Below are 56,765 nucleotides of genomic sequence, written 5' to 3'. Positions count from 1 at the left end.
GACCCGCGCGACACGCGCACCGTGCTGGGTATGTGTCTCTCGGCGATTGCCACCGCCCCGATCGAAGGCACCGAGAACTTCGGTGTCTTCAGAATGTGAGCCCCTCGTGACCGTCACCGAAAGCACGATCACCTCCGTCCTGGTGGCCAACCGCGGCGAGATCGCCCGCCGGGTGTTCGCGAGTGCCCGAGCGATCGGCGTCGCCACCGTCGCGGTGCACTCCGATGCCGACGCCGACGCCCCGCACGTGCGGGAGGCCGACGTCGCGGTGCGCCTGCCCGGCAACACCGCGACGGAGACCTACCTGCGCGGCGAGAAGATCATCGACGCCGCCCTCGCCGCCGGCGCCGACGCCATCCATCCCGGCTACGGATTCCTGTCCGAGAACGCGGAATTCGCCAAGGCCGTGCAGGACGCCGGGCTGACGTGGATCGGCCCGCCGGTCAAGGCGATCGAGTTGATGGGCTCGAAGGTCGAGTCGAAGAAGATGATGGCCGCGGCGGGGGTGCCGGTGCTCGCCGAACTCGACCCGGCGCAGGTCACGGAGGCGGACCTGCCGGTGCTGATCAAGGCGTCGGCAGGCGGTGGTGGCCGCGGGATGCGGGTGGTCCGCAGCCTCGCCGAACTGCCCGGCCAGCTCGAGGGTGCGCGGGCGGAGGCGCAGTCCGCGTTCGGCGACCCCACCGTGTTCTGCGAGAGGTACCTCGAGACCGGCCGCCACATCGAGGTCCAGGTCATGGCCGACGCCCACGGCACCGTGTGGGCGATCGGCGAGCGGGAGTGTTCGATCCAGCGCCGGCACCAGAAGGTCGTGGAGGAGGCGCCCTCGCCACTCGTCGACCGGCTGGAGGGAGCCGGAAAGGGCATGCGCGGAAGCCTGTTCCAGGCGGCCGTCGACGCCGCCGCCGCGATCGGGTACGAGGGCGCGGGCACCGTGGAGTTCCTCGCCGACGACAACGGCGGGTTCTACTTCCTGGAGATGAACACCCGGCTGCAGGTAGAGCACCCGGTCACCGAGCTCACCACCGGGCTCGACCTGGTCGAGCTCCAGATGCGCGTGGCCCGAGGTGGCGCGCTCGGCGACGCGCCGCCCGCCGCGCACGGCCACGCGATCGAGGTCCGGTTGTACGCGGAGGACCCGGCGCAGGGCTGGCAGCCGCAGTCGGGCAGCGTGCACCGTTTCGAGATCCCGGGTGTGGACACCGAATTCGGTGTTCCCGGCACGCCTCGGGGGCTGCGGCTGGACTCCGGCATCGTCGACGGCTCGGTGGTCGGGGTGTTCTACGACCCGATGCTCGCGAAGGTGATCGCGTGGGCGCCGGACCGGCAGGCCGCTGCGAGCAGGCTCGCGACCGCGCTGGCGAAGACGAAGATCCACGGCCTGGTCACCAACCGGGACCTGCTGGTGCGGGTGCTCCGTCATCCGGCCTTCCTGGCCGGCGACACCGACACCGCGTTCTTCGACCGGCACGGACTCGACACCCTCGCCGCCCCGGCCGCGTCGCCCGAGTCCGAACGTGTCTCGGCCCTCGCCGCGGCCCTGGCGGGGGCCGCCGCGAATCGGCGGGCGGCGACGGTGGGCGGCGGGCTGCCGAGCGGGTGGCGCAACGTGGTCTCCCAGCCGCAGCGCAAGGTGTTCGACGGCCCCGCGGGAACCCACGAGGTCGACTACCGGATCCGCAGGGACGGGACGCTCGAGACCGGGTGTGTCGACGCGGTCGGCCTGGTGTCGGCTACCCCGGACGAGGTCGTCCTCACGGTCGACGGGCTGACCCGGCGGTTTGCCGTCGCCCGCTACGGGGACCTCGTGTGCGTCGACTCGCCGGTCGGCGCGACGGCCTTCCGGGCCGTCCCGCGCTTCGTCGACCCGGCGACGGTCGTCGCCGCCGGATCGCTGCTCGCGCCGATGCCCGGCACCGTCGTCCGTCTCGGCGGTGCGGTCGGGGACCGGGTTGCCGCCGGCGACCCGATCCTGTGGCTCGAGGCCATGAAGATGGAGCACACCATCACCGCCCCCGCGGACGGTGTGCTCACCGAACTGAACGTCACCGTCGGACAGCAGGTCGACGTCGGGGCCGTCCTGGCCGTCGTCGACGACGAACAAGGGGAGTGAGAGATGGGCTTCATCGAAACCGACGAGCAGCGGGAGCTGCGGTCCGCGGTCGCCAAGCTCGGCGAGCGCTACAACTACGTCGACTACGTGTTGCCGCGGGCTCGGCGGGGCGAACCGCTGACCGAGCTGTGGAACGAGGCGGGCAAGCTCGGATTCCTCGGCGTGAACCTGCCCGAGGAGTACGGCGGCGGCGGCGCGGGGATCTACGAACTCGCCCTCGTGCAGGAGGAATTGGCGGCCCGCGGCGCCGGACTGCTGCTGGTGGTGGTGTCGCCGGCGATCTGCGGGACGATCATCGGCAAGTACGGCACCGACGACCAGAAGCGGGCGTGGCTGCCGGGCCTGGCGGACGGCAGCAAGATCATGGCGTTCGGCATCACCGAACCCGACGCCGGCTCGAACTCGCACCAGATCACCACCACGGCGCGCCGCGACGGCGAGGACTGGATCCTGTCCGGCAACAAGATCTTCATCTCCGGCGTCGACCAGGCCGACGCGGTGCTGATCGTCGCGCGGACCGAGGACCACCGGTCCGGCAAGCTGAAGCCGGCACTGTTCATCGTCCCGACCGACACCGAGAACTTCGTCCGGACGCCGATGGCGATGGACATCGTCGAACCGGACCACCAGTTCACACTGTTCCTCGACGACGTCCGGCTACCCGCCGACGCGCTCGTCGGGTCCGAGGACGCGGCGCTGATGCAGTTGTTCGCCGGGCTGAACCCGGAACGCATCCTGGGTGCCGCGATGGCGGTCGGCATGGGCCGGTACGCGCTGGCCGCCGCCGCCAAGTACGCCCAGGAGCGCACGGTCTGGAAGACCCCGATCGGTGCGCATCAGGGCATCGCGCATCCGCTCGCGCAGTGCAAGATCGAACTCGAGCTCGCGAAGCTGATGATGCAGAAGGCGGCGACGCTGTACGACGCCGGCGACGACTTCGGCGCCGCGGAGGCCGCGAACATGGCGAAGTACGCGGCCGCGGAGGCCAGCATCAAGTGCCTCGACCAGGCCATCCAGACTCACGGAGGCGGCGGACTCACCCAGGAGTACGGCCTGGCCGCGATGCTGGGTGCGGCCCGGATCGCGCGGGTGGCGCCGGTCAGCAGGGAGATGATCCTCAATTTCGTCGCGCAGCACTCGCTGGCGCTGCCCAGGTCGTACTGACGATGGGCGACGACGAGCGCGGACCGTTCGTCCGTTACGAGGTGTCCGGCGGCGGCTTCGCCACCCTGACGCTGGACTCGCCGCACAACCGCAACGCGATCTCGACGCGGCTGGTCGCCGAACTCCGGCAGGGACTGAGGGACGCGGCGGCGGACGAGACGGTTCGTGCGGTCGTCCTCACGCACACCGGCGGCACGTTCTGTGCGGGCGCGGACTTGTCGGAGGCGAGCGGAGCGACGGGGAATGTGTCGGAGGCGAGCGGAGCGACGGAGCACGCGGACCCGGCCGCCCTGGCCGCGCACCGCACGTCGCAGATGACGGAGTTGCTGCGCGCGTTCCTGGAACTGCCGAAGCCGATCGTCGGAAGGGTCGACGGGCACGTCCGCGCGGGCGGAATGGGGCTGGTCGGGGCGTGCGACCTGGTGGCCGCCGGGCCGGCGAGCACGTTCGCCCTGACGGAGTCGCGGCTCGGTCTGGCGGCGTCGATCATCTCGCTGACGGTGCTGCCGCGGCTGACCTCGCGTGCGGCGGGACGGTACTTCCTGACCGGGGAGAAGTTCGGCGCGGCGGAGGCGGCGTCGATCGGTTTGATCACCGTCGCCGCCGACGACGTCGACGCGAGTGTGTCGGCGTGGCTGGCGGACCTGTCGCTGGCGTCGCCGCAGGGGCTGGCCGAGTCGAAGAGCCTCACGACCGCCCGGGTTCTCGCCGATTTCGACCGCTACGGCGCGGACCTCGCCGCGCAGTCCGCCCGGTTGTTCGGAACCCCGGAGGCGATCGAGGGCATGACCGCGTTCCTGCAGCGGCGGCCCCCGGCGTGGGCGCCGGGGGAGTGAGCATGCTCCCCGGAACGGCCGAACCCGCGCTCCGAGGAGCGCGGGTTCGGCCGGCCGCTCAGTCGAGCGGTGGTGTTACTTGGCACCGCCGAAGAGGTCGCCTGCCGCCTCGGAGGAGCCCGCGAAGAAGCTCAGCGCGCCGGTGAAGTCACTGATGGCGCCGGTGAAGTCGGAGGCGAAGTCGAGGAAGGGGATGATCTCAGCAGAACCCATGGGGTGCTCCTAGTCTGTGTCACGGTCGTACAACGGTTGGCCCCCCTCATAGGAGCCATGTCCTTCGTACAGCGGTAATTTTGTGATTGCAATGTGATCCAAAACGCGAAACATCGAGTTTCCCTCTGTGTTACCGGCGACCTGGGATTGGAGAGCTGAGGTAACAAATGCGTGAACCGCAGCAGGACCGCAGTCGCACGACGCGGCGGAGACTGCTCGAGGCGACGATCGACTGCCTCGCCGAGCAGGGCTGGGCCGCGACGACGGTCGGGGTGGTGGCCAAGCGGGCCGGTGTCTCGCGGGGTGCCGCACAACATCATTTCCCCACCCGAGAGGACCTGATCACCGCGGCGCTGGAATACATGTTCGACACGCGCATGCAGATCGCCCGCGACGAATCCGGGGGCCTCCCGGAGGGTCCGGGGCGAACGGCCGCGGTCGTCGAACGGCTCGTGGACTACTACACCGGCACCCTGTTCAAGGCGGCCCTTCAGGTGTGGACGGCGGCCGCCTCGGATCCGGCCCTGCGTCAGCGGGTGCTGCCGCTGGAGGAGCGGTTCGGGCGGACGGCCCATCGCGTGGCTGTCGACCAGCTCGGTGTCGACGGCTCGGATCCGGAGGTCCGGGCGCTCGTGCAGGCGACCCTGGACCTGGCCCGGGGGCTCGGACTCGCCGACGTCCTGACCGACGACTCCCGCCGGCGTGCGGAGATCGTGGCGAGCTGGGCGGCGCAACTCGAGGCCGCGCTCGCGGACCGTGCCCTCCCGGTGCCGGACGCCGCGATCGTCCGCCGTCGCCGGAGCGCGCCGACGGGTCCCGGCCAGGCCGCCTCGCTTTGACCTTCCCGCGAGCAGGCGGGTATCGTGGTCGGTCGTGTCCGGACTTTCCGGGCCGCTTTGTGTGCCTAGCGAGGTATAGCCGCGCGCGCAGCCGCATCGCGAGATCGAGATTCGCGATGCAGTGGCGAGCATCCGGCTGCCTGTGTGGGGGTATGCGACACGCCCGACCTCGTGGTCGAGGAATGGGTGAGGAGCAGCGTTTTCTTGCTCCAACTGCTAGATCCCTGAATACACAACTGCCAGGTCTGCTCCCCCCGGAGCGGATCGGGCGAGACGAAGAAAGCCGGTATATGCCAACCATCAACCAGCTGGTCCGCAAGGGACGGCGCGACAAGCCGTCCAAGCAGAAGACCGCTGCACTGAAGGGCAGCCCGCAGCGTCGTGGCGTGTGCACCCGCGTGTACACCACGACCCCGAAGAAGCCGAACTCCGCGCTGCGTAAGGTCGCGCGTGTGCGTCTGACCAGCTCCGTCGAGGTCACCGCGTACATCCCGGGTGAGGGCCACAACCTCCAGGAGCACTCGATGGTGCTCGTTCGTGGCGGTCGTGTGAAGGACCTCCCGGGTGTCCGCTACAAGATCATCCGCGGCTCGCTCGACACCCAGGGTGTCAAGAACCGCAAGCAGGCGCGTAGCCGCTACGGCGCGAAGAAGGAGAAGGGCTGATGCCTCGTAAGGGTCCCGCTCCCAAGCGGCCGCTCGTCGCGGATCCGGTCTACGGTTCCCCGCTGGTCACCCAGCTCGTCAACAAGATCCTGCTCGACGGCAAGAAGTCCACTGCCGAGCGCATCGTCTACGGTGCCCTCGAGCAGGCGCGGGAGAAGACCGGCACCGATCCGGTCGTCACCCTCAAGCGCGCGCTCGACAACGTCAAGCCCGCCCTCGAGGTCCGCAGCCGCCGTGTCGGTGGCGCCACCTACCAGGTTCCGGTCGAGGTTCGTCCGGGTCGTTCCACCACCCTGGCGCTGCGCTGGCTGGTGACCTTCTCGCGGCAGCGTCGTGAGAAGACGATGGTCGAGCGTCTGGCCAACGAGTTGCTGGACGCCAGCAACGGCCTGGGCGCGTCGGTCAAGCGTCGCGAGGACACGCACAAGATGGCCGAGGCCAACAAGGCGTTCGCGCACTACCGCTGGTGATTCGACACCGGGCGGCACCTGTACCCGGGTGCCGCCCGGGCGTCGTCACTGCAGTGTCGGGTCCCTCGCGGGCCGGCTGCCAACACAAGAAGAATGTGGTCCGGTAGGGCCGACACGAGCTACGAGCGGGGAAGAATCCTGTGGCACAGGAAGTGCTGACCGACCTGAACAAGGTCCGCAACATCGGCATCATGGCGCACATCGACGCCGGCAAGACCACCACGACCGAGCGCATCCTCTTCTACACCGGTGTGAACTACAAGATCGGTGAGACCCACGACGGTGCGTCGACGACGGACTGGATGGAGCAGGAGAAGGAACGCGGCATCACGATCACGTCCGCCGCGGTCACCTGCTTCTGGAACAAGAACCAGATCAACATCATCGACACCCCCGGCCACGTCGACTTCACGGTCGAGGTCGAGCGCTCGCTGCGCGTCCTCGACGGTGCCGTCGCGGTGTTCGACGGCAAGGAGGGCGTCGAGCCGCAGTCGGAGCAGGTGTGGCGTCAGGCCGCCAAGTACGACGTTCCGCGCATCTGTTTCGTCAACAAGATGGACAAGATGGGCGCGGACTTCTACTTCACGGTCCAGACCATCATCGACCGCCTCGGTGCGAAGCCGCTGGTCCTGCAGCTGCCGATCGGTGCCGAGGACGACTTCGACGGCGTCGTCGACCTCGTCGAGATGAAGGCCATCACCTGGCGCGGCGTGGTGCCGACCGGTGCCGAGCCGACCATCGAGGAGATCCCCGCGGACCTGGCCGACAAGGCCGCCGAGTACCGCGAGAAGCTGCTCGAGACCGTTGCCGAGTCCGACGAAGCGCTGATGGAGAAGTACTTCGGTGGCGAGGAGCTCACGGTCGAGGAGATCAAGGGCGCCATCCGCAAGATGACGGTCGCCTCCGAGCTGTACCCGGTGCTGTGCGGTTCCGCGTTCAAGAACAAGGGTGTTCAGCCCATGCTCGACGCGGTCATCGACTACCTGCCGAACCCGCTGGACATCGGCGAGGTGCACGGCCACGCGCTGGGCAACGAGGAGGAGGACCTCACCCGCAAGCCGAGCAAGGAGGAGCCGTTCTCGGCTCTGGCCTTCAAGATTGCGGCGCACCCCTTCTTCGGCAAGCTGACCTTCGTGCGCGTCTACTCGGGTCGGATCGATCCGGGTGCCCAGGTGCTCAACGCCACCAAGGGCAAGAAGGAGCGCATCGGCAAGCTCTTCCAGATGCACGCCAACAAGGAGAACCCGGTCGACGAGGCCGTGGCAGGCCACATCTACGCGATGATCGGCCTGAAGGACACCACGACCGGTGACACCCTGTGCGATCAGGCGAACCCGATCGTGCTCGAGTCCATGACCTTCCCGGACCCGGTCATCCAGGTCTCGATCGAGCCGAAGACCAAGTCCGACCAGGAGAAGCTGGGCACCGCGATCCAGAAGCTGGCCGAAGAGGACCCGACCTTCTCCGTCGAGCTCGACGAGGAGACCGGCCAGACCGTCATCGGCGGCATGGGCGAGCTCCACCTCGACATCCTCGTCGACCGCATGCGGCGCGAGTTCAAGGTCGAGGCGAACGTCGGCAAGCCGCAGGTCGCGTACCGCGAGACCATCACCAAGACGGTCGAGAAGCACGAGTTCACCCACAAGAAGCAGACCGGTGGTTCCGGCCAGTTCGCGAAGGTGATCATCGCGCTCGCACCGTTCGTCGGCGAGAACGGCGAGTCGTACGAGTTCGAGAACAAGGTCTCCGGTGGCCGCGTTCCGCGTGAGTACATCCCGTCGGTCGACGCGGGCGCCCAGGACGCCATGCAGTACGGCGTGCTCGCCGGCTACCCGCTGGTGAACATGAAGGTGACCCTGCTCGACGGCGCGTACCACGACGTCGACTCCTCGGAAATGGCCTTCAAGATCGCCGGTTCGCAGGCGCTCAAGGAAGCCGCCCGCAAGGCCGGCCCGGTCATTCTCGAGCCGATCATGGCTGTCGAGGTCACCACGCCCGAGGACTACATGGGCGACGTGATCGGCGACCTGAACTCCCGTCGTGGCCAGATTCAGGCCATGGAGGAACGCAGTGGTGCCCGTGTCGTGAAGGCGCTGGTTCCGCTCTCGGAGATGTTCGGCTACATCGGTGACCTGCGGTCGAAGACCCAGGGCCGGGCGAACTTCTCCATGGTGTTTGATTCCTACGCAGAGGTTCCCGCGAACGTCTCGAAGGAAATCATCGCCAAGGCGACCGGCGAGTAACACCAGCTGGGAGCACGACGCTGGCGAGTTTTCACCAGCTGAGCACGACCAAGTAAAACAACCGCACTGCTGCATATCGCAAGCAACACAACAGGAGGCCATCAAGTGGCGAAGGCGAAGTTCGAGCGGACGAAGCCGCACGTCAACATCGGGACCATCGGTCACGTTGACCACGGCAAGACGACGCTGACCGCGGCCATCACCAAGGTCCTGCACGACAAGTACCCGGATCTGAACGAGGCCTCGGCCTTCGACCAGATCGACAAGGCGCCGGAGGAGAAGGCTCGTGGTATCACGATCAACATCTCCCACGTCGAGTACCAGACCGACAAGCGCCACTACGCGCACGTCGACGCGCCGGGCCACGCCGACTACATCAAGAACATGATCACCGGTGCCGCCCAGATGGACGGCGCGATCCTGGTCGTGGCCGCCACCGACGGCCCGATGCCGCAGACCCGTGAGCACGTGCTGCTCGCCCGCCAGGTCGGCGTGCCCTACATCCTCGTCGCGCTGAACAAGGCCGACATGGTCGACGACGAGGAGATCCTCGAGCTCGTCGAGATGGAGGTCCGCGAGCTGCTGGCGTCGCAGGAGTTCGACGAGAACGCTCCGGTCGTGCCGGTCTCCGCGCTGAAGGCGCTCGAGGGCGACGAGAAGTGGGGCCAGACGGTCCTCGACCTCATGCAGGCCGTCGACGACTCCATCCCGGACCCGGTCCGTGAGACCGACAAGCCGTTCCTGATGCCCGTCGAGGACGTCTTCACGATCACCGGTCGTGGCACCGTCGTCACCGGTCGTATCGAGCGCGGTGTGATCAACGTGAACGAAGAGGTCGAGATCGTCGGCATCCGCCCGGAGTCGACCAAGACCACCGTCACCGGCATCGAGATGTTCCGCAAGCTGCTCGACTCGGGCCAGGCCGGCGACAACGTCGGTCTGCTCGTCCGCGGCATCAAGCGCGAGGACGTCGAGCGTGGCCAGGTTGTCGTCAAGCCCGGCACCACCACCCCGCACACGGAGTTCGAGGGCCAGGCGTACATCCTGTCGAAGGACGAGGGCGGCCGCCACACCCCGTTCTTCAACAACTACCGCCCGCAGTTCTACTTCCGTACCACGGACGTGACGGGCGTCGTGACCCTGCCCGAGGGCACCGAGATGGTCATGCCCGGTGACAACACCGAGATGTCCGTCAAGCTGATCCAGCCGGTCGCCATGGACGAGGGCCTGCGGTTCGCCATCCGTGAGGGTGGCCGTACCGTCGGCGCCGGTCGCGTCACCAAGATCATCAAGTGATCACCGATCACCAGATGATCTAGCAGTACCAAGCAGGACGGCGTCCACCCCTCGGGGTGGGCGCCGTTCGGCGTTTCGGGCGCAGTGCCGGCCGAGCGCGGGCCGGGGCGCGCCGCATCCGGCCGATCGCCCCGGGTCGCGTCGTCAGTGGTCGGTGGGATCGAGGTGCAGCAGGACCTGGGTCGCGACCGGGGCGCCGGGCAGGGCGGCGGCCATCGACCGTGCCATCGCCTCCGCACTGCGCGTGAAGTCCGCGACGTCGATCGTCGGGTCGGCGACGACCGTGACCCGTAGGGTCGCCAGACCGCGGTCGTCGACGGCCGCGTGCCGGACGGTGCGGACTCCGTCGAGGGTGGCGAGCTCGGCGGCCAATCCGACCGCCAGCGGACCCAGATCCACCGACAGACCCGCCGCGTCGGACGGCTCGAGTGCATCGCCGGTGAAGACCGGCATCGTCGAGGTCCGCCCCCGCCGCAGGTTGACGGTCAGCAGCACCAGTCCGGCCACCAGGGTCAGGACCGCGGTGACCGCGAGTGCGGTCGGCCACCAGGACTCGTCGGGCAGCCCCGCGATGCGGGTGCGGTCGACTCGGTGGACCAGATCCCGCGCGGCGTCGACGCCGATCGCCCACGTGAGTGTCACCGCGGCGCCCGCGAGCAGTGCCGCCCCCGCGGCGAGGGCCACGAGCCGGTCGACGATCGAGATGCGCCGCCTCACGACCTCAGCCGCCCGATCCGGACCCGCAGGGTGCGCGGGGACGCGAGGGTGTCCAGGGCGGGCGCGACCGCGTCACGCACGTACCCGTCGAGATCGTCGGCGGGGATCTCCCCGTTCGGGGTCACGTGGACCGTTGCTCGCCGACGGTCGACGGTGGTGTGCACCGCGCCGACCCCGGCGACCGTGCCGGCGCGGGCACTGCACATCCGTGCGACGTCGACGGGCCGCAGCCACACGACCGGTGTTCCGTCGCCGCCGACCGGTAGGTGCGTGCGTGTGCGCGGCAGCAGAGCCAAGCAGACCAGGACGATGCCGGCGGCCGCAGCGGCCACCGCGGCGGCGGCCATCCAGGTCTGCCAGTGCAGGCCGGCGAGCCACCACACCGAGTTCCGCACCCAGGCCGCCGGGGCGATCATGCCCTTGGCGATCAGGAACTCGCGTCCGGCGACGGCCGCGACGCAGATCAGCGCGATCGCGACGATCACGGCGACGAGCGCCGCTGCGGGCCGGGCCAGCGGCGGCCGCGCAGCGGGGGGAGCGACCCCGTCCGGGCACTCGGCCGTCAGCTGCCGGGCGTCGACCTCGGCGTCCCCGTCGCCGCTGCGGGGGACCGCGGCGGCGACGACGATGTGCAGGCCCTCGAGCGGCATCCCGGTCAGGGTCTCGATGCGCTCGGCGACCGTGACGTGCACCTCCCGCGACAGCATCGCGACCGGGCACGGCCACGTCACCGCGAGGTACAGCGCGACCGCGACGGAGTCCGCGCCGGTCGTGACCTCGGCACGCGGCAGGTCCCGGCCGGGCAGCTTGAGCAGTCCCGAGGACTGCCGCACGACCCCGGGTACGGACAGGGCGGCGGCGACGGCGATCCGCGAGATCGCGCGGTCCTTGACCACGAGGCGGCCGCGGGCACCGCGTTCGAGATCGAGTTCGCTGTGTTCGGTGCCGGGTGTCGGGGAAGGGGCGAGGTCAGCCACGGCCCCGGCTCCGGAGCAGGGCGCCGAGGTCGAAGTGCCCGTCCCGGTGCGCGCCGATCGCCATGCCGATCGCGCCGAGCATCACCGCGAACACGAAGCCGGCGAAGCCGCCGAGGATCCCGGCGAGTGCCAGCAACAGTCCGGCGATCAGCCCGACGACGGTGTTGTTCATCGTGCAGTCCTCTCGGTGTGCGCGGCCACGGGCGTGCCGGTGTCCGGGGTGACCGCGACGTCGTCGACCGTGACCGTGACCGGGACCGGAACGATCGGCTCGACCGCTCGGTGCACGGAGCGCGCGACGTCGACGACGTTGTGCGGATACGCGACGACGACGTGGATCGCGCATTCGGCACCGGTGAGCGCGACCCCGAGGACGCGCCGTCCGGGAAGGTAGGTGGCGACCTCGCCGAACTGGCCGCCGTGCAGTCCGGCGACTCCGGGCACCGCCAGCACCTGGGCGGCGATCCGGTCGGCGTCGGCGGGATCGGTCACTGGACCCTCGGCCGGGTGTCGCTCTCGACGGCGCCGGCGTTCTCGTCGAACAGCACGACGTCGTAGACGGTGATGTTCACCTCGGTGACCTCGAGTCCGGTCATCCGCTCGACCGCGGCGATCACGTTGCGGCGGATGCCGGCGGCCAGTTCGTGCAGCGCGACACCGTATTCGGCGACGATGCCGATGTCGATCGCGGCCTGGCGCTCGCCGACCTCGACCGCGACGCCCTGGCCGTGGTTGACGCGTGCGCCGGGAATGCGGTCCCGCAGAGCTCCGACGACGCGGGCGGTGCCGCCCCCGACGTCGAACACGCCGCTGATCTCCCGGGTGGCGATGCCCGCGATCTTCGCGACGACCGCGTCGGCGATGATCGTCCTGCCCTCCACACGTTCCGTCGACGATCCGGCGCCGAACTGCACGGCGCCGAACTCGACCGCGCCGCGGGTGGGCTGCTGCGCCCGGAGTTCGTTCGGTTCGGTGGTCACACGTCAACACTAGTGAGTGCGGACGCCCGGCGATGCCTGTGAGGGGGATCACCTACGGTGGTGCGTGCACCGCAGTTCGGACGAAGGACAGGACGCATGGGGGACACAGCAGTGGTGGAAGGGGACCGTGCCCCCGGCGCGGGCGCGCAGGGGACACGCGCCGGCCGGGTCGGCGCGCGGCGCCTCGGCCGGGTCGTGGTCGTGGTGCTCGCCGTCGGGTGCCTCGTCCTGGCCGCGGTGTGCGGGGTCCTGATCTGGCAGCAGTGGCGGTTCGACGCCGATCAGGCGGCGCAGCAGGACGCGCTCGCCGCCGCGCGGACCGTCGCGATGAACCTGGCGACCGTCGATCACGAGCACGCCGAGCAGGACGTCGAGCGGGTCCTGGCCGGGTCGACGGGCGAGTTCCGCGACGACTACGGCTCGAATGCGGCGTCCTTCGTGAGGGTCGTACAGGAGGCCCAGGTCAAGACCGTCGGACAGCGTGCGGATGCCGGGATCGAGTCCTGGGACGGCGACCACGGGACGGTGCTCGTAGAGGTGGCGTCGACGGTCACCAACCGCACCGCGGCGCAACCGCAGGCGAGGGTGTGGCGGCTGCGGATGACGATGGAGGACGTGGACGGCGGGTACAAGGCCGCGGCACTGGAGTACCTCGCGTGAGGGGGCGGCCGACCCGGCTCGTGTGGCTGCTCGCCACGCTGGCGCTGATTCTGGCGGTGGTCGCCGCGATCCTGTTCGTGCGGGTGGACCGCGCGGACGAGCGGTCGGGCGACGCGGCCCGTGCCGCGGTCGCCCAGGCGGCGGGGGAGGGCGCCGCGGCGCTGCTGACCTACACCCCGGACACGGTCGCGGCGGACATGTACACGGCGACGCAGCGGCTGACCGGCGACTTCCGCGACCAGTTCGGCCGGCTCACCGACACGGTCGTCGTCCCCGCGTCGCGGGCACAGGGCATCACCCGAACGGCGACGGTCACCGGGACCGGCGTGTCGGCGGTGGACGGCGACACCGCGGAGGCCTTGGTGTTCCTCCGCCAGGTGACCCGCACCGCCGCGGCGCCGGATCCGGTCGGTGAGACGGTCGGCGCCCGCGTGCAGTTGACCCGGGTCGACGGGACGTGGCTCATCTCGGGATTCGAGGCGTCCTGACCCGTGGGACTACTAGAACGTGTGTCAGTTTGGTATGACTTGTTGGTGGCCGGTGGCGGTCACGGACGACGTTGTGGAGGGGTGGTCGCACGATGAGCGTGGGACGAATCGTGATCGTCGGGGCGGGCCTGGCCGGGCTGCGCACCGCCGAGGAGCTGCGGCGGGCAGGGCACGAGGGCCGGATCACGCTGGTGGGCGAGGAAGTGCACCTTCCGTACGACCGCCCGCCGCTGTCGAAGGACGTGGTCCGCGGCGAGACCGACGACGTCACCCTCAAGCCTGCCGAGTACTACGACGAGATCGACGTCGAGCTGCAGCTCGGTGCCCGCGCGGTGTCCGTGGACGCCGGCGCGCGGGCCGTCGCCCTCGCCGACGGCAGCACCCTCGGGTACGACCACCTGGTCATCGCGACCGGGTTGACTCCGCGCCGCATCCCCGGCCTGCCGGACCTCGACGGTGTGCACGTGCTGCGCACACTCGAGGACTCGCACGGTCTGCGTGCCGATCTGGTCCCCGGCCGCACCGCGCTCGTCGTCGGTGCCGGGTTCATCGGCTGCGAGCTCGCCGCCAGCATGCGCGCGAAGGGACTCGACGTGATTCTGGTCGAACCCCAGCCGACGCCGCTCGCGTCGGTGCTCGGCCCGCAGGTCGGGGCCCTCGTGACGCGGCTGCACGAGGCCGAGGGCGTGGACGTACGCACCGGGGTCGGGCTCGAGTCGCTGCGTGGCGACACCCGGGTGACCGGGGCCGTGCTCGGGGACGGCACCGAGGTGTCGGCGGACCTGGTGGTGATCGGCATCGGTTCGAACCCGGTCACCGGCTGGCTGGACGGGTCCGGGGTCGTGACCGCCGAACGGGGCGCCGGTGGCGGTGTGCTGGCGGACGAGGTCGGCCGCACCAGCGACCCGCACGTCTGGGCGGTCGGCGACGTCGCGGCGTGGACACACCCCGACGGGGTGCAGCGTCGCGTCGAACACTGGAACAACGCAGGCGAACAGGCGAAGGTCCTGGCACACGCGCTGGTCGCCGGCTCGGCGCCGGAGCTGCCCGCACAGGTGCCGTACTTCTGGTCCGACCAGTACGACGTGAAGATCCAGGCGCTCGGCGAGCCGTCCGGAACCGACACCGTGCACGTCGTGCGTGACGACGGCCGCAAGTTCCTCGCCTACTACGAGCGTGACGGCCGGCTCGTCGCGGTCGTCGGCGGCGGCCTGGCCGGCCCGGTGATGAAGATGCGGGCCAAGATCGCGGCGACGGTGCCGATCTCCGAGGTGGTCGCGGCCGCCGCGGTCTGACCCGGACCGGGCGGCCCCGGAACCTGCCGAGTTCCCCGCGCCGCATGGCCGCGGCCGCTACCGTGAGTGCATGGTGCACGGTCGGCGTGCCCTGCCGGAGTTGACCGACCTGACCGCGCCGCACTGGACGTCCGGGGCGTCGGGACGGCTGTCGGTGCAGCGGTGCCTGGACTGCCGGCGCTGGTCGTTTCCGCCGTCGCCCTGTTGCCGCTACTGCTGGGGCACGGATCTGGTGTTCGAACCGGTCGCCGGGAAGGGTGTCCTGGTCTCGTGGACGCGGGTCGCCGAGCCGATCCACGCCGCGCCCGTGCCCCCGTATCTCGTCGGCGTCGTGGACCTGCCGGAGGGCGTGCGGCTGCTGCTCGGGCTGACCGGCGGCGGACCGGACGACCTGCGGGTCGGTGCGCCGGTTCGCCTGGTCTTCGAGCAGGTCGACGACAGGGTGTGGTTGCCGCTGGCGGAGATCGAGGAGTCGGACCTCTTCGAGGACCGGATCGAGGCGGTGTCGTGACCGGGGGCACCGGGTCGGGCCGGGCCGCGGTGTCGGTCACCGGTGTCGGCCGGGCCCTCACCGGCGGTGCCGGCGTCCGGGGCTCTGCCGGCGGAACCGGCATCCTGAACGCGGCGGTGCGGGCCGTGCGCGCCGCGCTGGTGGACGCGGGTGTCGCGGGTCCCGCGGTTGACGGGGTGCTCGCCTGCGGCGCTGCCGGCGCCGACATCGCCGACGCGCTCGGGCTCGAATTGAAGTGGCGGACACAGGAATCCGACCGAACCTCGATCGGGGCGGCGCTCGTGCAGGCGGTCGACGCGGTCGCCGCGGGTCGGGTCGGCCATCTCGTGTGCGTCGAGGCTTCCGCGGGCTCGCCGACGCGCCTCGTGACACCCGCCCGGATCGGGGCGGTGACCCCGGTCGCCGGCTGGCCGGGGTGGCACGCACCGTACGGTGCGGACAGCGCACTGGTCGCGGCGGCGCTGGCCGCACGGGCCTACACCGAGCGGTACGGATTGACCCGCACCGAGTTGGCACAGGTCGCGCTGGTCGCGTCCGCGAACGTCGGCAGGAGCTTGCGGCTGCGTGACTACCTGGCCGCGCCGATGATCGCGGACCCTTTGTGCGTGCACGATCGGGCCGAGACCATCCGCGGCGCGGCCGCGGCCGCGATCGTGCTCAGTGGCGCCGCGGCGGTTCGCGAGCCGGTGTCGCGGGCGGTCGCGGTGGCCGGGTCCGGAGCCGCGTACGGGGTCAGTCCGCTCGCGGAACAGGAGTCGGCACGGCCCGTCGGAGTCGTCGAGCGCGCGGCCGCGGCCCTGTGGTCGCGGGCCGACTCCGGCGTCCGGGACGTCGGAGTGGTGATGCTCGGGGACGAGTTCTCGTTCGCGGTCCTGCCGTGGCTCGAGGCCCTCGGGTTCTGTGCCGTCGGTGCGGCGGGGAGCTTCGTCGCGACCGGACGGCGGATCGCCCGAGGCGGTGACCTGCCGCTGAATCCGCACGGCGGACACCTCGGTCTCGGAAAGCGTCCCGACCTGGACCTGGTGGTCGCGGCCGTCGCTCAGGTGCGTGGTGACGCGGGGCCCGTCCAGGTTCTGGGGCCGCCGGGTGTCGCGGTGGTCGGGCTGGGCGGGGCGTCGGCGGCCGGTTGCCTGCTGTTGCGGTGACCCGCGGGCCGGGTACCGTTCGCCCGCCGATATTCTCGGTCGTCGAGAAGTTCGACGATCGAGAGGATGGGTGGTGGACAGCTCTGATTCCGCACTCGCGCTGGTGCATCGCGTGAGGCGGCTGTCGGCGGATCTCGACCAGTTCGGGTCCGCGTTCGCGGGCCGCAACGGCCTGCACGCCACCGACCTGCGGGCACTGCTCGCGCTGCTCGAGGCGGACCGGTCAGGCACGGACGCCACCCCTGGGTGGCTCGCCGCCGAACTGGGGCTGGGTTCCGCGGCGACGACGGCCGTGCTGGACCGGCTCGTCCGCGCCGGGCACGTCACCCGCGCGCCCGACCGGACCGATCGGCGGCGGGTGCTGGTGCGGGTGCAGGAGCAGGCTCGGTACCTGGGGTGGTCGTACTTCGGACCCCTGGTGGGCCGGTTGGCGTCGCCGCTCGGCGGGTTCGACGCGGACGAGATGGCTGCGGTGCAGCGGTTCCTGGATGCGATGGCCGATGCCGTCGGGACTAGGTTGGACCGGTGACCGTCGCGCTGATCGATTCCGGGCTGGGGCTGCTGCCCACGTCGGCCTGGCTGCGCCGGCTCCGGCCGGAGCTCGACCTGTTGTTGTGCCTGGATCCCGACGGCGCCCCGTGGGGTCCGAAGCCGGCGCCGTGGGTGGTCGACCGGGTGCTGACGGCGGCCGACCGCGCGATCGACCACGGCGCCGAGGTGGTGGTGCTGCCCTGCAACACCGCCAGCGTCACCGCCCTGGAGGAGGTCCGCGCGCATCTGGGCACGACGGTCCCGGTGATCGGAACGGTCCCGGCGATCAAACCCGCCGCCGCGGTGTCCCGCTCGGTGGCGATCTGGGCGACGGCCGCGACCACCGCGAGCGCCTACCAGGCGGACCTGATCGCCCGGTTCGGGAACGGCAGCGACGTCGTCGGGGTGGCCTGCCACGGTCTCGCCGATGCGATCGACCGGGGGGACGGCGACCTGGTCACCGCCGCGATCGACGCCGCCGTCGCGGCCACCCCGGCCGACTGTGACGCTGTGGTGCTGGGGTGCACGCACTACCCGCTGGTCGCCGACGAGATCGTGGCCCGGCTGCCGGCGGGGGTGACGTTGTTCGACAGCGCGCGTGCGGTCGCCGCGCAGACCCTGCGGCGCATCGACGAACTCGACCGCGACCTCGGTGGGATCGGCTCGGTCTCGGTGCTGCTCAGTGGCCGGCCCGGTGTCCTGCCTGCGAGCGCGGTCGCGTACGAGGCCGGGCGCGAACTGTGCGCGGCGCGTCCGTGAGCGCACTCACGGGTGCGACAGTGCTCCCAGTCCGGCGGTGACGACGCGGGCGACGGTGCGCAGTTCCTCGAGGCGGTCGTCGCGGTCGAGGAACCGGTGGGTCACGGACATCATCGCCGCCACCCAGGCGGTCGCGCAGGAGTCCAGGACCCGGGCGGGCGCGGTCAGTGGTGCGCTCGCCCGCAGCACTTCCACGGTGACGTTGTGGAGGTGGGTCCGCAGGGCCCGGACGTGTTCGCGCACCGCGGGGTGGGTGTCGGCCTCGCGCCAGGCGATCGTCCGGATCGTGTTCCGGTCGCGCTGATTCAACGCCTCCTCGAGGTTGACCAGCGACGTTTCGGGTTCGCCGGTGACGGCCACGGTGGCCACGTCGTCGAGTGGATCGGTCGGCAGGCGCTCGGCGATCAGGGTGGTGAGGATCGATTCCTTGGTGGGGAAGTAGTAGAAGATCAGACCCTTCGGGACGCCGGCCCGGGTCGCGATCGCGGCCGTCGGGGTGGCGTCGAAGCCTCGTGCCGCGATGAGTTCTTCGGCGGCGTCGAGGATGCGTGTGCGGGTGTCACCGTCCATGCCTGTCGTCCGATGTCGGCGCGGCATGGGGTTCATCTCCCTCCGTCACCGGGGCGGGCGCCCGCCCGTCCCGGTGTTGTTGTCGGTCGTCGTCATGTGTGTCAGTGGTGGGGCGCCAGTCCGCCACCGTGGCCGATGTGCATGCGCGATCCCTCGGGCATGGCCGCCAGTGCCGTCAGCAGGGTCAGGGCGCCACCGACCCAGGAGGTCCATGCCGCGCCCGCCATGCCGGAGTACCCGGTGACCCAGGGAGCGATGAACATCAGCACGCCGAGCACGCCCATCGCCCACACGACCATCTCCGTGCTCGGAGACATCATGTTGGCGAGGCCGGCGACGGCGACGAGGACACCGAGGACGATCATCGACCAGCGTGCGGCGCTGTTGGTGTCGACCCAGATCGGCGAGAGCGCCACGACGACGCCGATCACCACGGCAGCCCAGTCCTGCCACCGACTCATACCTGCCCTCATTTCCAGCCTCCTCTGCCGGAGTTTGTCGGATATGTCGGAGTTACCGCATACCTCAGGTATAGACCTGATTGACCGGCCGATCAATAGCATTCGCGCAGGTGAGCGCCGCATGGCAGGGTCTGGGCATGCATGAGGACGTGATGCGTGCCCTCGCGGATCTGGCCGACGCCGACGACGCCGTCCAGCTGCGGCGGTACTTCAAGACCGGGCCCGGGGAGTACGGCGAGGGCGACGTCTTCATCGGCGTGCGGGTGCCGTCCGTCCGGCGCGTCGCCGCGCGGTTCGGGGAGCTGCCGCTACCGCAGATCGACCCGCTCCTGGACAGCCCGGTGCACGAGCATCGGCTGGCGGGGCTGCTGATCCTGACCGGACGGTTCGAAAGGGCGAGCAGGCCGCGCACCCGCGACGACGCGGCGCGCGAGCGGGTCGCCGATCTCTACCTCGCCGCGGTACTGCGGGGAAGGGTGAACAACTGGGATCTCGTCGACGCCTCGGCCGAGCGGATTCTCGGCGGGTGGCTGTACGACCGGCCGCGCGACCTGGTGTTCGAGCTGGGGGCGGACGCGGACCTGTGGCGCCGGCGGGTGGCGCTGCTCACCACGTCCGGTTTCATCCGGCGCGGCGACGCGTCGACGACGCTCGAGCTCGCACCCCGCCTGCTCGGGGACCGCCGCGACCTCACGCAGAAGGCGCTGGGCTGGATGCTGCGCGAGGTCGGCAAACGGGTGGACCGGGACCTGCTGATCGGGTTCCTGGACGAGCACGCGGCCGGGATGGGTGCGACCGCACTGAGCTACGCGACCGAACACCTGGACCGGGACGAGCGGGCCGCCTACAGACGACTGCGCCGCCCGTGAGTGGGTCACTCACGGGCGGCGCAGTCGGACCGGTCAGAACTCGATCTTGAGGCTGTCGGTGACCGGGCGCGCCTGGCAGCCCAGGATGTAGCCGGCCGCGATGTCCTCGGGGTCGAGGATCTCGCTGTTGTCCATCTCGACCTTGCCCTCGAGGACGGTGCAGGCGCAGGAGCCGCACTCGCCCTCCTGGCAGGAGTAGGGCACGTCCAGGCCCTTGGCCAGCATGATGTCGACGAGGGTCTGCTTGCGCGGCCAGCTCAGCTCGTGGGTCTCGCCGTCCAGGGTGACCGAGACGCTCGCGGCGTCGGCGGCCTCCTCCGCGGTGACCTCCTCGAGCTCGACGTCCTGGAAGGGGTCGCCGGCGAGGGAGTTGAACACCTCGGCGTGCACGGAGGTGCGCGGAACGCCGGCCTCGGCGAGCGCCTTGTGCACGGTGTCCATGAACGGGCCGGGCCCGCACATGAACGACTCGTAGCCGCCGAACGGCGCGGCCAGGGTCGCGAACTGGTCGGGGGTCGGCAGGCCCTGCAGCGACTCGAGCCAGTGCACGACGGTCAGGCGGGTCGGGTACTGGGCGGCGAGGGCGCGCAGCTCGTCGCGGAAGATCACCGAGTTCTCGTCCCGGTTGGCGTAGATCAGCACGACCTTGCCGGTGCCCTGGCCGAGTGCCGACTTGAGGATCGAGATGACCGGGGTGATGCCGCTGCCGGCACCCCAGAGCAGGAAGTCGTGGTCGAGCGACTTGGGGGTGAACACGCCGGACGGGGGCAGCACCTCGATCGTGTCGCCGACCTTGACGTTGTCGCACAGCCAGTTGGAGCCGTAGCCGTCGGCGGTGCGCTTGACGGTGACCTTGGGGTCGCCGTCGCCGAACGGCGAGCTGGCCAGCGAGTAGCAGCGGGCGACCGAGCCGGTCAGCTCGCTCGGAATCCGCAGCGTGAGGAACTGGCCGGGCTTGTACTCGAAGCGGCTGCGCAGCTCGTCCGGGATTGCGAACACCAGCGAGCGTGCGTCCGCGGTCTCCTCGACGACGCCGGACACGGTGAGCACAACCGACCTGGAGCTGTGCGGCATGTCAACAGTGGTCATCGTGGTCGATCCTCTCGGGTTCTGCGGTGCAGGTGGGGCTCACGTTCTGTAACGTGTTCTAGTTTTCAGACTAGCAGACACCATGGAAGCAGCTGGATCGTAATTTGTGCCGCCCGGTTCCCGATAATCGGGACGCCGCAGTTCCGGGCGCCGGTCCGATGAACCCCGACGGGTCAGGTCGTCGACCGGTTCTGGCGGTCGAGTTGCACCTGGAGTCCGGCGATCAAGGTGTCGACCCCGAAGCGGTAGACGTCGCGGCCGTGTACCTGGTCGAGGTGCGCGGTCGCCCGCGCCACGACCTCGGGCAGCCCGGTCCGCTCGGGCGCCGTGGGATCCTGGGTGGACACGCTGCTGCGGCCGTACAGGTAGGTGTGGATGGTCGAGTACGCGCAGAAGACGTTGCGGTCGGTGAACCCGGCGTCGAACAGGATGTCCATGACCAGCGCGACCAGGTCGCGCTGGGACCGCAGCATCTTCTCCAGGAGCACTTCCCCGAGTCCGGGGTAGGTCGACAGGCGCTGGTCGATCTGGTCGATCAGGATGCGCAGCCGCTCGGTCCACGGCGGGCCGGGCTCCGGGGCCGTGATCCCGCCCAGGGCGGCGCCGGCGACCAGGTTGAGCAGCTCGTCCTTGTCGGAGACGTAGTAGTACGGCGCCATCGCCGACACCCCGAGCTCCCGGGAGAGCCGGCGCATCGAGAGTTTGTCGAGGCCGTCCTGGTGGATCACGCGCAGGGCCGCCTCCACGATCTCCTGCTCGGACAGGTTGCCGTGTGTCGAGCCTGATGTCCGTGAGTCGGTGCCGGCATTGCGGCCGGACGGCCGTCCCAAGATCACGGACTTGTCCGCCATCGTGTGCCTCATGACGATCGACGGGACGACTGGCGTCGTTCCCGACCTCAAGTCTAGGGCGAATCGGTCGCGATGTGATCGGGTCTGCCGAATTGGGTCGACGCCGTCGAACCCGGCACGCGGCCGGCGAGCCGCCCGGTCAGTGCGCCGGGCGCGTCGGTAGCGACGCCAGTCCGTGGGCGAGTGTCTCGCTGCCGGAGCGCAGCAGGTCGGCCAGTTCGAGGCTCTCGTCGGTGAGCCACTGCTCGTAGGCGGACAGGGCGACGCCGAGGACGATCCAGCCGACGGTGCGCGGCAGGTGGTCGGTCGTGCGCTGCCCGGTCCGGGCGGCGACGTACTCGGCGATGACCTCGCGCCACCCGGTGTACATCACCATCGAGTACGCCTGCAGCGCGGGGGCGTTGAGGATGACCTCCATCCGGGTCCGGTGCAACGGCGCGACGTCCGGCGGGAAGCTGTTGAAGTCGAGCAGCGCCCGGGTGAGTCCCTCGGCGAGCGGGATGTCTTCGGGGAGGTCCGCGAGCAGGTCGCGCATGTCCGACAGGTGGGTGTCGAAGGCGCCCCACGGCACCGCGTTCTTCGACGGGAAGTAGCGGAAGAAGGTCCGTCGCGCGATGCCGGCGGCCTCGGCGATCTGGTCGACGCTCGTCTCCTCGAACCCGTGCTCGGCGAACAACGCGAGAGCGATGTTGCTGATCCGGTCCGGCGTCGTGGCCGGCCTGCGGCCGATCCGGCCCGTTCCCGGCGTGCGACTACGGGTCAATTTCTCCTCCGGGGTTTTCTTTGTGCACTCGATGCCATTATGGTGGTGAACCGAGTCACAGTGAAGTCCTCACTGCGACCGGCACAACCCTGACACAGGAGGTAAGTCGATGTCCGACGCTCGCGAATCTGCAGTCACCGAGACCGAGCTCGTTCAGGAGTCCCTCGTCGAGGAGGTCTCGATCGACGGCATGTGCGGCGTGTACTGATCGTGGATCTGGACGCCGGGTGGCAGCTGCACCCGCAGGTGGCGCTTCGCCCCGAACCTTTCGGGGCGTTGCTCTACCACTTCGGGACGCGGAAGCTGTCCTTCCTGAAGAACGTGACCATCGTCGGCATCGTGAAGTCGTTGGCCGACCACCCCGACGCCCGTACCGCGATTCGCGCGGCCGGTGTCGAGGACGACCGGATCGACATCTACGCCCGTGCCCTGGCCACGCTGGCCGAGTCGAAGATGATCGTCCCCTCCGCCGTGAGCTCGGCGGCCTGACCCATCTCGACCGGGAGCGTGTGAGACGCCGCCGGCCCGGCGGCCGGCGCGGCGCTCTCCACCCCTTCTCCGACACCCCGAGGACCAGCCCATGACCTCTGTTCTGGAACCGCCCGCCCCCGTCGGCCGCCTGGTCGACCAGTTCGAGCTCGGACTCGACGCGCCGATCTGCCTGACCTGGGAACTGACCTACGCGTGCAACCTGTCGTGTGTGCATTGCCTGTCGTCCTCGGGACGGCGGGACCCGCGGGAGCTGTCGACCGAGCAGTGCAAGGCGATCATCGACGAACTGCAGAAGATGCAGGTGTTCTACGTCAACATCGGCGGCGGCGAACCGACGGTGCGCTCCGACTTCTGGGAGCTGGTCGACTACGCCACCGAGCATCAGGTCGGGGTGAAGTTCTCCACCAACGGGGTCAAGATCGACAAGAAGGTCGCCGCGCGGCTCGCCGCCAGCGACTACGTCGACGTGCAGATCTCCCTCGACGGCGCGACGGCGGAGGTCAACGACGCGGTCCGCGGCCCCGGCTCGTTCGCGATGGCGGTGCGGGCGTTGGAGAACCTGGCCGAGGCGGGATTCCGGGACGCGAAGATCTCGGTCGTCGTCACCCGCCAGAACGTCAGCCAGCTCGACGAGTTCAAGGCGCTCGCCGACCGGTACGGGGCCACGCTGCGGATCACCCGGCTGCGCCCGTCCGGTCGCGGCGCCGACGTGTGGGACGAGCTGCATCCGACGCAGGCGCAGCAGCGTGAGCTCTACGACTGGCTCGTTGCCAACGGTGAGGGCGTCCTGACCGGTGACTCGTTCTTCCACCTCTCCGCCTACGGCGACGCGCTGCCGGGTCTGAACCTGTGCGGCGCCGGCCGGGTGGTGTGCCTGATCGACCCGATCGGCGACGTCTACGCCTGCCCGTTCGCGATCCACGACCAGTTCCTGGCCGGAAACATCGTGCGCGACGGCGGTTTCCAGCAGGTGTGGCAGCACTCCGACCTGTTCCGGGATCTGCGGTCGCCGCAGACCGGTGGCGCCTGCAGCAAGTGCAGCCACTACGACGCGTGCCGCGGCGGCTGCATGGCCGCGAAGTTCTTCACCGGGTTGCCGATGGACGGCCCGGACCCCGAGTGCGTGCAGGGCTACGGCGAGTCCGCACTCGCTGCCGATCGCAGCGTGCCCAAGTCCAGCCAGGACCACTCCCGCACCGGAAAGCGAGCCGAACGTCGCATCCCGCAGGCGCCGGTTCCGCTGACCCTGCTGACCCGGCCGCCGGCCAAGATCTGTGACGAGAACCCGCTCGCGGGAATGGAATAGAGGATTTTCGATGGCAAAGAATGCGTGGTTCGAGACCGTTGCCGAGGCGCAGCGGCGGGCCCGGAAGCGGCTGCCGAAGCCGGTGTACATGGCGCTCGTCGCCGGCTCCGAGAAGGGCGTGACGACCGCCGACAACCTCGACGCGTTCTCCGAGCTGGGGTTCGCGCCGCACGTCGCCGGACTGTCCGACAAGCGTGAGCTGTCCACCACCGTGATGGGGCAGCCGTTGTCGTTCCCGGTGATGATCTCCCCGACCGGCGTGCAGGCCGTGCACCCCGACGGTGAGGTCGCCGTCGCCCGCGCCGCCGCCGCACGCGGTGTCGCGATGGGCCTGTCCTCGTTCGCCAGCAAGTCCGTCGAGGAGGTCGTGGCCGCGAACCCGCAGACCTTTTTCCAGATGTACTGGGTCGGCACCCGTGACGAACTGCTGCATCGCATGGAGCGCGCCAAGAAGGCCGGCGCCACCGGCCTGATCATGACGCTCGACTGGTCGTTCTCGATGGGCCGCGACTGGGGCTCCCCGGCGATCCCGGAGAAGATGGACTTCGCAGCGATGCGGGCGAATGCGCTGCAGGGTCTGCTCCATCCGAAGTGGCTGGCGCAGTTCGCGAAGTCGGGGTCCATCCCGGACCTGACCACCCCCAACCTCGCCCCCGCGGACGGCGGCCCGGCCCCGACCTTCTTCGGCGCCTACGGCCAGTGGATGGGGACCCCGCTGCCCACCTGGGAGGACGTCGCCTGGCTGCGGGAGCAGTGGGACGGACCGTTCATGCTCAAGGGCGTCATGCGGGTCGACGACGCCAAGCGCGCCGTCGACGCCGGCTGCACCGCCATCTCCGTGTCCAACCACGGCGGCAACAACCTGGACGGCACCCCGGCCCCGATCCGGGCGCTGCCCGCCATCGCCGAGGCGGTCGGGGAGCAGCTCGAGGTCGTCCTCGACGGCGGCATCCGCCGCGGCTCCGACGTCGTCAAGGCCCTCGCGCTCGGCGCCCGCGCCGTGATGATCGGCCGCGCCTACCTGTGGGGCCTGGCCGCCAACGGCCAGGCCGGAGTCGAGAACGTCCTCGACATCCTGCGCGGCGGCGTCGACTCCGCGGTCCTCGGTCTCGGACACTCCAACATCGCGGACCTGTCCCCGGCCGATCTGGTCGTCCCCGACGGCTTCCGTCGCGACCTCGGAATCTGATCCACTGCCCGTCGCGATCACCTCGAGGACCACCCTGGCCGGACGCACCGCGCAGTCCAGGGTGGTCTTCGGCGCACACGAGACGAATCTCGGGGTGGGGCGCGCACTCTCGGCGCGACACACCGCGTACTACGCGGCCCGTGCCCGCGGAGGTTGCGGCCTGATCGTGACCGAGAGCGCGTCGGTGTGCGCCGACGACTGGCCGTACGAGCGGGCGCCGCTCGCCGCGGCCTGCGGACCCGGATGGCGGGAGATCGTGTCCGCGTGCCGGCCGCACGGGACGCTGGTGCTGGCCGGTCTCGGGCACCGCGGCCTGCAGGGCTCGAGCGCGTACTCGCAGTCGGTGCTCTGGGCGCCGTCTCCGGTCGCCGACGTGGTGACCCGGGAGTTGCCCGCGGCGATGGGGTCACGTGAGATCGAGGCGGTGACAGCCGGATTCGCCGACGCCGCGGCCGCCGCGGTCGCGGCCGACGTGGACGGCGTAGAACTCGACGCCGGGCCGACCGCGCTGCTGCGGCAGTTCCTGTCCCCGCTCACCAACCTCCGCACCGACGGCTACGGCACCGACCGGGTGCGTCTGCTGCGCGAGGTGGTCGCCGCGGTCCGCGCGGCGCTCGGACCGGACCGGATCCTCGCGCTCCGGCTGAGCTGCGACGAACTCGCGCCGTGGGGCGGGATCACCCCGAGCGACGCCGTCGGACACGTTCGCGCGCTGGCCGATTCGCTCGACCTGCTGACCGTCGTCCGGGGCGGACCGACCACCGCGAGCCGGTACCGACCGGACGCGCACACTCCGCCGATGTTCAACGTGGAACTGGCCCGGCGGATCCGCGAGGCGGTGACCGTGCCGGTCGTCCTGCAGGGCAGCGTGATCGACGCCGAGGCGGCGGGGCGCGCGCTCGACGAGGGAGCGGCGGACCTGGTCGAGATGACGCGCGCTCAGATCGCCGACCCCGACCTGGTCGCCGCGGTACGCGACGATCGCCCGCCGCGGCCGTGCGTGCTCTGCAACCAGACGTGCCTGGTGTGCGATCCGCGCAATCCGATCGTCACCTGCATCGGTAACCCGAACCCGGCTGAAGGTCGCCTCCACCCGGCGGTCGCCACTTCGGCTGAAGGTCACCTTCACGCTGCTGGACGGGCTGAAGGTCACCTTCAGCCGGGGGTGGCGGCGACCGTCGCGCCGCGGGACGTGCTGGTGGTCGGTGGGGGCCCAGCGGGTCTCGAGGCGGCGCGGGTCCTCGCCGCCACCGGACAGCGGGTCCGGCTCGCCGAGCGCGCGCCCCGGCTCGGCGGCATGGTCGCTCGCACCGCGACGGGCGACCGGGAACGGCTGTCGGCGTTGACCGACTGGCTCGCCGACGAGTGCCGGCGCCTCGGTGTCCGCGTCGATCTGTGTCGGGAAGTGACCGCGGCGGAAGTCGCGGCCGCGGACGCGGTGGTGCTCGCGACCGGCAGCGTCGCCGCGCCGTGGCCGGTGCCGGGGGACGGGAGCGTGCCCGTCTGCGCCGCCCCCGACGTGCTGGAGGGGACGCCGCCGATCCCCGACGCCACGGACGGGGTGCTGGTCTGGGACCCCGTCGGGGGGCCGGTCGGGGTGGCGGTGGCCGAGGCTCTCGCGGCGATGGGTGGTCGGGTCGGCGTGGTGACCTCGGATCCGGTGGTGGGTAACGAGTTGGGCCGTACCGGTGACCTCGCCGAGGCCAACGGACGCCTCCAGCGGGCCGGCGTCGTTCGGCACCTGCGTGCCCGGATCGTCGGGATCGGCGGTGGCCGGGTCGAACTCGAACACGTACACACGGGGAAGCGGACGACGATCGCGGCCGCCGCCGTGGTCGACTGCGGTCACCGGCTCCCGGACGATGCGTTGGTGCGGAGCGCCGAGTCCGCCCTGGCGGGTGGCGGGGTGTCGGGTGTCGGGTGGGTGGCCGTCGGGGATTGCGTGGCGCCGCGCACTGTGGCCGAGGCTGTCCGTGAGGGGCGGGCAGCGGCCCGGAATCTCGTCGACGGGTGGGTGTCGTGACGTATCCGACGCTGCTGTCGCCGTTGACAATCGGTCCCCGCACCCTTCGCAACCGTGTCGTGTTCACCGCGCACCTGACCAACGCCGCAGTCGACGGGCTGCCCACCGAGCAGCACGCGTCCTACTACGAGGCGCGGGCCCGCGGCGGGGCCGGCCTGATCGTCACCGAGGAACACTGCGTCCACCCCACGGACTGGCCGTACGAGAAGGTGATCCACGGCCACCGGCCCGAGGTGGTCGCCGGGTACCGACGCATCACCGACGCCGTGCACGCGCACGGCACCGTGATCCTCGCGCAGCTGAACCACAACGGCGGCCAGGGGTCGGGCATGTACTCGCGCCGGCCGCTGTGGGCCCCGAGCCCGATTCCGGACGCGCTGTTCCGGGAGGTACCACGGGCGGTCGATGCCGCCGACATCACCGAGCTCGTCGAGGGCTACGCGCGGGTGGCGAGGCACTGCCGGGCCGGGGGATTCGACGGGGTGGAGATCCAGGCGTCCCAGTCGTCGATTCTGCGGGCATTCCTGTCCCCCCAGGCGAACCGGCGTACCGACGACCACGGCGGGCCGCTGGTGAACCGGGCGAGAATGCTGCTCGAGGTGATCGCCGCGGTGCGCGAGGCACTCGGACCCGATCTGGTGCTGGGTGTGCGCCTCACCGGGGAGGAGTCGATCCCGAACGGGATTCACCTCGACGAGGCGGTCGCGGTGGCGGGCATGGTCGAGGCGACCGGTCACGTCGACTACCTGAACACCTCGATCGGCATGGCCACCGAGACGTTGCACCTGATCGAGGGTTCGATGGCGGTTCCACGGGGCTACTCGTTGTTCGTTCCCAGCGCGATTCGCCGGGCGGTGTCGCTGCCGGTGGTCGGTGTCGGGCGGTTCACCGGACCCGCGCAGGCCGAGCAGGCGCTCGTCGAAGGCCACTGCGACCTGGTCGGTGTGGTGCGCGGACAGATCTCGGACCCGGACTTCGCGAGCAAGTCGGAGGAGAACCGGGCCGGGGACATCCGCACCTGCCTCGGCTGCAACCAGGAGTGCATCGGCCGGGTCGGTCTGAACCGGTGGCTCGGCTGCGTCGAGAACCCCCGCGCGGGACGGGAGTCGGTGCCGCTGCCGATGCCGCACCGGCGTGGCCGCACGGTGGTCGTGATCGGCGGCGGACCGGCCGGCATGCAGGCCGCCGCGACCGCAGCGCAGCGCGGCCACACGGTCACGCTGTACGAGCGGGCCGAGCATCTCGGCGGACAGGTGCGCGTCGCGGCCTCCGCCGAGGGGCGTGGCGAGTTCGGGGAGCTGGCGGTCAATCTCGAACGCGAGTGCGCGCGGTCCGGGGTGGTCGTGCACACCGGTACCGATGTCGATGCAGCCGCCGTCCGAGCCCTGCGCCCCGACGCGGTGATCGTCGCCACCGGGGCGCGACCCGTGCGTCCGGCGTGGGCGACCGGCAGCACCCGGGTGGTCGACGTGCGCGACGTCCTCGAGGGTCGCACCCGCCCGGCGGGGCGGGTCCTGGTGTTCGACGAGTTGGGATTCCACCAGGGCACGTCGGTCGCGGAGACCCTCGCCGCACGCGGTTGCACCGTCACCGTCGCGACGCCCGCGATGATCGTCGGCCAGGACCTGGGCCTGACCCTCGACATGGAGGGCTGGCAGCGTCGCGCCCACGCCGCGGGCATCACCGAACGCACCGATGTGCTGCCCACCGCGGTGGTCGACACCGGCAGCGGCGCCCGGGTGCGCCTGCTGCACCACCCCACCGGGGCCGCGGCGGAGGCCGAATACGACACGGTCGTGTGCTCGGTGCACCAACGACCCGTGGACGAACTGTGGAAACAGCTGTCCGGCAGCACCTTCGAGGTGCACCGGATCGGTGACGCGCTCGCCCCCCGGCGGGCCCACTCCGCGGTGATCGAGGGACATCGCGTCGCGCTCTCCCTCTGACCCCGCCGTCCCGGGTCCCTGGTGTCACATCGAGTGACGCCGAGTGACCCGATGTGACATTGGGGAACCCGAGGGCGGGGTCCTACCATGCGGGACATGCACCCCGACGTTCCCGCGCCCGCACCGTTGGACACCGCCACGTGGCCGGAGGTCGCCGCGTCGGGGCCGGCTCTGGCGGTGCCGGTCGGGTCGCTCGAACAGCACGGGCCGCACCTGCCGCTCGACACGGACACCCGGATCGCGACGGCGGTCGCGCGGGTGCTGCCGGGGTTGCGGCTCGCGCCGGCGATCGGGTACGGCGCCAGCGGTGAACACGAGGGGTTCGCGGGCACGGTGTCGCTCGGTACCGAAGCGCTGCGCACACTGGTCGTCGAGTACGGCCGCTCGGCGTGTCGATGGTCCCCGCGTCTGCTGTTCGTCAACGGGCACGGCGGAAATGCCCCGGCGTTGGCGGAGGCGGTCGCGCTGCTGCGGTACGAGGGCCGCGACGCGGCGTGGGTGCCGTGCGCGGTTCCGGGTGCGGACGCGCACGCCGGACGCACGGAAACCGCTCTGCTGCTGCATCTTTCTCCGGAGGTCGTGCACACCGACCGGATCGAGGCCGGCGACACCCGCCCGATCGCCGAGCTCATGCCCCGGTTGCGGGACGGTGGGGTGGCCGCGGTCAGCGCGAACGGGGTGCTCGGGGACCCCCGGACGGCGGACGCCGCCGAAGGGGCACGGGTGTTCGAGCAGATGTGCGCGCTGGCGGCGGCGGCCGTGAATCGGTGGAATCCGGACACCCGCGGGATGTTGCGGTGACGCCGGATCCGAATACCATCACCTGATGCGCCAAGCCCGACTGCCCGACGGATTCGGGGTTCGCCTCGATCCGACGGTGCGCACCTTCTCCGACGGACGCGTCCTGATCGGTGGATCGCCGACCCGGATGCTGAAGCTGGCGCCGACGGCGGCCGCGATGATCGGGGACGGCTATCTGAAGGTGGTCGACCAGCAGTCCGCCGCGGTGGCCCGGCACCTCCTCGACTCCGGCGTCGCGAACCCGCGACCGATGAGTTCCCCGTCCCACCGCGACGTCACCGTCGTCGTCCCGGTGAAGGACAACGCGGTCGGGCTCAATCGGCTCCTGCCGACGTTGCACGCCCTCAACGTGATCGTCGTCGACGACGGCTCCGACGAACCGGTCACGCCGCCCCCGGTCCGTGCCGGTGGGGGCGCGGTCACGGTGCTGCGGCACGACGGGTCGCGGGGGCCGGCGGCCGCACGCAACACCGGATTGGCCGCGGTGACAACGGAGTTCGTCGCCTTCCTGGACTCCGACGTGGTCCCGCGTACCGGATGGCTCGAATCGATGCTCGGACACTTCAGCGACCCCGCTGTGGCGATGGTCGCGCCGCGGATCGTCGCGCTGGCGCCGGAGGGCGGGGCGCTGGCCCGCTACGAACACGCGCGATCCTCCCTCGACCTCGGCCGCAAGGAGGGGCCGGTGCGTGCCGGCAGCACGGTCTCCTACGTGCCGAGCGCGGCGATGCTGGTGCGGCGGTGCGCGCTCGACGAGTGCGGCGGGTTCGACGAGGAGATGCACGTCGCCGAGGACGTGGACCTGTGCTGGCGGTTGCACGAGGCCGGCTGGCGGCTGCGATACGAGCCGATCGCACACGTCGCGCACGATCACCGCATTTCCTTCCGGAAGTGGTTCGGCCGCAAGATGTTCTACGGTACCGGTGCCGCGCCGCTGGCGACCAGGCACCGCGGGCTGGTGCCGCCGCTCGCGATGTCGGTGTGGACGTTCGCCGCGTGGCTGCTGGCCGTGACGGGGACGCGGGTGGGCCTGCTCGCCGCTCTCGCCACCCAGGCGGTGACCGTGGTCCGCCTCCGCCGCACCTTCCGGGACCTCGACCGGCCGACCCGGATCGCGACGGTGCTGGCCGTCCAGGGCATGGTCGGCGGGGCGTGGCAGCTCGCGTCGGCGCTGTGCCGGCACTACTGGCCGGTGACGGTGGTCGCGGCCCTGTGTTCGCGACGGGTGCGGCGCGCGGTGTTCGCGGTCGCGGTCGCCGAGGGCGCCGCGGACTGGTGGACGCACCGCGAACCCGGTGGCCTCGGGCCGGTGCGGCACATCGTCTACAAGCGGCTCGACGATCTCGCCTACGGGGCGGGATTGTGGCGCGGGGCGATCGACGGGCGCAGCGCCGCCGCCCTGACTCCGCGTCTGACCAGGTGAGACGGGCGGTCGCGCCGGCGGCCGACGTGATCGTGGTCGGGGCGGGCTCCGCCGGGTGCGTGGTCGCCGGCCGGCTGAGCGAGAACCCCGACCGCACCGTCCTGCTCGTGGAGGCCGGACCGCGGGCCGTCCCGCCCGCGCCGCTGGGGATGCTGCCGATCGGCCCGGACAGCGAGGTCGTGGGCCGGTACCCGGCCGAGCTGCGACCCGGTACCGGGACGACCCTGGCGCGGGGCCGGGTCCTCGGTGGTTCCGGCGCCGTCAACGGCGGCTACTTCGTCCGCGCCACCGCCGCCGACTTCGCCCGCTGGCCCGCCACGTGGTCCTACCGCGACGTGCTGCCGTACTTCCGGCGGCTCGAGTCGGACCCGTTCGGCGACCGGCGCTGGCACGGCGACCACGGCCCGATTCCGGTGACCCGGACCGCCCCGGAGGACCTGCACCCGGTCAGTGCGGCGTTCCTGGACGCCGCCACCGCGGCCGGGTTCCGGTACACCGCCGACCTCAACGAGCCCGACGCCTCCGGGGTCGGGCCGGTGCCGCTCAACGCCCGGCACGGCATGCGGGTCAGCACCGCCTCGGCCTATGTCACGGCGCACCCGGACCGGCGGAACCTGCGGGTGCTCACCGGCGTGACGGCGCGGCGGCTGCGGCTGTCCGGGAGGCGGGTGGTCGGCGTCGAGGTCGAGGAGGCGGGCCGGCGGCGGGTCCTGCGCGGCGGCACCGTGGTGCTGTGCGCCGGCGCCGTCGGGACCCCGCATCTGCTGATGCACTCCGGAATCGGCTCCGCCCAGCACCTTTCGGCGCTCGGGCTACCCGTCGCGGTCGACCGGCCGGGGGTCGGGCGGGACTTCGAGGACCACCCCGAGGCGACCGTCGGGTACCGGCTGCCCGGGTCGTCCCCACACCGCCCGGACCGGGCGATCCTCGAGGTGGTGCTCGAGACCGACGACGTCGAGCTGCGGCCGTACACCGCTCCGTTCGGACGCGCCATCCCGGGCGTGGACGACGAACTGGGCCGGATCGGGGTGGCGCTGATGCGGCCCCGCAGCCGGGGCGAGATCGTGCTCCGCTCCGCCGACCCCACCGCTCCGCCGCTGGTGCGCTACCACTATCTGCGCGAGGAGGCCGACCGCGCCGCGCTCGGCGCCGGCCTCGGCCTCGCCGAGGACCTGCTGTCCGGGCTCGTGACCGCCGGTGTGATCGGGCGGCGGGCACGCGGCGCCGCGGCCGCGGGACTGCTCGACAACCTGGGCACCTCGATGCACCTGTCGGGGAGCTGTGCGATGGGGTCGCCGGACGACCCGCACGCCGTGGTCGACGAGCGGTGCCGGGTGATCGGGGTGGACGGTCTGTGGGTGGCGGACGGCTCGGTGATGCCGTCCCTGCCGTCGCGGGGGCCACACGCGACGACGGTCATGATCGGCGAGCGGGTCGCGGAGTTCGTCGCCCTCCTGGACGCCTGACCAGCAGTTCGGGTGGAGGGGGATGCCCCCACCGGGACCGCGGGAACTGTGACCGGAGTTACAGTGTTGGTAGGCGTCGACGGAGGGACCTCATTGACCACAACGTCTCGGAGCAGCACCTCCCGCGGCAATCCCTGGGTGGCCGTTCGGCCGGGAGACGACGTCGCGCGCCTCGCGCGCACCGTCTCGTCCGCACACCGGTCGTTCGTGGAGGGCGGCGACCCCGGGGCCGGTGGAGGCGAGGGCACGTCACCGGTCCGGTCGGTGGTGTTCGACTCGTGGCTGCGCAGTCGCGACCGGGGGGTGAATCCGGACGGTGTCGGCGAGAGCGGCGACCTGGCCGGCGTCGAACTCGACCGGTACCGCTCCACGCATCCGATGGCGCTGATCCGTCCGGTCGTGCGCCGCCTGCTGGTCGACGACGTCGCGGACACCGGCCTGCTGGTCGCGATCAGTGATGCCGCCGGTCGGCTGCTGTGGGTGGAGGGAGACTCCGCGGCCCGGGACCGCGCGGTCGCGATGCACTTCGTCGAGGGCGCGGACTGGAGCGAGGAGCACGTCGGTACCAATGCGCCAGGCACCGCGCTCGCGGTCGACCAGTGCGTACAGATCTTCGGGGCCGAGCACTTCAGTTCCGCTGTCCACGAGTGGAGTTGCTCCGCCGCGCCGGTCCACGACCCGACGAGCGGGCAGATCCTCGGCGCGATCGACATCACCGGTGGCCCCGAGGTCGCGCAGCCGCAGGTGCTTGCGCTGGTGCGGGCGACGGTCGCGGCGGCGGAGGCCGAGCTGCGGTTGCACCTGCTGAACTCGCCGCGGCTGCTGGGGACCGCTCCGCCACGGCTGGCCGTCCTCGGATCCGAGCGTCCCACCCTGGTCCGTGACGGCGAGCGGATCACGCTGTCCCGCAGGCACGCCGAGATCCTGTTGCTGCTCGCCGAGCATCCGGAGGGCCTGCGTGGCGACCAGCTGGCGATCCTGCTCGACGAGTCCGAGCTCGACTCCGTGACGATCCGGGCCGAGCTGTCCCGGCTGCGCAAGGTGTTCGGCGCGGATGGGCTCGGCTCGCGCCCGTATCGGTTGCTCACCGCACTCGGCACCGACGTCGACGAGGTCCGGCGGGCACTGGAATGCGGCGACGCCGCGGCGGCGCTGTCCGCCTACCGCGGCCCGGTGCTGCCGGGGTCCGTGGCGCCTGGAGTCGAGGAGATCCGGGAGCAGCTGCGGGCGCGGATGCAGGCGGCGCTGCTGCGGTCCGGTGAGCAGCCCTTGCTGGCCCGGTGGACGTCCTCCCCGGACGGCCGCGAGGACTCCGTCGCGTGGACGGCGTACCTCGCGTCCATCAACCCGGCGTCGCCGATGTACGACCAGGTCAGAGCGCGTATCGCGGTCCTCGACGAACAGTTGGGGCAGTGACGGCTGCGGGCGCAACGTAGTTGCAACCCTCCCGCTCGTAGTGTCCTGGATCACACGCAGCAGTGCTGGCCCCAGCAGTGACGAGCAGAGGAGTTTCGAATGGCCGTGTACGCCCGCCCGGGTTCCCCGGACGCACTGATGTCCTTCCAGTCCCGCTACGAGAACTACATCGGCGGGCAGTGGGTTCCGCCGGTCAAGGGGCAGTACTTCGAGAACACCACCCCGGTCACCGGGCAGGCGTTCTGCGAGATCGCCCGCGGCACCGCCGAGGACGTCGAGCTCGCACTCGACGCCGCCCACGCCGCCGCGCCGGCCTGGGGCAAGACCTCCGTCGCCGAGCGTGCCGTGATCCTGAACAAGATCGCCGACCGCATCGAGGAGAACCTCGAGTCGATCGCACTCGCCGAGTCCTGGGACAACGGCAAGCCGATCCGCGAGACGCTGAACGCCGACATCCCGCTCGCCGTCGACCACTTCCGCTACTTCGCGGGCGCCATCCGGGCCCAGGAGGGGTCGCTGTCGGAGATCAACTCCGACACCGTCGCCTACCACTTCCACGAGCCGCTCGGCGTGGTCGGTCAGATCATCCCGTGGAACTTCCCGATCCTGATGGCGGTGTGGAAGCTGGCGCCGGCACTCGCCGCGGGCAACGCGGTCGTCCTCAAGCCGGCCGAGCAGACGCCGGCGTCGATCCTGTACCTGTTCTCGATCATCGGCGACCTGCTGCCGCCGGGTGTGGTCAACATCGTCAACGGCTTCGGTGTCGAGGCGGGCAAGCCGCTCGCGTCGAGCCCGCGGATCAAGAAGATCGCCTTCACCGGCGAGACCACGACCGGCCGGCTGATCATGCAGTACGCGTCGCAGAACCTGATCCCGGTCACCCTCGAATTGGGTGGCAAGAGCCCGAACATCTTCTTCTCCGACGTCCTCGCCGCGAACGACGACTACCAGGACAAGGCCCTGGAAGGGTTCACGATGTTCGCGCTGAACCAGGGCGAGGTGTGCACCTGCCCGTCCCGGTCGCTGATCCAGGAGGACATCTTCGACGAGTTCCTCGCGATGGCGGCGATCCGCACGAAGGCGGTCCGGCAGGGCAACCCCCTCGACACCGACACCATGATCGGGGCGCAGGCGTCCAACGACCAGTTCGAGAAGATCCTGTCGTACATCGAGATCGGCAAGTCGGAGGGCGCGAAGCTGATCACCGGCGGTGGGCCCGCGGATCTCGGCGGCGACCTGTCCGGCGGCTACTACATCCAGCCGACGGTGTTCACCGGAACCAACTCGATGCGGATCTTCCAGGAGGAGATCTTCGGGCCGGTGGTGTCGGTGACGTCGTTCAAGGACTACGACGAGGCCATCTCCATCGCCAACGACACCCTGTACGGCCTCGGGGCCGGGGTCTGGTCCCGGGACGGCGGGGTCGCGTACCGCGCCGGCCGCGACATCCAGGCGGGCCGGGTGTGGACGAACACCTACCACCAGTACCCGGCCCACGCGGCGTTCGGCGGCTACAAGCAGTCCGGCATCGGTCGCGAGAACCACCACATGATGCTCGACCACTACCAGCAGACCAAGAACCTGCTGGTCAGCTACGCACCGAAGGCTCAGGGCTTCTTCTGATCCCCACCCCGTAGTCGAACCCACCGGGGCGCCCGCAGGAACACCTGCGGGCGCCCCGTCGACTCGGTCGGCGTGCGCTCGGCGCCGTCGACCGACGCGCCGCGCGCTCGCGGCCCTCCCACGCCGTGCGGCATCGGTCCCTCCCGCGTCCGCGACGGATCGCGGTGATGCGTTGCCGCACCGAATAATTCGTCGATGCCCGTCCTCGACGCGCCCCGGGCGGCCGGGCGCGGACTCCGCTCGCGTGGGCATCGCGATCGACGCGCGCCCTTCATGGAAGCGCCTTCACGGAAGATGAGGAACTCATGGTGATGTCTCGTGTCGCGACGGCGGCGGCGGCCGGTGCCCTCGCGGGCGTCCTGCTGTCGACCACCGCGTGTTCGACCGAGCGGAGCGAGGCCGCCGGCGCCGTGCCCGCCGCGTGTGCCGCACTCGACCCGGGATTGACGTGGTACGGCGACGTCCGCCAGCAGCTCGATCGCGTGATCGCCGAACACGGCACGTGCGACGGCACCGGCGCCGTGGCCGACGGCGCGCCACTCGCCCTGTTCGACTGGGACAACACGGCGGTCAAGAACGACATCGGCAGCGCCACCGCGTACTGGATGATCGCGAACGACAAGATCCTGCAGCCGGCCGGAGCCGACTGGACGGCGACGAGCCGGTTCCTGACACCGGCCGCGGCGGGGGCGCTGTCCGCGGCGTGTGGCACCGAGGTGGAGCCCGGCCGGGCGCTGCCGACGAGCACCGACGCCGACTGTGCGGACGAGATCGTCGCCGTCCTCGACGAGAAGACCACCGCCGGGGCGCCCGCGTTCGCCGGCTACGACCACCGCCGCACGAAGGCCGCCTACGCGTGGGCCGTGCAGCTGATGGGCGGACACACGAACGACGAGATCACCGCCTACGCCACGGCGGCACGCGAGGCGAACCTCGCCGCACCCGAGGGTGCCGAGCAGACGGTGGGCACCACCCGTGTGGACGGCTGGGTGCGGTACTACCCGCAGATCAAGGACCTGGTGAAGACACTGCGCACCAACGGATTCGACGTTCGCATCATCTCCGCCTCGGCGGAACCCGTCGTGCGGGTGTGGGCCGGCGAGCTGGGCCTGGACCCGGATCGGGTGATGGGCGTGCGCCCGGTCGAGGCGAACGGCGTCCTGACCGGCCACCTGGTCGGGTGCGGCGGAGTGCCCGACGGCGACGACTCGGTGATCCCGTACATCGACGGCAAACGGTGCCAGGTCAACGAGGTCGTGTACGGCGTGCGCGGGCCCGCGGCGTTCGAGCCGCTGCCCGTGGACCGGCGGCAGGTGTTCGCCGCCGGGGACTCGGTGACGGACGTGACGTTCCTGGGTGACGCGACCGGCGCTCGCCTCGTCGTGAACCGGAACAACGCCGAACTGATGTGCAACGCCTACGACAACGCCGACGGCCGGTGGCTGGTGAACCCGATGTTCCTCGACCCCAAGAGCGCCGCCGCGCCGTATCCGTGTTCGACGACGGCGTTCACCGCCGCCGACGGCTCCGCGGGACCGGTACACCGGCCCGACGGTTCGGTGATCGCGGATCAGGCGGACGCCGTGTTCTGACGCGCCGCAACGGCGCTGCAACGTCCGCGCCAGTAGTGTTCCGGATCACACGGCGCCCGCCGGGGTCGCCCCGCCCGGCGGGCGCCGCGCACGACACGTTCGGGGAACCCGGTCACCGACCAGGACGGAGGACGAGATGACCGACATCGCCGATGCGGCGCCCGGCGGAGCGCCGGGGGTTCCGCGGATCGTCGTCACCGCGGCCGCGGCCGACCTGCTGCGCCGGCTCGTCGTCGGGCACGGCGCGTTGATGATGCACCAGTCCGGCGGCTGCTGTGACGGGTCGGCGCCGATGTGCTACCCCGCGGGTGAGTTCGTCGTCGGCGACCGCGACGTCCTGGTCGGCGTGCTCGATCTGCGGTTGCGGGTGGGGGAGATTCCGGTCGATCTCCCGGACGGCGCCGACGCCGTGCCGGTGTGGATCTCGGGACCGCAGTTCGAGGCGTGGCAGCACACCCAGCTGGTGATCGACGCGGTCCCCGGCCGCGGCTCGGGGTTCAGTCTCGAAGCGCCCGAGGGGGTGCGGTTCCTCAGCCGGGGACGCGCGTTCACGGACGAGGAGGCCGCCCTGCTCGCGGCGGACGAGCCCGTCACCGGGCAGCAGTGGGAGGCCGGCCGCCGCCCGGCCCCGGTCGCCGTGCCGCAGATCGTCGCCGAGGCCGCCGACGCCTGCCCGGTTCCGCGACGTTAGGTCGAGACGGGGTCGCCGTCCGGTGCTGCGGTGCGCGGTACCTCCGTCGTGGTCAGGGACCGGAGCTTGGCGAGCCCTGCCGGGTACGCCCTCCTGGCGAGGAGGAGGAAACCGATGGCCAGTGCGTACGCCAGCGGAACCCACTGCAGCACACCGAGCAAGCCGAGCCGATCGGACAACATCCCGACGACGAGCGGCCCCAGAGCCATGCCGAGGATGTTGTTCGCGAGGGTGCCGACGCCGAACGCCGACGCGCGGATCGAGGCGTGGGACAGGCTGGCGACGAGCGCCGTGGTGACACCGGCGGCGCCGGAGCAGAAGAACGCGCCGAGGGCGATGACGACGAGCTGGACGGAACCGTTGTCGAGGTGGAATCCGACCATCAGGAACGTCATCGACAGCGCGTTGTAGGAGATCGCCGAGGTCCATCTGAGCTCGGGGCGTCGTCGGCTGATCCGGTCGGCGGCGATGCCGCAGATCGTCATGCCGATGCCGATGACGAGCACGTACATCGATGCGGTGAGCCCGGCGGTCGACGTGTCCATCCCGTGGTAGCGATTGAAGTAGCTGGGAAGCCAGGCGAGCAGCACGCCGGCGACGAAGAGCTGCACGGCCGCACCGAGGTACACGAACGTCAGCGACGCGGTGGTGAACAGGCTCGACAGGGGAGCGCGAGCGCCGGTCGGTACGGCCGAGTCCGTGGGTCGGGGCGCATGACGTTCGAGCCGACGTTCGGTGACGACGAGCCGGAACGCGACGACGAGGACGAGACCGATGGCCGCCATGATGAGAAAGGCCGTCCGCCAACCGAAGCGGTCCGCGAGGACGCCACCGAGGGCCACCCCGGCGAACGAGCCGAAGAACGTGGCGGCCTGGAAGGTGCCGCTGAGCGACGCATGCAGGCGTGGGGCGAAGACGCCGAGCATGACGGCCATGCCGACGCTCGCGTACGCGGCTTCGCCGAAGCCGAGCAGGAATCGTGCGGCGAGCATGTGGCCGTAGCTGTTGGCCGCCGCGAACAGGATCGTCGCAGCGCTCCACAGGCCGCCCATCGCCACGATGCTCCGGACCCGTCCCCACCGGTCGGCGAGCAGTGCCAGCGGCAGCGAGAGCACACCGACCATCAGCGCGACGACACTGGTGAGGGAGGCGAGCTGCGCGTCCGACAGACCCCACTCCGCCTTGAGGAGCGGGAAGACGGCACTGAGTACCTGCCGGGACATGTAGTCCGACATCATCAGTCCGCAGATCAGCGCGAACACGATCCAGGGGAAGGCTCGGGACTGGGCTCGGGGCTGTCCGGGAGTGGGCGGGAGCGTCCGCGGTGCGGTCTCCAACTGCATGTGGGTGGTCCTGTCTCAACAGAAAACGTTGGTGCTCAACGCTTTCGGTGGCATGGCGCGGACGGTCGCGACACGCCGCAGAAAGGTGACCGCTGTCACGCTAGTGCGGATCGGCCCGACAAGCTTTGCTCTGGGGGACAACTTTCTAGCCATGTCGGGACATGCGTGTCGCGCGGGCGTGATACCGCTAGGCTGTCGGGAATTTGGACGAGTGTTCAGGAGGGTTCACCGTGCGTTCACGCTTGTTCGCGTCGCTGTTGACGGCGGTCGCCGCCGCGTCGTTGGCCCTGTGCGGGGCGCCGACTGTGCAGGCCGAACCCGCGCCGGCGGGGTGGACGCTGCCGCGGTTGACGGTCGAGAACCGGACGATCAAGGACGTCGACGGCCGGACCGTGCTGCTACGGGGGGTGAACGTCAACCAGCTCAACGACTACGCCGACAACGGTACCGGCCTGCCGACCGTGATGCCGCTGGAGCGCAACGACTTCGCCCGGATGGCGGCCCTGGGATTCAACGTCGTGCGGCTGAACGTCGCCTGGTCCGCGCTCGAACCCACGCCCGGCGCGTTCGACCGGGCCTACGTGGAGCGGATTCGCACAGCGGTCTCGGACGCGAAGGCTCACGGCCTCTACACGGTGCTGGACATGCACCAGGACGCGTGGGGCAAGTCCGTCGGCACGCCTGCCGGCGTGCCGTGCCCGGCACCGCTGAAGCCGGGGATCGGATGGGACGGTGCGCCGGAGTGGGCGACCCTCACCGACGGGTGGAGCACGTGCACCGTCGGTGGCGTCCGGGAGGTGTCACCGGCGGTCGCCCGCGCGTTCCAGGCGTTCTACGACGACGAGCGCGGTGTGCAGGGTCACCTCGTCGCGACCTGGGCCCGGCTCGCCGCGGAATTCCGCGACGAACCCGCCGTCGCCGGCTACGACCTGCTCAACGAGCCCAACCCGGGTCTGCGGGACCCGGTCACCGCGGCCGATCAGCTCGGCCGCTTCTACCAGCGCGCGATCGACGCGATCCGGCAGGCCGAGGCCGGGGGATTCGCGCACCTCGCGATCGTCGAGCCGAGCGCCATCTGGTCGGGATTCGGGCTCGACGCGGTGCCGCCGCGCCAGTACCTGACCGACCCTCTGGTCGTGTTCTCGCCGCACCTGTACAGCCAGTCGATCACCGTGAGCAGTGACTTCCCCACCGTCGCCCAGGGTTTCGACATCGCCGAACGGGCCGCCGCCCAGTACGGCGCGCCGCTGTGGACGGGGGAGTGGGGATGGTGGGGCGACTACGCGGCCGCCGACACCGACCGATTCCTCGACGAGATGGACCGGCACCGGATCGGCGGTGCCTGGTGGTCGTGGACCCAGGCCTGCGGTGATCCGCACGCCGTGCGGGACGGCAACACCTCCCGGCCACAGGAGAACCTCAATGTCGTCGACTGCCCGTCGGGGACCCCGCTCGGGCTGCAGGACGATGTCGCATCCGCGCTGTCGCGTGCATATCCGCGTGCGGTCCCCGGGACCCTGACGGAGGTGACGTCGACCGGATTCGCCGGCACCGGGTCCGGTCGCGTCGAGGCGTGGTACCCGGGTGCCGAGCGGCCGAGTCTGACCGTGCAGAACCTGTCGGACGTCACGCTCGATCGGGTGGACGGCGGGTGGCGGTTGACGGCGCGCGCGGCGGGCGATTACTCGGCGCGCGTGTCCTGAACGCGACCGGACCTGTTGTGGGGGAAGGGTTCCCACAACAGGTCCGGAGCGTTCGATCGGTCCGGCTCAGTCGGCCGCGGCGGTGCTCTGCGCGGCGAGCTTGCGGAGGCCGGCCGGGTACAGGCGCTTGCCGACCGCGAGTGCGACGATGGCGAGCACGTACACGAGCGGCGTGATCTGCAGGGCGCCGAGGAGGCCGAGTCGGTCGGCGAGGATGCCGACGATGAAGGGGCCGGTCGCCAGGCCGAGGATGTTGTTCGCGACGGTCAGGGTGCCGAGACCGGACGAGCGCACCGACGGGTGGGTCAGACCGGCCACCATCGCCGCGGTCGGCCCGGACGATCCCGCCGCGAAGAACGCACCGACCCCCAGCAGAATCAGCTGCGGTGCGCCCGTGCCCAGCTGGAATCCGATCCCCAGTGCGAGCAGCGAGATGACGCAGAAGGCAATCGTGCACAACCACTTGCGTTCCGGCGCGTTGCGGCTGACGCGGTCGGTGATGATGCCGCTGACGATCATGCCCGTCGCGATGAGCAGCACGAACACGGATGCGACGACTGCCGCCTTGTCGGGGGCCAGTCCGTAATAGCGGTTGAAGAAGCTGGGCGTCCACGCCAACAGCACGGCCGCGGTGAACATCTGCAGGCCGCCACCGAGATACGCGCACCACACGGCGGGGTTCGTGAACAGGGTGGAGACGGGGACCCGGGTGACCGGCACGCCGTTCGCGACGTGCTGCTCCACCGCGTGGTCGGCGAGTCGGCGTTCGGTCACGACGATCCGGAACAGGGCGACCAGGAGGAGCCCGAGCACCGCCATCGCGGCGAACGACCAGCGCCAGCCCAGGTGGACGGCGATCACACCGCCGAGCGACACACCGACCACCGAGCCGAAGGAACCGCCGGCCATGAACGCTCCGCTGAGGGTGGAGTGGACGCGGGGCGCGAACACGCTGAGGACCACCGCGATGCCGACGCTTCCGTATGCGGCCTCACCCACCCCGACGAGGAACCGGGCGGCGAGCAACTGCTCGTAGTTCGAGGCTATCGCGCACAGCAGGGTCGCGATGCTCCACAGCGTGGCCATCAGGACGAGGCTCTTGACGCGTCCCCACCGGTCGGCGAGCAGCGACAGCGGGAGTGTCAGCAGGCCGACCATCAACGCGACGATGCTGGTGAGCGAGGCGAGTTGGGAGTCCGACAGGGCCCATTCCGATTTCAGGAACGGGAAGACGGCGCTGAGCACCTGGCGCGACATGTAGTCCGACAGCAGCAGTGCGAACGTGAGCGCGAAGACGAGCCAGGGGTAGGCGCGCCTGCTCCGGCGTGCGGGCCGGACTCCGGACACTCCGGAATCCGTGAGCGAGGCGGTGGTGTCGACCGGCTGTTCGGTCGTGGTTGAAGTCAGTCCCATGGATGCTCCTCGAGACGAGTGGGCGGTGAGGGTGGGCGGGCGCGAACCGGTGATCAGGACGCCGCGCGCCGGGCTTCGAACGCGTCGAGCTCCTCCTCGAGGATCGGGACGCCGAGGTTGCAGGCGTGGATCCCCAGGACGCTGACCATCTGCAGGACGGTGAGGATCTCCTCGCGGGAGACACCGAGTTCGAGTGCGGCCCGGATGTGCCTGCGCACCCCGGGGGCGTACAGGTGGGTTGCCGCGGCATCGATCGCGATGCTGAGGAGTTCGACGAACTCGGGTGTGAACACGCCGCGCCGGATCGGCGTGGCGTTCATCGCCATGAACTGCTCGGTCCATTCGGGGTCCCAGCGGGACAGCGTGTCCCACAAAGGATTCCATGTTCCTTCGCGATGCATCCGGTCGATCGTCGGGGTGCGTGTCGGGTCGGGATTCGTGGTCAAGACGGCACTCGTTTCACGCAAGGGGCACGGTGTGATGCGGGCTCACGGCCCGGCCGAAAGTGGCGTGGATCACGTTAGCCCGCCGTCGGGGCGAATAGTTACCCTAGCGGGACGCCATTCTGTTCAGTTCGGGACATCGCTCGTGGATCGGTCGAGAGGCTCCGTTCCCGACCGCTTGCGCCATTCCCGGGGGCTCATGCCGAATTGCTGATGAAACCAGCGGGAGAAGCTGCTCGGCGTCGAGAAGGCGAGCATCTCGGAGATCTCGGTGAACGAGTAGCGCCGGCCGCCGACCATGCGGGTCGCGAGGTCGACCCGGGCTGCATCGAGGACCGTGGTGAACGTCAGTCCCGACTTGGCGAGGTGTCGGTGCACGGTGCGGCGGTCGACTCCGAGGCTGCGGGCCACCTGTTCGATCGAGCACCGCCCGGTGGGAAGGAGAAGTTCAACCAGTTCGCGGACCCGTGTGGTGGTCGTCGGTTCCTCGGGTGCGGTCAGCGTGTCCAGGAACTGCCGGGCGTAGGTGCGCAGGAGCGGGTCGGACAGTCGGTTGGGCGCGTCCAGGTCGCTCGTGTACACGACGATGCCGGAGAAGTCGCTGCCGAAACGGAGGGGAGCGCCGAAGAACCGCTGGTGTGCGCTGTCGTCGGCGGGGCGGTCGTGCTCGAAGCAGACCGAGACGGGATGCCAGTGTTCGCCGAGTAGGTGCTGCAACAGTTGGTGGATCACGGCGACGGCGAGCTCGACGGACTGGCGAACGGGGGTCGGCTCGCCGGGGTCGATGGCGGCCATGATCGTCGCGAGGCCGTCCCGCTCGGACATGCGGATGTGCAGGCCCTCGTTGTACATGTGCTGATACCGGATCAGCAGGCGCAGCGCGCTGCGTGCGTCGGGCTCTTCTCGGATGCTGACGCTGAGCGGGCCGAGGGTGGACAACCGCCGCCGCTCGGCGAGTTTGAGGGCGAAGTCCTGACGATCCGACTGTGTGGCCGACAGTTCCAGCAGTCGAACCACCGCGGATGTCGGCACCCAGCGGTCCTGCAGGTCCAGGCCGGCCGGGTCGAGGTTCACGCTCCGCAGCAGCTGTACCGGGTCGAGGGCCAGTGAACGTGCGAGGTCGATGTATCCGGTCAGTGCGGCGTACCGCGAGAGGGGCTTCGTCATTCGTCACCGTCCCGAAAAGAAAACAAAACTGTCCCGCAAGGATAAGTGTGAGCAATCATTCATGGCTACTGTCATGTCAGCGGGATCACATCCCACCGGTTCGAAAGCGAAGGGCGACACAGATCGTCGAGATCGCGTTCGGACGCGAACCGGAGCCCACACCGGACGTACCACGATCAAGGAGAACCCCCCATGGCACACGCGATCCGCTTCCACGAGACCGGTGGTCCGGAGGTCCTCCGGTGGGAGTCCGTGGAGGTCGGCGACCCCGGCCCCGGCGAAGTGCGGGTCCGGCACGAGGCCGTCGGACTGAACTTCGCCGACACCTACTTCCGCACCGGCCTGTACCCGGCCCCGCTGCCCGCCGGAATGGGTGTCGAGGCCGCCGGCGTCGTGGAAGCGGTCGGGGCGGGCGTCACGGACTTCCGGGAAGGGGACCGCGTCACCTACACCGGTAGCCCCCTGGGTGCCTACAGCACCGAGCGCGTGATGCCCGCGGAGCACCTGATCAAGCTGCCGGACAGCATCCCGTTCGAGACCGCCGCCGCGATGACGATGCGCGGGCTGACCACCTCGTACCTGTTGCGCCGCATCTGGCCGCTGCAGGAAGGCGACACCGTCCTGCTGCACGCCGCGGCCGGCGGTGTCGGACTGATCTTCAGCCAGTGGGCGAAGCTGCTGGGTGTCCGGGTGATCGGCACCGTCTCGAACGAGCAGAAGGCCGAGGTGGCCCGGGCGCACGGCTGCGACGAGGTCATCCTCTACACGAAGGAGGACGTGGCACAGCGGGTCCGTGAGCTCACCGACGGCAAGGGTGTTCCGGTGGTCTACGACAGCATCGGTGCCACCACCTACGAGACCTCGCTGAACTCGGTGGCCCGGCGCGGCCTGCTCGTGTGCTTCGGCACCGCGTCCGGCCCGATCCCGCCGATCGACGCCATGCAGCTCGCGGTCAAGGGTTCGGTGTACGTCACCCGACCGGCACTGGCCGATTACATCGCCGACCCGGCGGAGAAGGCCGCACTGGCCGGCGAGCTCTTCGACCATGTCGGCTCCGGCCGGATCACCATCGGGATCAACCAGCGCTACGCACTCGACGAGGCCGAGAAGGCCCACCGCGACCTGGAATCCGGCATCAGCGTCGGCTCGTCGGTCCTCGCGGTCTGAAATCCGGATCGTCCTCACCCACAGGAGAGCGTCATGACCACCACCGTCGACCGCCCGGCCCGGAACAGTGATGCAGGCACCCGGACACGGATGGACGCCCGACCGTTGACCTGCAGCATCGGCGCGGAACTGCACGATGTCGATCTCGCCGACGTCGCTCGCGACGACGACCTGTTCGCGGAACTGAAGTCGCTGCTGCTCGAGCACAAGGTGCTGTTCTTCCGGGACCAGAACATGAGCCGGGCCGAGCACGTGGCACTCGCGGAGCGGTTCGGGGCACTCGAGGATCATCCGGTTCTCGGCAGCGACCCGGAGCATCCCGGACTGGTCCGGATCTACAAGGACCTCGACAGTCAGCCCGAGCACTTCGAGAACTCCTACCACTGTGATGCGACCTGGCGGGAGAACCCCCCGTTGGGGGCCGTCCTGCGCTGCGTCGAGGGACCCGCAGTCGGCGGCGACACGATCTGGGTGAACATGGCCCTGGCCTACGAGCGGCTGCCGGAGCGGGTCAAGGAGCAGATCGCGGGGTTGCGGGCTCGGCACAGCATCGAGGCGTCGTTCGGGGCGCGGTTGCCGATCGAGCAGCGTCTCGAACTCAAGGAGCGGTTCCCGGACCCCGAACATCCGGTGGTCCGCACCCACCCGGAGACCGGCGAGAAGATCCTGTTCGTCAACAGCTTCACCACTCACTTCACGAACTTCCACACCGACGAGAACGTCCGCTGCGGCATCGACTACGCGCCCGGCGCCGGTGAGTTGCTTCGCTACCTGCAGAGCCAGGCGACCATTCCGGAATACCAGGTGCGCTGGCGGTGGACGAAGAACAGCGTCGCCATCTGGGACAACCGGTCCACGCAGCACTACGCGGTCCAGGACTACTGGCCGGCGGTCCGAAAGATGGAGCGCGCGGGCATCGTCGGCGACCGACCCTTCTGACAGACGTCATCACACCCCACCAGCAACGAGAAACGGAGCCCCCCATGCATTTCCACGACGATGCACTGTTCCCGGAGACCCAGGAGAAGCTGGTCATCACCTGCGCACCGTACGGACCCGAGTGGGAGCCGGACGACTTCCGCGAGGACCTGCCGCTGACGATGGAGGAGCACGTCCAGCAGGCCGTCGACTGCTACGAGGCCGGTGCGACGGTGCTGCACATCCACGTGCGTGAGCTCGACGGCAAGGGCAGCAAGCGCCTGTCGAAGTTCAACGAGCTGCTCGCCGGTCTGCGCGAGGCCGTGCCGGACATGATCCTGCAGGTCGGCGGTTCGATCTCGTTCGCGCCGGAAGGCGAAGGCGCCGAGGCCAAGTGGCTCTCCGACGACACCCGTCACATGCTCGCCGAGCTCGACCCGAAGCCGGACCAGGTGACCATCGCGATCAACACCTCCCAGATGAACATCATGGAGCTGATGACCGCCGACGACATCGCCGGCACCTCGATGGAGCGGCCGGAGCTGGCCGCGACGTACCGGGAGATGACGGTTCCGGCCGGTCCCGAGTGGGTCGAGGAGCACCTGCGCCGACTGCAGGCCAACGGCATCCAGCCGCACTTCCAGCTGTCGAGCATTCCGCAGCTCGAGACCGTCGAGCGGCTGATCCGTCGCGGCGTCTACACTGGCCCGCTGAACCTGACGTGGGTCGGCATCGGCGGCGGCTTCGACGGCCCGAACCCGTACAACATCATGAACTTCATCCAGCGGGTCCCGGACGGTGCCTGCCTGACCCTCGAGACCCTGATGCGCAGCGTGCTGCCGGTCAACACGATGGCGATGGCGATGGGCCTGCACACCCGCTGCGGCAACGAGGACACCCTGTGGGGCCGCAAGGGCCAGAAGTTCACCTCGGTCCAGCAGGTCCAGCAGCTGGTTCGCATCGCCGGCGAACTCGGCCGCGAGGTAGCCACCGGCAAGGAGGCCCGCGACATCTACCGGATCGGCACCACCTACGCCGACGCCGACGAGACCCTGGCCAAGCTCGGCTACGCCCCGAACCGGCGCCCCGGCCAGGTCGGCTTCACCCAGCACGCCTGAACGGCGCGTCCCGGACCCAGTGCGTGATCCGCACCCCGATCGGGGGTGCGGATCACGCCGGGCGGCGTGGCCGCCGCCCCCGATTTCTTTGTGTACCACCGAAGTTTGGAGTCACATGAACAGCACCGCCGACCCGACCGTGGTGATCGTTCCCGGTCTGCGTGATCACGTCGCCGACCACTGGCAGACCCTGCTCGCGGAGCGACTCGACCGGGTGCGTACCGTGCCGCCGCTCGACCACGACAAGCTCAGCCTGAAGGCGCGGATCGAGGCGCTCGACGCGGTCCTCGCAGAGGTCGACGGGCCCGTCGTGCTCGTCGCGCACAGCGCGGGCGTGCTGATCACCGTGCACTGGGCGCAGCAGGCGACCCGCCCGATCCAGGGCGCCCTGCTGGCCACGCCGGCCGATCTGGAGAACCCGCTGCCGGAGGGGTACCCCGTGACCGAGGACCTCGAGAGTGGCGGGTGGCTCCCGATCCCGCGGCGCAGGCTGCCGTTCCCGAGCATCGTCGCCGCCAGCAGCAACGACCCGCTCGCCGCGTACCGCCGGGTGGCGGGGCTGGCCGAGGTCTGGGGCAGCCGGCTCGTCGATCTCGGCGAGGTGGGCCACCTGAACCCCGGGTCCGGGTACGGCTACTGGCCGCGGGCCGAGGAGTTCGTGCAGGAGCTGATCGGGGTGCCGGAGGAGGTCGCGCGGTGACCCGGGTGTTCGTGTCGGCGGCCGACGCCGTGGCCGACATCCCCAGCGGTGCGTCGCTCGCGGTCGGGGGCTTCGGGCTGTGCGGCATCCCCGACGCGCTGATCGCGGCGATCGCCGACGGAACGGCGGGCGACCTCGAGGTGGTGTCGAACAACTGCGGGACCGACGGCCACGGGCTCGGAATCCTGTTGGAGAAGAGGCGGATCCGTCGGGTGGTCGCCTCGTACGTCGGGGAGAACAAGGAGTTCGCGCGGCAGTACCTGGCCGGCGAACTCGAGGTGGAACTGACGCCACAGGGGACACTCGCCGAGCGGCTCCGGGCCGGCGGGGCCGGGATCCCCGCGTTCTTCACCCCCGCGGGGGTCGGCACACCGGTCGCCGAGGGTGGGTTGCCGTGGCGCTACGGGCCCGACGGCTCGGTCGCGGTTGCCTCCCCACCCAAGGAAACCCGCGACTACGCGGACAAGCGGTACGTGCTCGAGGAGTCGATCACCACGGACTACGCCCTGGTCCACGCGGCGATCGGGGACACCGAGGGCAACCTGGTGTTCAACCTGGCCGCACGCAACTTCAACCCGCTGGCCGCGATGGCGGGCCGGGTGTGCATCGCCCAGGTCGAAACCCTGGTGGAGCCCGGCGTGCTGGAGCCGGGAATGGTGCAACTGCCCGGCATATTCGTCGATCGCATCGTGTGTACCGGCAAGCAGGACAAGCAGATCGAGAAGCGGACCGTGAGCAGGACGGAGGAGCCCGCCGCATGACGACGACACTGACCGACGTGGTGGGCTGGACCCGCGAGCAGATGGCGGCTCGCGCCGCGGCCGAACTGTCCACCGGCGAGTATGTCAACCTCGGCATCGGACTGCCGACCCTGATCCCCAACCACCTCCCGCGCGGCGTCGAGGTGACGCTGCACAGTGAGAACGGGATCCTCGGAACCGGGCCCTACCCGGACGAGGAGAGCGTGGACGCGGACCTGATCAACGCAGGCAAGGAGACCGTCACGGTCAATCCGGGCGCGTCGTTCTTCGACTCGGCGCTCTCGTTCGGAATGATCCGGGGCGGGCACATCGACGTCGCGGTCCTCGGCGGGATGCAGGTGTCCGCGTCGGGCGACCTCGCGAACTGGATGGTGCCCGGAAAGATGGTCAAGGGCATGGGCGGCGCGATGGACCTCGTGCACGGTGCCCGCAAGGTGATCGTCCTGATGGAACACTGCGACCGGTCCGGGAATTCGAAGATCGTGCCGGCGTGCACGCTGCCCCTCACCGGGCAACGCGTGGTGCACCGGATCATCACGGATCTCGCGGTCATCGACGTGACCGACTCCGGTCTCGTGCTGCGCGAGTGCGCCCCCGGCGTGTCCGTCGATCACGTGCGCACCGCCACCGACGCACCGCTCCAGTCGGCCCTCGGGACCGGCGCCCGCCTCGACAACGGAAAGTGATCTCAGCGTGCTCAATCTGTCCGTCCTCCTGGAGGATTCCGCCCGACGCTACCCGCACCGGGATGCCCTGGTTCTCGGGGATGTACGAATCACGTACGCGGAACTCGACGCCCGGTCGAACCAGGTTGCGAACCTGCTGATCTCGCGGGGAATCGAGCCGGGTGACACGGTGGCGATGTCCTTTCCCAACGTGCTCGAGTTCCCGATCGTCTACTACGGGATCCTCAAGGCCGGCGCCGTCGTCGTCCCGCTCAACATCATGCTCAAGGGCCGCGAGATCGCCTACCACCTGGCCGATTCCGGTGCCAAGGCCTACTTCTGCGCCGAGGGCACCGACGAGTTGCCGATCGGGGAGTTCGGTCGCGCCGGGTTCGACGCCACGCCGGGGTGTCGGGACCTGTTCGTCGCCACCACGGGCGCAGGTGCCGCCCCGGTCGGCGACGGCGTCACCGCGTTGGACGCCGCGCTGGCGGGCCGGCCGGGCGTGATCGCCTCGGCGGTGCGCGGCCCCGACGACACCGCGGTCGTCCTGTACACCAGCGGCACCACGGGCAAGCCCAAGGGCGCCGAACTCTCCCACGCGAACATGGTGATGAACGCGGTGACGGCGAATCGGCTGTTCGACAGCAACCCGATCCGCCGCGACACCCACCTGGTCACGCTGCCGCTGTTCCACTCGTTCGGGCAGACCGTGGTGATGAACGCGGGACTGTCCGTCGGCGCCACACTGGTGCTGCTGCCCCGGTTCGAGGCCGACGCCGCGCTGCGGCTGATGGTGCAGGAGTCCGTCACCGTCTTCGCAGGCGTGCCGACGATGTACTGGGCGCTGCTCGGGGCTCTCGACGCCGCGAACAGGGCCGGCACCGCCGACATTGTCGACGTGGAGCGGATCGCCGGCACCATCCGGCGGGCGATCTCCGGCGGGGCGGCGCTGCCGGTGGAGATCCTGACCCGCTTCGCCGACCGGTTCGGGGTCCAGATCCTCGAGGGCTACGGCCTGTCCGAGACCTCGCCGCTCGCGCTGTTCAGCGACCCCGAGCGGGATTCCCGACCCGGGTCGATCGGTGTACCGGTGTGGGGGATCGAGGCCCGGCTCGTCGACGACGAATGGAACACCGTGACGGGCCCGGACCGGGTGGGGGAGCTCGCGCTGCGCGGACACAACGTCATGACCGGGTATCTGGGGCGTCCGGAGGCCACCGCCGAGGTGATGCGGAACGGATGGTTCCGCACGGGCGATCTGGCCCGCCGCGACGAGGACGGCTTCTACTACATCGTGGACCGGGCGAAGGACCTCATCGTCCGGGGTGGGTTCAACGTCTACCCCCGCGAGATCGAGGAGGTTCTCCTGACCCACGAGGCCGTCTCGCTCGCCGCGGTGATCGGGGTTCCGGACGAGAGCCACGGCGAGGAGATCAAGGCATTCGTCATCCTCGAGCCCGGCGCGCACATCACCGAGGCAGAACTGATCGCCTGGTGCCGGGAGCAGATGGCCGGCTACAAGTACCCGAGGTCGATCGAGTTCACGACGGTGCTGCCGATGACCGCGACCGGCAAGATCCTCAAACGCGAACTCGCCGGACGAGTCTGACGAGATCGCCGGCCGGGCCCTCGAGCTGGCGCGGCGGCCGCCAGACGGCGCGGAGCGTGCGGTCGAGGTGGAGATCCTCCACCTCGACCACACGCAGCTCCCCGGAGCCCACCTGGGCGGACACCGCGAGACTGCTCAGCACCGCCGGACCGACCCCGCCGAGCACACTGGTCCTGATCGCAGCGGCGCTTCCGAGTTCGAGAAGCGGTGCTGCTCGGTCATATTCGTGCAGCGCGACGTCCAGGGTCGTGCGGGTCCCGGACCCGGGCTCACGCACCACCAACGGGGTCTGTGCCAGTTCCACCACCGACAGCGGCCGCCTGCGGCGCGTCCACGGGTGGGACGGATGCACGACCACCACCAGCCGGTCCTGCGCGACCGGGACGCTGTGCAGCCCCCGGGGAACGGTCGGGGACTCGACGAATCCGACGTCGCAGCTGCCTGCCGTGACGTCGTCGAAGACCTGCGTCGAGTTGCGCACCTGCAGGTGGATCGTGACCTCGGGATCCGCCTGCCGGAACAGGCCCAACCAGGTGGGCATCAGGTGCTCCGCGACCGTCATGCTGGCGCTGACGGTCAACTCCGCGGCGCGCTTCTCCCGCATGCCTGCGGCGACGTCGAGGAGCTGCCGGGCATCGTCGAGCACCCGGCGCGACCAGTGCGCCAGCACCGTGCCCTCCGGCGTCAGGGTCGAGCCGGTGGTCTTGCGCTGCAGCAGCGGAGTGCCGACCTGTGCCTCGAGCCGCTTGATCGCACGACTGGCATTGGGCTGTGCAATTCCGGCGACTTTCGCTGCCGCGCTGAGGCTTCCGTGGTCGTCGACCCCGACGAGCAACTCGAGTACGGACAGATCCGGCCATCCACTGATCATGCGAACATCATATGCCTCTCGGCAAAGGCATATCAGAATGATATGTGGTCATGGCGAATTGACGGCTACCGCGACGGGCGCGCGTGCAGCAGAGTTCTCGGCATGACCAATGATGTTCGCGCAGTAGCCGATCCGCAGCAGCCGGTGGGCCCGCAGCCGGCCGTCGACAGCGCCGTCGAGGGGTCGGCGCACGGACGGGCGGCCGGCGTCGCGACCGGCGTCGCCGCGTGCGTGGTCGGGGCGGCAATCGCGATGGGGATCGGCCGCCTCGTTCCGGCGATCAACCCGATGCTGATCGCCATCGTGCTCGGCGCCCTGGTCGCAAACCTCGTGACCGTTCCCGGCTGGATCCGCCCGGGTCTCGACTTCTCGGCCAAGCGGCTGCTGCGCGTCGGCGTGGCGCTGCTCGGACTGCAGCTGATGTTCAGCGACGTCGTCGGGCTCGGGTGGGGCGTGATCGCCGTCGTCGTCGCGATCGTCGTCCTCGGCATCGCGGGCACGATGTACATGGGCGGCCTGCTGGGCCTGTCGTGGACGCAGCGGGTCCTGATCGCCTGCGGGTTCTCGATCTGCGGCGCCGCGGCGGTCGCTGCCGCCGACGGGGTCGTCGACGCCAAGGAGGAGGAACTGCTCACCTCGGTCGCGCTGGTCGTGGTCTTCGGCACGCTGATGATCCCGGCGATCCCGCTGCTGTCGCACGTGTTCGGGCTGAGCGAGCGGCAGGCCGGAATGTGGGCCGGCGGCTCGATCCACGAGGTGGCGCAGGTGGTGGCGGCCGGCGGCCTCCTCGGCGGCGGTGCCCTCGCGGTCGCGACCGTCGTGAAGCTCGCCAGGGTGCTGATGCTGGCTCCGGTGATGGCCTACCTGGGCGCCCGCCAGCGACGGAACGCCGACGGCCGCGGCAAGGTGAACTCCAAGCAGCCCCCGCTGGTGCCCGTGTTCGTCCTCGGGTTCCTCGGATGCGTGGCCCTGCGTTCGTCCGGGCTGCTGCCCGGGGTGGTGATCGAGCAGGCGAAGCTGGTGCAGACCGCACTGCTGACCGCGGCGATGTTCGCGCTCGGTCTCGGTGTCCGGGTGACGTTGCTCCGGTCGGTCGGTCCGCGTCCGTTCGTGCTGGCGGCCCTGTCCACCGTGTGGGTCGCGGCGATCGCCCTCACCGGCGTCCTGCTGGTGGGCTGAAACCGCCGGTGCGAAGCCCGCAGCGCCCCTAATGTTTCGGTCGTGAACGTGATCCGAGAGACCGTCGAACTGCGCGGCGGTGCAGGCACCCTCGCCGCCGACCGCTGGACCCCCGGCACCGGGAACGGTGACCGGGGTGCGGTCGTGATGTTGCACGGCGGTGGCCAGACGCGGCACTCGTGGAACCGGGCGGCGGCCGGGATCGCCGCCGACGGCTGGACCGTCCACACCCTCGACACGCGCGGCCACGGCGGCAGCGACTGGGCGCCCGACGGCGACTACCGCATCGGCCGGCTCGTCGAGGATCTCCGCGCGGTCACCGATCAGCTCGGGGAACCTCCGGTGGTGTTCGGTGCCTCGCTCGGCGGGATGACCGGGCTGATCGCCGAGGGAGAGCAGCCGGGAACCGTCCGCGCGCTGGTGCTCGTCGACATCACCCCGAAGGTCGAACCCGATGGCGTCGAACGGATCGCCGCGTTCATGACCAGCAGGCCGGACGGGTTCGCCGACCTAGACGAGGTCGCCGACGCGGTCGCCGCCTACCAGCCGCACCGAACCCGACCGGCCAACGTCGAGGGCCTGCGCCGCAACCTCCGCGAGGGCGCCGACGGCAGGCTGCACTGGCACTGGGACCCCGCGTTCACGAAGCCGCGCGTCGACGGGGAGACACCGGTCGGCACCCACGCCCGCATGGTCGCGGCGGCCCGGGCCGTCGCGGTGCCGACCCTGCTGCTGCACGGCGGCAGGTCCGACATCGTCAGCGCCGACGGAGTCGCCGAACTCCTCGCGCTGATTCCGCACGCGACCGCGGTCAACGTCGCCGAGGCCGGCCACATGGTCGCCGGGGACGACAACGCGGTGTTCGTCGCGGAGGCCGGGGGATTCCTCCGCGCACTCGACGCGGCCAGCCCGACCGGGTAGCCGGCGCCCGCGTTCGCGGCGCACGGGATGATGGGTGTTCGGGCGGCCGGGACACCGGTCCGCGAACACGAAGAGGAGATGCGCGATGGCCTTCGCAGGCAATGTGGACGAGCTGGCTCTGCTGCAGTCGGTGCGGCTCAAGGGTGCGGTGACGGCCCCGGCGCTGGCCGCTCAGCTCGGAGTCACGGAGTCGTCGGCGCAGGCCGCACTCTCCGCTCTGGTCGAGATGGGCCGCGCGGTCGCCGACGACGCCGGCGCCGTCACCCTCACCGCGGCGGGGACCGTCGAACTCGAGCACCAGCTCGAGGCCGAGCGGGTCTCGATCGACGAGTTCCTGTTCGCGGAGGTCGTCGAGCGTTTCGAGCCGCTCGACGCCGAGTTCGCGGGTGCGGTCGCGGACGCCGGTACGCGGGCGGACCTGGACCGGCGTGCGGCGGACGTCTTCGACGACGTGTCCGCGTACGTGCCGCGCCTCGCCCGCTACCAGGAACTGCTCGCCGACACCGTCGAAGACCCGCAGGCCTACGCGGTGGTGTGGGCGGAACTGCGGCAGGAGATCCTCAGCGCCGCGGGCCGCTGACGGCCGCACCGGTCGATCCGGCGGGAAGGCGGACGCCGTCCCGCCGAGGGGTGGGGTGATCCAGGTCACCCCACCCCTCTTTCGGGGGTAGTGGCCGAGTGAGCCACGTCACTACCTTTTCCCGCAGTTCCGGCGACCCGCCGGAGTCACGAGCTGCGAGAAGAGGACCCATGACGACAGTGTCGCCGGCGTCGCAGGCAGCGACGCAGCCCACGACGCGGACGAGCGTCCGCCGTGTGGCGGTCGCCAGCTGCATCGGCACGACCATCGAGTTCTACGACTTCTTCATCTACGGGACCGCCGCCGCGCTGGTGTTCCCGACCGTGTTCTTCCCGGCCCTCGGATCCACCGCAGGCACCGTCGCCTCGTTCGCCACGTTCGCGGTCGCGTTCGTCGCCCGCCCGGTCGGCGCGATGCTGTTCGGCCACTACGGTGACCGGATCGGCCGCAAGAAGACGCTGGTCTCGACCCTGCTGCTGATGGGCATATCGACCCTGCTCATCGGTCTGCTCCCGAGCGCGGGCACGATCGGTGTCGCCGCGCCCCTGATTCTGGTGCTGCTGCGGTTCGCCCAGGGCTTCGCCGTCGGCGGCGAATGGGCCGGTGCGACACTGCTCACCGCCGAGTACGCGCCGCCCGGTAAACGCGGTCTCTACGCGATGTTCCCGCAGCTCGGCCCGGCCATCGCGTTCATCCTGTCCTCCGGCACCTTCCTGGTCACCGGTGCCGTGCTCGGCGACACGAACGACACCTTCCTCGCCTGGGGTTGGCGGGTGCCGTTCCTGTTCTCGATCGTGCTGGTCGGCATCGGCCTGTACATGCGCCTGGCGATCGAGGAGACCCCGGTCTTCCGCGCCGAGAACGCGACGCGGGCCGGCGACACGCGGCTGCCGTTCGCGGACGCCTGGCGCCACCAGAGCAAGGAGATCCTGCTGTCCGCCGGTGCGCTGGCCACCCTGTTCGCGTTCTTCTACATGGGCACCGCGTTCCTGACCAGCTACGGCACCAAGACTCTCGGGTTCTCGCGGCCGTTCGTCCTCGCGGTCGGCATCGCCGCGGCGCTCGTGTTCGGTGCCGCGATCGTCGTGTCGGCGCTGTACTCCGACCGGATCGGCCGTCGCCGGGTGATCATGGCGTCGTGCGTGGCCGCGTTCGTGTGGGCGTTGGCGCTGTTCCCGCTGCTGGACACCGGTTCGCCCGCCGCGTTCGCGATCGGCATGTTCGGCACGCTGGCGATCTTCGGCGTCGCGTACGGCCCGTGTGGGGCGCTGCTGCCGGAGATGTTCGCGACCCGGTACCGCTACACCGGCGCGGGCCTGGGCTACAACCTCGCCGGCGTGCTCGGTGGCGCGATTCCGCCGCTGATCGCCGCGCCGCTGGCGTCGTCGTTCGGTGGTGTCGCGATCGGCGCCATGCTCGCCGCGCTCGCGGTGCTCAGCTTCTTCTGCACCCGGGCTCTGGTCGAGACCAAGGACCTGGCGATGTAGCGGTGGCCGGGGTTCGCGGGCGGGGTGTCCTGTTCCCGGACAGTTACCGACACCCCGCCCGTCGGACTATGTCGTGGATCACACACGTGCGAGTAGTTTCGAGTTCGAGCCGCCCGGCAGTTGTCCGGGCGCCAGGGAGGACAGACATGACCGGCGCACTGCCCAGCTACGCCTCTGGGGTGTGGGACACCCCGATGCTGGGGGACACGATCGGGGACAATCTGGACCGCACCGTCGCCGCGTT

Annotated in this window: 58 protein-coding genes (1 of these 58 running past the window's edge); 42 read left to right on the top strand and 16 right to left on the bottom strand. The window is 70.4% G+C overall.

Annotated features, from left to right (window positions below):
- The 4 genes in view from ABD951_RS21225 to ABD951_RS21210 are tightly spaced (at most 7 nt apart) and all read left to right on the top strand, a layout consistent with a single transcriptional unit that may run on beyond the window.
- Positions 1-99: the end of an acyl-CoA carboxylase subunit beta gene (locus ABD951_RS21225; protein WP_345349782.1), read on the top strand. Its footprint begins 1,500 nt before the window's first position; only the last 99 of its 1,599 coding nucleotides appear in the window; its start codon lies off the left edge, out of view; the stop codon is at positions 97-99.
- Between the two features lie 7 nt (positions 100-106).
- Entirely contained in the window at positions 107-2,113 is a 2,007-nt protein-coding gene (locus ABD951_RS21220; protein ID WP_345349776.1) for an ATP-binding protein, read from the top strand.
- 3 nt (positions 2,114-2,116) lie between these two features.
- Entirely contained in the window at positions 2,117-3,277 is a 1,161-nt protein-coding gene (locus ABD951_RS21215; protein ID WP_345349773.1) for an acyl-CoA dehydrogenase family protein, read from the top strand.
- Between the two features lie 2 nt (positions 3,278-3,279).
- Entirely contained in the window at positions 3,280-4,113 is an 834-nt protein-coding gene (locus tag ABD951_RS21210; protein ID WP_345349770.1) for an enoyl-CoA hydratase family protein, read from the top strand.
- Between the two features lie 75 nt (positions 4,114-4,188).
- Here the strand turns inward: ABD951_RS21210 and ABD951_RS21205 are convergent, their stop codons facing one another.
- Positions 4,189-4,326 carry a hypothetical protein gene (locus tag ABD951_RS21205; protein ID WP_345349767.1) on the bottom strand — a complete coding sequence of 46 codons (138 nt, stop codon included), beginning with the start codon at positions 4,324-4,326 and terminating at the stop codon, positions 4,189-4,191.
- A gap of 167 nt (positions 4,327-4,493) precedes the next feature.
- On the opposite strand from ABD951_RS21205, the gene ABD951_RS21200 reads away from it, so the two are divergent.
- From ABD951_RS21200 to tuf, 5 genes are all read left to right on the top strand, one after another.
- Positions 4,494-5,165 carry a TetR/AcrR family transcriptional regulator gene (locus ABD951_RS21200; protein WP_345349764.1) on the top strand — a complete coding sequence of 224 codons (672 nt, stop codon included), beginning with the start codon at positions 4,494-4,496 and terminating at the stop codon, positions 5,163-5,165.
- A 290-nt stretch (positions 5,166-5,455) separates the two neighbouring features.
- On the top strand, positions 5,456-5,830 hold the full coding sequence (gene rpsL / locus ABD951_RS21195; RefSeq protein WP_345349761.1) for a 30S ribosomal protein S12: 375 nt from the start codon (positions 5,456-5,458) through the stop codon (positions 5,828-5,830).
- Positions 5,830-6,300, top strand: a complete 471-nt coding sequence (gene rpsG / locus ABD951_RS21190; RefSeq protein ID WP_345349758.1) for a 30S ribosomal protein S7 — start codon at positions 5,830-5,832, stop codon at positions 6,298-6,300. Before rpsL ends, rpsG begins: the two co-directional genes overlap by 1 nt.
- 140 nt (positions 6,301-6,440) lie before the next feature.
- Positions 6,441-8,543 (top strand): elongation factor G, encoded by a 2,103-nt coding sequence (fusA, locus tag ABD951_RS21185; protein ID WP_345349755.1) that lies wholly within the window; start codon positions 6,441-6,443, stop codon positions 8,541-8,543.
- 105 nt (positions 8,544-8,648) lie between these two features.
- Entirely contained in the window at positions 8,649-9,839 is a 1,191-nt protein-coding gene (gene tuf / locus ABD951_RS21180; protein ID WP_345349752.1) for an elongation factor Tu, read from the top strand.
- Between the two features lie 144 nt (positions 9,840-9,983).
- Here the strand turns inward: tuf and ABD951_RS21175 are convergent, their stop codons facing one another.
- Genes ABD951_RS21175 through ABD951_RS21155 form a run of 5 tightly spaced genes read right to left on the bottom strand, consistent with a single transcriptional unit; the run spans position 9,984 to position 12,447 of the window.
- A complete protein-coding gene (locus ABD951_RS21175; protein ID WP_345349749.1) occupies positions 9,984-10,556 on the bottom strand; it encodes a hypothetical protein in 573 nt (190 codons plus the stop codon).
- Complete coding sequence (locus ABD951_RS21170) at positions 10,553-11,533, bottom strand: DUF6286 domain-containing protein (protein WP_345349746.1); 981 nt, start codon at positions 11,531-11,533, stop codon at positions 10,553-10,555. The genes ABD951_RS21175 and ABD951_RS21170 overlap by 4 nt, the downstream gene beginning before the upstream one ends.
- Positions 11,526-11,705, bottom strand: coding sequence for a DUF2273 domain-containing protein (locus tag ABD951_RS21165; protein WP_345349743.1), 180 nt, complete (start codon positions 11,703-11,705; stop codon positions 11,526-11,528). The genes ABD951_RS21170 and ABD951_RS21165 overlap by 8 nt, the downstream gene beginning before the upstream one ends.
- Positions 11,702-12,025 (bottom strand): Asp23/Gls24 family envelope stress response protein, encoded by a 324-nt coding sequence (locus ABD951_RS21160; RefSeq protein ID WP_345349740.1) that lies wholly within the window; start codon positions 12,023-12,025, stop codon positions 11,702-11,704. Before ABD951_RS21160 ends, ABD951_RS21165 begins: the two co-directional genes overlap by 4 nt.
- Complete coding sequence (locus ABD951_RS21155) at positions 12,022-12,447, bottom strand: Asp23/Gls24 family envelope stress response protein (RefSeq protein ID WP_345350671.1); 426 nt, start codon at positions 12,445-12,447, stop codon at positions 12,022-12,024. Before ABD951_RS21155 ends, ABD951_RS21160 begins: the two co-directional genes overlap by 4 nt.
- Before the next feature lie 162 nt (positions 12,448-12,609).
- Between ABD951_RS21155 and ABD951_RS21150 the strand changes: the two genes are divergently transcribed.
- From ABD951_RS21150 to ABD951_RS21120, 7 genes are all read left to right on the top strand, one after another.
- On the top strand, positions 12,610-13,173 hold the full coding sequence (locus ABD951_RS21150; RefSeq protein ID WP_345349737.1) for a hypothetical protein: 564 nt from the start codon (positions 12,610-12,612) through the stop codon (positions 13,171-13,173).
- A complete protein-coding gene (locus ABD951_RS21145) occupies positions 13,170-13,661 on the top strand; it encodes a twin-arginine translocation pathway signal (RefSeq protein ID WP_345349734.1) in 492 nt (163 codons plus the stop codon). The genes ABD951_RS21150 and ABD951_RS21145 overlap by 4 nt, the downstream gene beginning before the upstream one ends.
- A 92-nt stretch (positions 13,662-13,753) precedes the next feature.
- Positions 13,754-14,956: an NAD(P)/FAD-dependent oxidoreductase gene (locus tag ABD951_RS21140; RefSeq protein ID WP_345349731.1), complete on the top strand. Its 1,203-nt coding sequence runs from the start codon at positions 13,754-13,756 to the stop codon at positions 14,954-14,956.
- A gap of 70 nt (positions 14,957-15,026) precedes the next feature.
- A complete protein-coding gene (locus ABD951_RS21135; RefSeq protein WP_345349728.1) occupies positions 15,027-15,467 on the top strand; it encodes a Zn-ribbon domain-containing OB-fold protein in 441 nt (146 codons plus the stop codon).
- Entirely contained in the window at positions 15,464-16,612 is a 1,149-nt protein-coding gene (locus tag ABD951_RS21130) for a thiolase C-terminal domain-containing protein (protein ID WP_345349725.1), read from the top strand. The genes ABD951_RS21135 and ABD951_RS21130 overlap by 4 nt, the downstream gene beginning before the upstream one ends.
- Positions 16,613-16,685: 73 nt before the next feature.
- Complete coding sequence (locus ABD951_RS21125) at positions 16,686-17,141, top strand: MarR family winged helix-turn-helix transcriptional regulator (protein WP_345349722.1); 456 nt, start codon at positions 16,686-16,688, stop codon at positions 17,139-17,141.
- Complete coding sequence (locus ABD951_RS21120; protein ID WP_345349719.1) at positions 17,138-17,902, top strand: glutamate racemase; 765 nt, start codon at positions 17,138-17,140, stop codon at positions 17,900-17,902. Before ABD951_RS21125 ends, ABD951_RS21120 begins: the two co-directional genes overlap by 4 nt.
- A 6-nt stretch (positions 17,903-17,908) precedes the next feature.
- Here ABD951_RS21120 and ABD951_RS21115 read toward each other — a convergent pair whose 3' ends face one another.
- Together ABD951_RS21115 and ABD951_RS21110 are read right to left on the bottom strand one after the other, a co-directional pair.
- Complete coding sequence (locus ABD951_RS21115; protein WP_345349716.1) at positions 17,909-18,472, bottom strand: TetR/AcrR family transcriptional regulator; 564 nt, start codon at positions 18,470-18,472, stop codon at positions 17,909-17,911.
- 101 nt (positions 18,473-18,573) lie between these two features.
- A complete protein-coding gene (locus ABD951_RS21110) occupies positions 18,574-18,933 on the bottom strand; it encodes an SPW repeat protein (protein WP_345349713.1) in 360 nt (119 codons plus the stop codon).
- Between the two features lie 137 nt (positions 18,934-19,070).
- On the opposite strand from ABD951_RS21110, the gene ABD951_RS21105 reads away from it, so the two are divergent.
- Positions 19,071-19,802, top strand: coding sequence for a DNA alkylation repair protein (locus tag ABD951_RS21105; protein WP_345350668.1), 732 nt, complete (start codon positions 19,071-19,073; stop codon positions 19,800-19,802).
- A 33-nt stretch (positions 19,803-19,835) separates the two neighbouring features.
- Here ABD951_RS21105 and ABD951_RS21100 read toward each other — a convergent pair whose 3' ends face one another.
- From ABD951_RS21100 to mftR, 3 genes are all read right to left on the bottom strand, one after another.
- Positions 19,836-20,891 carry a 2Fe-2S iron-sulfur cluster-binding protein gene (locus ABD951_RS21100; RefSeq protein ID WP_345349710.1) on the bottom strand — a complete coding sequence of 352 codons (1,056 nt, stop codon included), beginning with the start codon at positions 20,889-20,891 and terminating at the stop codon, positions 19,836-19,838.
- A gap of 173 nt (positions 20,892-21,064) precedes the next feature.
- Positions 21,065-21,754, bottom strand: coding sequence for a mycofactocin system transcriptional regulator MftR2 (mftR2, locus tag ABD951_RS21095; RefSeq protein WP_345349707.1), 690 nt, complete (start codon positions 21,752-21,754; stop codon positions 21,065-21,067).
- A 127-nt stretch (positions 21,755-21,881) separates the two neighbouring features.
- The gene (gene mftR, locus ABD951_RS21090) at positions 21,882-22,505 is read right to left on the bottom strand and encodes a mycofactocin system transcriptional regulator (protein WP_345349704.1); all 624 of its coding nucleotides are present in this window, start codon (positions 22,503-22,505) and stop codon (positions 21,882-21,884) included.
- Positions 22,506-22,614: 109 nt separating this feature from the next.
- On the opposite strand from mftR, the gene mftA reads away from it, so the two are divergent.
- The 13 genes from mftA (at position 22,615) to ABD951_RS21025 (ending at position 38,473) form a co-directional block, all read left to right on the top strand.
- Positions 22,615-22,713: a mycofactocin precursor MftA gene (gene mftA / locus ABD951_RS21085; RefSeq protein ID WP_345349702.1), complete on the top strand. Its 99-nt coding sequence runs from the start codon at positions 22,615-22,617 to the stop codon at positions 22,711-22,713.
- Positions 22,698-22,994: a mycofactocin biosynthesis chaperone MftB gene (gene mftB / locus ABD951_RS21080; protein WP_345349700.1), complete on the top strand. Its 297-nt coding sequence runs from the start codon at positions 22,698-22,700 to the stop codon at positions 22,992-22,994. Before mftA ends, mftB begins: the two co-directional genes overlap by 16 nt.
- A gap of 91 nt (positions 22,995-23,085) precedes the next feature.
- Complete coding sequence (gene mftC, locus ABD951_RS21075; RefSeq protein WP_345349698.1) at positions 23,086-24,303, top strand: mycofactocin radical SAM maturase; 1,218 nt, start codon at positions 23,086-23,088, stop codon at positions 24,301-24,303.
- Between the two features lie 10 nt (positions 24,304-24,313).
- Positions 24,314-25,492 (top strand): pre-mycofactocin synthase MftD, encoded by a 1,179-nt coding sequence (gene mftD, locus ABD951_RS21070; RefSeq protein WP_345349696.1) that lies wholly within the window; start codon positions 24,314-24,316, stop codon positions 25,490-25,492.
- 4 nt (positions 25,493-25,496) lie between these two features.
- Entirely contained in the window at positions 25,497-27,515 is a 2,019-nt protein-coding gene (locus ABD951_RS21065; protein WP_345350665.1) for a mycofactocin system FadH/OYE family oxidoreductase 1, read from the top strand.
- Positions 27,512-29,461, top strand: a complete 1,950-nt coding sequence (locus ABD951_RS21060) for a mycofactocin system FadH/OYE family oxidoreductase 2 (protein WP_345349693.1) — start codon at positions 27,512-27,514, stop codon at positions 29,459-29,461. Before ABD951_RS21065 ends, ABD951_RS21060 begins: the two co-directional genes overlap by 4 nt.
- Before the next feature lie 96 nt (positions 29,462-29,557).
- Positions 29,558-30,262: a mycofactocin biosynthesis peptidyl-dipeptidase MftE gene (mftE, locus tag ABD951_RS21055; RefSeq protein ID WP_345349690.1), complete on the top strand. Its 705-nt coding sequence runs from the start codon at positions 29,558-29,560 to the stop codon at positions 30,260-30,262.
- A gap of 25 nt (positions 30,263-30,287) precedes the next feature.
- Positions 30,288-31,685: a mycofactocin biosynthesis glycosyltransferase MftF gene (mftF, locus tag ABD951_RS21050; protein ID WP_345349687.1), complete on the top strand. Its 1,398-nt coding sequence runs from the start codon at positions 30,288-30,290 to the stop codon at positions 31,683-31,685.
- Entirely contained in the window at positions 31,682-33,151 is a 1,470-nt protein-coding gene (mftG, locus tag ABD951_RS21045; RefSeq protein ID WP_345349684.1) for a mycofactocin dehydrogenase MftG, read from the top strand. The genes mftF and mftG overlap by 4 nt, the downstream gene beginning before the upstream one ends.
- Positions 33,152-33,244: 93 nt before the next feature.
- Entirely contained in the window at positions 33,245-34,567 is a 1,323-nt protein-coding gene (locus tag ABD951_RS21040) for a sigma-54-dependent transcriptional regulator family protein (RefSeq protein WP_345349681.1), read from the top strand.
- Positions 34,568-34,666: 99 nt separating this feature from the next.
- The gene (gene adh, locus ABD951_RS21035) at positions 34,667-36,190 is read left to right on the top strand and encodes an aldehyde dehydrogenase (protein WP_345349678.1); all 1,524 of its coding nucleotides are present in this window, start codon (positions 34,667-34,669) and stop codon (positions 36,188-36,190) included.
- Positions 36,191-36,495: 305 nt separating this feature from the next.
- On the top strand, positions 36,496-37,782 hold the full coding sequence (locus ABD951_RS21030) for a haloacid dehalogenase-like hydrolase (protein ID WP_345349675.1): 1,287 nt from the start codon (positions 36,496-36,498) through the stop codon (positions 37,780-37,782).
- A gap of 136 nt (positions 37,783-37,918) precedes the next feature.
- Entirely contained in the window at positions 37,919-38,473 is a 555-nt protein-coding gene (locus tag ABD951_RS21025; protein WP_345349672.1) for a DUF779 domain-containing protein, read from the top strand.
- Here the strand turns inward: ABD951_RS21025 and ABD951_RS21020 are convergent.
- Positions 38,470-39,816, bottom strand: coding sequence for an MFS transporter (locus tag ABD951_RS21020; protein WP_345349669.1), 1,347 nt, complete (start codon positions 39,814-39,816; stop codon positions 38,470-38,472). The genes ABD951_RS21025 and ABD951_RS21020 overlap by 4 nt on opposite strands.
- A 230-nt stretch (positions 39,817-40,046) precedes the next feature.
- On the opposite strand from ABD951_RS21020, the gene ABD951_RS21015 reads away from it, so the two are divergent.
- Complete coding sequence (locus ABD951_RS21015; RefSeq protein WP_345349666.1) at positions 40,047-41,519, top strand: glycoside hydrolase family 5 protein; 1,473 nt, start codon at positions 40,047-40,049, stop codon at positions 41,517-41,519.
- Between the two features lie 66 nt (positions 41,520-41,585).
- On the opposite strand, the gene ABD951_RS21010 is transcribed toward ABD951_RS21015, so the two are convergent.
- The 3 genes from ABD951_RS21010 to ABD951_RS21000 all read right to left on the bottom strand — a co-directional run bounded on the left by ABD951_RS21010 (position 41,586) and on the right by ABD951_RS21000 (position 44,542).
- Positions 41,586-42,932 carry an MFS transporter gene (locus ABD951_RS21010; RefSeq protein WP_345349664.1) on the bottom strand — a complete coding sequence of 449 codons (1,347 nt, stop codon included), beginning with the start codon at positions 42,930-42,932 and terminating at the stop codon, positions 41,586-41,588.
- 53 nt (positions 42,933-42,985) lie between these two features.
- Positions 42,986-43,378, bottom strand: coding sequence for a carboxymuconolactone decarboxylase family protein (locus ABD951_RS21005; protein ID WP_345349662.1), 393 nt, complete (start codon positions 43,376-43,378; stop codon positions 42,986-42,988).
- Between the two features lie 123 nt (positions 43,379-43,501).
- On the bottom strand, positions 43,502-44,542 hold the full coding sequence (locus tag ABD951_RS21000) for an AraC family transcriptional regulator (RefSeq protein ID WP_345349659.1): 1,041 nt from the start codon (positions 44,540-44,542) through the stop codon (positions 43,502-43,504).
- A gap of 192 nt (positions 44,543-44,734) precedes the next feature.
- Here ABD951_RS21000 and ABD951_RS20995 point away from each other — a divergent pair, with 192 nt between their 5' ends.
- From ABD951_RS20995 to ABD951_RS20965, 7 genes are all read left to right on the top strand, one after another.
- Positions 44,735-45,709 carry a quinone oxidoreductase family protein gene (locus ABD951_RS20995; protein WP_345349656.1) on the top strand — a complete coding sequence of 325 codons (975 nt, stop codon included), beginning with the start codon at positions 44,735-44,737 and terminating at the stop codon, positions 45,707-45,709.
- 90 nt (positions 45,710-45,799) lie between these two features.
- Positions 45,800-46,648 carry a TauD/TfdA dioxygenase family protein gene (locus ABD951_RS20990; RefSeq protein WP_345350662.1) on the top strand — a complete coding sequence of 283 codons (849 nt, stop codon included), beginning with the start codon at positions 45,800-45,802 and terminating at the stop codon, positions 46,646-46,648.
- Positions 46,649-46,692: 44 nt separating this feature from the next.
- On the top strand, positions 46,693-47,745 hold the full coding sequence (locus ABD951_RS20985; protein ID WP_345349653.1) for a beta-keto acid cleavage family enzyme: 1,053 nt from the start codon (positions 46,693-46,695) through the stop codon (positions 47,743-47,745).
- Between the two features lie 115 nt (positions 47,746-47,860).
- On the top strand, positions 47,861-48,445 hold the full coding sequence (locus ABD951_RS20980; RefSeq protein WP_345349650.1) for an RBBP9/YdeN family alpha/beta hydrolase: 585 nt from the start codon (positions 47,861-47,863) through the stop codon (positions 48,443-48,445).
- Positions 48,442-49,206: a CoA transferase subunit A gene (locus tag ABD951_RS20975; protein ID WP_345349647.1), complete on the top strand. Its 765-nt coding sequence runs from the start codon at positions 48,442-48,444 to the stop codon at positions 49,204-49,206. The genes ABD951_RS20980 and ABD951_RS20975 overlap by 4 nt, the downstream gene beginning before the upstream one ends.
- A complete protein-coding gene (locus tag ABD951_RS20970; RefSeq protein WP_345349644.1) occupies positions 49,203-49,892 on the top strand; it encodes a CoA transferase subunit B in 690 nt (229 codons plus the stop codon). The genes ABD951_RS20975 and ABD951_RS20970 overlap by 4 nt, the downstream gene beginning before the upstream one ends.
- Before the next feature lie 7 nt (positions 49,893-49,899).
- The gene (locus tag ABD951_RS20965) at positions 49,900-51,483 is read left to right on the top strand and encodes a long-chain-fatty-acid--CoA ligase (protein WP_345349641.1); all 1,584 of its coding nucleotides are present in this window, start codon (positions 49,900-49,902) and stop codon (positions 51,481-51,483) included.
- Here ABD951_RS20965 and ABD951_RS20960 read toward each other — a convergent pair.
- Positions 51,455-52,354: a LysR family transcriptional regulator gene (locus ABD951_RS20960; RefSeq protein WP_345349638.1), complete on the bottom strand. Its 900-nt coding sequence runs from the start codon at positions 52,352-52,354 to the stop codon at positions 51,455-51,457. The two genes, ABD951_RS20965 and ABD951_RS20960, sit on opposite strands and share 29 nt — an antisense overlap.
- A 102-nt stretch (positions 52,355-52,456) precedes the next feature.
- On the opposite strand from ABD951_RS20960, the gene ABD951_RS20955 reads away from it, so the two are divergent.
- From ABD951_RS20955 to ABD951_RS20940, 4 genes are all read left to right on the top strand, one after another.
- A complete protein-coding gene (locus ABD951_RS20955) occupies positions 52,457-53,533 on the top strand; it encodes a YeiH family protein (protein WP_345349635.1) in 1,077 nt (358 codons plus the stop codon).
- 42 nt (positions 53,534-53,575) lie between these two features.
- Positions 53,576-54,454 (top strand): alpha/beta fold hydrolase, encoded by an 879-nt coding sequence (locus ABD951_RS20950; protein ID WP_345349632.1) that lies wholly within the window; start codon positions 53,576-53,578, stop codon positions 54,452-54,454.
- 85 nt (positions 54,455-54,539) lie between these two features.
- Positions 54,540-55,034, top strand: coding sequence for a hypothetical protein (locus ABD951_RS20945; RefSeq protein WP_345349629.1), 495 nt, complete (start codon positions 54,540-54,542; stop codon positions 55,032-55,034).
- 170 nt (positions 55,035-55,204) lie between these two features.
- Positions 55,205-56,521, top strand: a complete 1,317-nt coding sequence (locus ABD951_RS20940; protein ID WP_345349625.1) for an MFS transporter — start codon at positions 55,205-55,207, stop codon at positions 56,519-56,521.
- Positions 56,522-56,765: the final 244 nt, after the last annotated feature.

This window comes from Rhodococcus olei, from assembly GCF_039540555.1.
Taxonomy (GTDB): Bacteria; Actinomycetota; Actinomycetes; order Mycobacteriales; family Mycobacteriaceae; genus Rhodococcus_G; species Rhodococcus_G olei.
This window is presented reverse-complemented; position numbering and strand designations above follow the sequence as displayed.

Excerpts from the sequence above, each read along its gene's own strand:
- ABD951_RS21215 (WP_345349773.1), top strand. The coding sequence starts at position 2,117 with ATGGGCTTCATCGAAACCGACGAGCAGCGGGAGCTGCGGTCCGCGGTC.
- ABD951_RS21210 (WP_345349770.1), top strand. The coding sequence starts at position 3,280 with ATGGGCGACGACGAGCGCGGACCGTTCGTCCGTTACGAGGTGTCCGGC.
- ABD951_RS21205 (WP_345349767.1), bottom strand. The coding sequence starts at position 4,326 with ATGGGTTCTGCTGAGATCATCCCCTTCCTCGACTTCGCCTCCGACTTC.
- ABD951_RS21200 (WP_345349764.1), top strand. The coding sequence starts at position 4,494 with ATGCGTGAACCGCAGCAGGACCGCAGTCGCACGACGCGGCGGAGACTG.
- rpsL (WP_345349761.1), top strand. The coding sequence starts at position 5,456 with ATGCCAACCATCAACCAGCTGGTCCGCAAGGGACGGCGCGACAAGCCG.
- rpsG (WP_345349758.1), top strand. The coding sequence starts at position 5,830 with ATGCCTCGTAAGGGTCCCGCTCCCAAGCGGCCGCTCGTCGCGGATCCG.
- ABD951_RS21165 (WP_345349743.1), bottom strand. The coding sequence starts at position 11,705 with ATGAACAACACCGTCGTCGGGCTGATCGCCGGACTGTTGCTGGCACTC.
- ABD951_RS21150 (WP_345349737.1), top strand. The coding sequence starts at position 12,610 with ATGGGGGACACAGCAGTGGTGGAAGGGGACCGTGCCCCCGGCGCGGGC.
- ABD951_RS21140 (WP_345349731.1), top strand. The coding sequence starts at position 13,754 with ATGAGCGTGGGACGAATCGTGATCGTCGGGGCGGGCCTGGCCGGGCTG.
- ABD951_RS21135 (WP_345349728.1), top strand. The coding sequence starts at position 15,027 with ATGGTGCACGGTCGGCGTGCCCTGCCGGAGTTGACCGACCTGACCGCG.
- ABD951_RS21115 (WP_345349716.1), bottom strand. The coding sequence starts at position 18,472 with ATGGACGGTGACACCCGCACACGCATCCTCGACGCCGCCGAAGAACTC.
- ABD951_RS21110 (WP_345349713.1), bottom strand. The coding sequence starts at position 18,933 with ATGAGTCGGTGGCAGGACTGGGCTGCCGTGGTGATCGGCGTCGTCGTG.
- ABD951_RS21105 (WP_345350668.1), top strand. The coding sequence starts at position 19,071 with ATGCATGAGGACGTGATGCGTGCCCTCGCGGATCTGGCCGACGCCGAC.
- ABD951_RS21100 (WP_345349710.1), bottom strand. The coding sequence starts at position 20,891 with ATGACCACTGTTGACATGCCGCACAGCTCCAGGTCGGTTGTGCTCACC.
- mftR2 (WP_345349707.1), bottom strand. The coding sequence starts at position 21,754 with ATGAGGCACACGATGGCGGACAAGTCCGTGATCTTGGGACGGCCGTCC.
- mftA (WP_345349702.1), top strand. The coding sequence starts at position 22,615 with ATGTCCGACGCTCGCGAATCTGCAGTCACCGAGACCGAGCTCGTTCAG.
- mftC (WP_345349698.1), top strand. The coding sequence starts at position 23,086 with ATGACCTCTGTTCTGGAACCGCCCGCCCCCGTCGGCCGCCTGGTCGAC.
- mftD (WP_345349696.1), top strand. The coding sequence starts at position 24,314 with ATGGCAAAGAATGCGTGGTTCGAGACCGTTGCCGAGGCGCAGCGGCGG.
- mftE (WP_345349690.1), top strand. The coding sequence starts at position 29,558 with ATGCACCCCGACGTTCCCGCGCCCGCACCGTTGGACACCGCCACGTGG.
- mftF (WP_345349687.1), top strand. The coding sequence starts at position 30,288 with ATGCGCCAAGCCCGACTGCCCGACGGATTCGGGGTTCGCCTCGATCCG.
- adh (WP_345349678.1), top strand. The coding sequence starts at position 34,667 with ATGGCCGTGTACGCCCGCCCGGGTTCCCCGGACGCACTGATGTCCTTC.
- ABD951_RS21030 (WP_345349675.1), top strand. The coding sequence starts at position 36,496 with ATGGTGATGTCTCGTGTCGCGACGGCGGCGGCGGCCGGTGCCCTCGCG.
- ABD951_RS21025 (WP_345349672.1), top strand. The coding sequence starts at position 37,919 with ATGACCGACATCGCCGATGCGGCGCCCGGCGGAGCGCCGGGGGTTCCG.
- ABD951_RS21020 (WP_345349669.1), bottom strand. The coding sequence starts at position 39,816 with ATGCAGTTGGAGACCGCACCGCGGACGCTCCCGCCCACTCCCGGACAG.
- ABD951_RS21010 (WP_345349664.1), bottom strand. The coding sequence starts at position 42,932 with ATGGGACTGACTTCAACCACGACCGAACAGCCGGTCGACACCACCGCC.
- ABD951_RS21000 (WP_345349659.1), bottom strand. The coding sequence starts at position 44,542 with ATGACGAAGCCCCTCTCGCGGTACGCCGCACTGACCGGATACATCGAC.
- ABD951_RS20995 (WP_345349656.1), top strand. The coding sequence starts at position 44,735 with ATGGCACACGCGATCCGCTTCCACGAGACCGGTGGTCCGGAGGTCCTC.
- ABD951_RS20990 (WP_345350662.1), top strand. The coding sequence starts at position 45,800 with ATGGACGCCCGACCGTTGACCTGCAGCATCGGCGCGGAACTGCACGAT.
- ABD951_RS20985 (WP_345349653.1), top strand. The coding sequence starts at position 46,693 with ATGCATTTCCACGACGATGCACTGTTCCCGGAGACCCAGGAGAAGCTG.
- ABD951_RS20980 (WP_345349650.1), top strand. The coding sequence starts at position 47,861 with ATGAACAGCACCGCCGACCCGACCGTGGTGATCGTTCCCGGTCTGCGT.
- ABD951_RS20970 (WP_345349644.1), top strand. The coding sequence starts at position 49,203 with ATGACGACGACACTGACCGACGTGGTGGGCTGGACCCGCGAGCAGATG.
- ABD951_RS20960 (WP_345349638.1), bottom strand. The coding sequence starts at position 52,354 with ATGATCAGTGGATGGCCGGATCTGTCCGTACTCGAGTTGCTCGTCGGG.
- ABD951_RS20955 (WP_345349635.1), top strand. The coding sequence starts at position 52,457 with ATGACCAATGATGTTCGCGCAGTAGCCGATCCGCAGCAGCCGGTGGGC.
- ABD951_RS20945 (WP_345349629.1), top strand. The coding sequence starts at position 54,540 with ATGGCCTTCGCAGGCAATGTGGACGAGCTGGCTCTGCTGCAGTCGGTG.
- ABD951_RS20940 (WP_345349625.1), top strand. The coding sequence starts at position 55,205 with ATGACGACAGTGTCGCCGGCGTCGCAGGCAGCGACGCAGCCCACGACG.